The organism is Streptomyces sp. NPDC086766 (assembly GCF_044746005.1).
GTDB lineage: Bacteria > Actinomycetota > Actinomycetes > Streptomycetales > Streptomycetaceae > Streptomyces.
Map to the genome: position 1 here is coordinate 114059 of NZ_JBIVBI010000011.1, position 54709 is coordinate 168767.

Here is a 54709-nt window from a genome sequence, read left to right on the forward strand (position 1 = left end):
CCGCACGGTCGCGGTGCCGAGCGAGAGGTCGACGGCGTACCTGCTCTTCCGCCTGTGGGCCGCGGACACGGTCCCCGGAGGGGTCGGGGAGATCGTGGTGATGCCGTTCCACGAGATCATGCCCGCCGTACGGGACGGCAAGGTGGACGCGGGACTCGTGATCCACGAGGCCCGCTTCACGTACCAGAACTACGGCCTGCACAAGCTCGCCGACATGGGCGAGCACTGGGAGAGCACCACCGGACTGCCGATCCCGCTCGGCGCGATCGTCGCCAAGCGGACCCTGGGCGCCGAGCGCCTGAACCGGCTCGCCGAGTCCATTCGCACGTCCGTACGCATGGCCTGGGACGACCCGGAGGCGTCCCGGCCCTACGTCATGGAGCACGCCCAGGAGATGGACCCGGCCGTCGCCGACCAGCACATCGGCCTGTACGTCAACGAGTTCACCGCCGGCCTCGGCGAGGACGGCTACGCGGCGGTCCGCGGGCTGCTCACCCGTGCGGCTGCCGAGGGACTCGTGCCGCCCCTCGGCCCGGACGCGCTGGACTTCCCGTAGCCGGTGCCCGTGTTCGTTCCCGTGGTCCCTCCGCGCCGCCTAGACGTCCAGCTGGTCGGCGACCGCGCGCAGCAGGCCCGCGATCTTCTTGCCGGAGGTCTTCTCCGGGTAGCGGCCCTTCTCGAGCATCGGGGTGATGTTCTCGAGGAGGGTCGTCAGGTCCTGCACGATGGAGGCCAGCTCGTCCGGCTTCTTGCGCTGCGCGGCCGCGACCGAGGGGGTCGGGTCCAGGAGCGTCACCGACAGCGCCTGGTCGCCCCGCTGACCGGCGACGACGCCGAACTCGACGCGCTGTCCCGGCTTGAGGCTGTCGACTCCGGCGGGAAGGACGGAGGAATGGACGAAGACGTCACCGCCGTCGTCGCGGGAGAGAAAGCCGAAGCCCTTCTCACTGTTGAACCACTTGACCTTGCCGGTGGGCACTTCCGTCCTCGTCCTCGTACTCGTCGGAAAACTGCTTCTGCAACGGGCTCTTGATAGCACTGGGGCGGGCCGCGTCAGGACCCGCCGGTATCCAGGCTAATGGTCTTGGGGCGGGTGACAAGACGTCGCCCGCTTGTTCCTTCGCGCCAGGAACTACCCTGGTCGGGTGCGTGACAAAACCCAAGCGAATTCCGCGGCGGCCGGTGACCGGCTGATCCGTGCCGGTGCCGTCGTGTTCTTCGTCGGCGCGCTGGCCACTCTGGTCACGGTGGCCCCGCTGTTCCTCGGCGCGAAGCCTTTTCCGACCTACATGTTCGGCCTGAGCATGCTCATGGGCGTCGGCTTCCTCATCGCGGGGGCGGGTGTCCTCCGGTCGATCGCGGCCGGCCGCCGGCAGGCCCGCGAGGGCGCCCGGTAGGCGGCGCCCCCGCGCGCGTTCGTCCTAAAAGGCCGCGCGGAAGGCCGAAAACCAATTCGGAAACTCGTTCAGATCGGCGAGTACGACGTCCGCGCCCGCCGCGCGCAGCTCCGCCGCGTCGCACGGCCCGGTGGCCACGGCCACCGACAGCGCGCCGGCCGTCCGGGCGCCGCGCACGTCCCCGACGTGGTCGCCCACGTACACCCGGGCGCCGTGCTCGCGCAGCGCCAGCGCCTTCTCCTCGGCCCACAGGTCGCCGACGACCGCGTCCGGGTCGAGGCCCAGGTGCTCCATGTGCAGCTTGGCGTGCGGCTCGTTCTTGGCCGTGACCACGATCGCGCGCCCGCCGGCCCGCCGTACGGCCGCGATCGCCTCGCGGGCGCCGGTCAGCGCGGGCGAGGCGGTGACGGCCGCCGCCGGGTACATCTCGCGGTACAGCCCGATCATGCGCTCGACCTGGTCGGCCGGGAACCAGTTGCCCAGCTCCTGCGCGAGCGGCGGCCCGAGCCGTGTGACGGCGAGGTCGGCGTCGATGTACGTCCCCGTCCGCTCGGACAGCGCCAGATAGCAGGCGCGGATGCCGGGCCGGGAGTCGATCAGGGTCATGTCGAGGTCGAAGCCGACGGTCAGCGGGCGCGAGGTCATGGCGGCCATTGTGCCCAAGGCCCGGAACGGGGAGACCGGCGGCCCGTGTGACCTGCATCTTTCCGCGCCGGGCGGCCGGCTCTGCGGACCCGCCCGCCCTCCGGGCCCGCACCGGTGCCCGCGACCGCCTGCCGCCCTGGGGTCCTACCGCTGCCGCTGCGAGCGCCACACCAGGAAGAGCGCCGACAGGACGGCCGCGCCGCGGACCACCCACGGCCAGGTCTCGCCGATCGCCGCGTTCATGTGCCCCTGGGCGACGGGGGTGCCCCAGCGGCCGTCGCCGCGGCCCCACAGCCAGACCGCGCCCGCCACGACCGCCAGGCCCGGCATCCCCATGACCGCCCACTTCGACTCCAGGGCCGTCAGGCGGCGGGAGGCGTACGCGATGACCCAGCCCAGCAGCAGGGCGAACCAGTTGCCGAGGACCGCGCCGGCCACGAGCAGTCCGGCCGCGAGCAGCAGCAGGGGGTTGTTCCAGCGGCCCGTGCGCAGGGCCGGGAGGCGTCGGCGCGGAGCGGGGACGTCCGGTACGACCGTGACCTCCTCGGCCCGTTCCACGGCCGGGGCGTCCTCGGTCCTCGCCTCCGGCCTCCTGGCCGGCGGGGCCTTGAGCAGTTCCGGGATCTCCACCCCGCCGACGAAGCCCGGCACGTCGTCGCCGATCCCGAAGGGGCTGCCGTCCGTCCGCCACCAGTCGGGCCGTGCGGTGGCGCCCCCGAGTTCCGCGGCCGTCGCCAGGTGCGGCGGGGCCGGGCCGTCGAAGGGCGCGGGGTCCTCCCGCGGCCGGGCGGGACGCGGCCGGGGCACCATCCGGCGCAGCCCCTTGGGCCGCTCCGGCTCCTCCTCGTCCCCGTCGCGCTGGACGGGGACGGCGGAGACCGGCTGCTCGTACGGGCTCGTTCGGGCGTCCGTGCTCCGGCCGCCGGCGGCGGCCACGACCTCGTCGGGGCTGCCGAGGCGGTCGAGGATGCGGCGGACGGCGGCCGGGCTGTCGACGGCGGCCCTGGACCGGCGCCGGTCGATCTCGTTGCGCAGCTCCGAGACCAGGCGCATCCGTGTGGCCGACGACAACTGCCGCTGGTGGGCCACGTCCCCGACGCGGCTCAAGTACTCGTAGACGACCTGGTCGCTCTCGATCCCCACGGAACCCCTCCGGGGCGACGGCGATGAAAACCCCGTGGGCACGAAGGTAGCGCAAGGCCCCCTTCCCTCAGATCTCCGGCACTCGAAGAACCCGCCCGGCCCCAACCAGCCCGTCCGGCGCTTGAGGACGAGGCCGTCAAGGCCGAAGGGGGTCCGGGGCACAGCCCCAGGGACGCGCACCCCCACCCGCCCGCACCCGCATCGGCACCCGCACCCCCCTCACCCCATCCGCCGGAGGCACCCGCACCCCCCTCACCCCATCCGCCGGAGGCACCCGCACCCCCGTCACCCCATCCGCCGGAGGCACCCACCCGCTAACGTGGACCGGATGAGCAGCGATGAGAAACCGCCGGCCCCGCGCTCGCTCGCCGAGGCGCTCCGCGCGCGCGACGACGCCTCCCTGGCCGCCCTCCTGCGCAGCCGGCCCGACCTCATCACCCCGGTCCCGACGGACCTCACGCAACTGGCCACCCGCGCGGGGACCCGCGCCTCGGTGGTCCGCGCCCTGGAGCGGCTGGACCGCTTCGCCCTCCAGACGGCGGAGGCCCTGGCGGTGGCCGGCGACCCGGCGACGTACGGCGAACTGCTCGGTCTGCTGGCCGGGGACGCCGGTGACCCGGCCGTCGCGGCGGCGCTGCCGCACGCCCTCGGCGCCCTGCGCGAGCAGGCCCTCGTCTGGGGCGGCGACGACCGGCTGCGGCTGGTGCGCACGGCCCGGGAACTGCTCGCCCCGTCGGCGCAGCACCCGTCCCCGACCGGGCTCGGCCCGACGGTGCGGGAGGCGACGGCGGGCATGTCCCCCGGCCGGATCCAGGAGATCGTGACCACGGCCGGGCTGCCCTCCACCCACGACTCCGTCTCCGCGGTGGCCGCGCTCACCGGCCTGTTCACGGACCGGAAGCGGATGGCCGCGCTGCTCGACGGGGCGCCGGCCGACTCCCTCGACGTACTGGACCGCCTGGTGTGGGGACCGCCGTACGGGCAGGTCACCGCCGACCCGGCGGCCCGGCTGCGCTGGCTGCTGGACCGCGGGCTGCTGCTGCCGACGGCGCCGGGCACGGTCGTGCTGCCCCGCGAGGCGGCCCTGCATCTGCGCGCGGGCCGCGCCCACCGCTCGCCCGAACCGGTGCCGCCGCCGGTCGAGGCGGCCGCGGCGCACCGTCCACAGGTGGTGGACGGCACGGCGGCCGGGCAGGCGTACACCGCCCTGGCGACCGTGGAGGAACTGCTCAAGGACTGGGACGAGGGCGGCCCGAACGTGCTGCGCGCGGGCGGCCTGAGCGTGCGCGACCTCAAGCGCACCGCCGTCGCCCTCGACGTGAGCGAACCGGTCGCCGCCTTCTGGGTGGAACTCGCCTACGCGGCGGGGCTGCTGGCCTCCGACGGGGAGGCCGACGAGCGGTACGCGGCGACCCCGGAGTACGACGACTGGCTGGAGCGGCCCGCCGCCGACCGCTGGGCGCAGCTCGCGCAGGCGTGGCTGGCGGCGACGCGCACGCCGGGGCTGGTCGGCGGCCGGGACGCCAAGGAACGCGCGCTGTCGGCGCTCGGCCCGGGGCTGGACCGGTCGGCGGCCCCGGAGGTGCGGCACCGGGTGCTGACGCTGCTGGCGGGGCTGCCGCAGGGCGCGGCGCCGGCCGCCGAGTCCCTGCTGGCCCGGCTGGGCTGGGAGCGCCCGCTGCGCGGGCCCCAGCGGGAGGACGACCTGCGCGGCCGGCTGGCGCGGTGGACGCTGTCGGAGGCGGAGCTGCTCGGGGTCACCGGGCGGGGCGCGCTGTCCGCGCACGGGCGGGCGCTGCTGGGACTGCCGGCCGCCCCGGCGCCGGCCGGGGAGCCCGAGCCGGCGGGCCCGGGCGACAAGCTTCCCGTCCACCGGCACCACCGGCCGGCCGGCGGCCCCGAGGCCGTACCGGAATCCCTCTCCCCGGCCGAACGGGCCGCGGCGGGCGCGGCGGCCGCCCGGGTGCTCGCCCCGCTGCTTCCCGAGCCGCTGGACCACGTGCTGCTCCAGGCGGACCTCACCGCGGTGGCTCCCGGACCGCTCCGGCGGCCGCTCGCCGGGCTGCTGGGCGTGCTGGCGGACGTGGAGTCGAAGGGCGGGGCGACGGTGTACCGGTTCACCCCGGCCTCGGTACGGCGGGCCCTGGACGCCGGCCGGACGGCGGCCGACCTGCACGCCTTCCTCGCCGAGCACTCCCGTACGCCGGTCCCGCAGCCGCTGGCGTACCTGATCGACGACGTGGCCCGCCGCCACGGCCGTCTGCGGGTCGGCGCGGCCTCGGCGTACGTCCGCTGCGACGACGACGCGCTGCTGAACGAGATCCTCGCCGACCGGCGCTCCGCCGGTCTGCGCCTGCGCCGTCTCGCGCCGACCGTGCTCGCGGCGCAGGCCGACCCGGCGACGCTGCTGGAGGGCCTGCGGGCGATGGGCTACGCCCCGGCCGCCGAGTCGGCGGAGGGCGACGTCCTGATCACCCGCGCCACCGCGCACCGCACCGGGCCGCGCGCGGCGCCCGAGCCGGTCCCGGAGGGCCCGCCGGCCCCGGACGCGACCCTGCTCACCGCCGCGATCCGCGCGATCCGGGCGGGCGACCTGGCCTCCACCGCCCCGCGCAAGCCGTCCGCGTCCGCGGCCACCCCGGCCGACGGCGAGCTGCCGCGCACCAGTTCCGCGGAGACCCTCGCCACCATGCAGGCCGCCGTGCTCACCGGGGAGGCCCTGTGGATCGGGTACGTCAACGCGGAGGGCGCCGCCAGCCAGCGGGTCATCGCGCCGATCCGGGTCGAGGGCGGCTTCGTGACGGCCTACGACCACACCGCCGACGAGGTCCGCACCTACCCCCTGCACCGGGTCACGGGGGTGGCCGAGCTGGCGGACGACCAGCCGTGATCGTCCGGGGACGACCAGCCGTGATCACCCGCCGGTAGGGCACACTGGACGATTGGCCGCGCCATGATGGCCGTAGCGAAAGGGTGCCGCGCGTGAATGGTCCGCTGATCGTCCAGTCCGACAAGACCCTGCTCCTGGAAGTCGACCACGAGCGGGCCGACGACTGCCGCCGGGCCATCGCCCCGTTCGCCGAGCTGGAGCGTGCGCCCGAGCACATCCACACCTACCGGGTGACCCCGCTCGGCCTGTGGAACGCCCGTGCGGCCGGGCACGACGCCGAGCAGGTCGTGGACGCGCTCGTGGAGTACAGCCGCTACCCGGTGCCGCACGCGCTGCTCGTGGACATCGCCGAGACGATGGACCGCTACGGGCGGCTGACGCTCAGCAAGCACCCGGCGCACGGGCTGGTGCTGACCACCACCGACCGGCCGGTGCTGGAGGAGGTGCTGAAGTCCAGGCGGATCGCCCCGCTGGTCGGCGCCCGCATCGATCCCGACACCGTGGCCGTGCACCCCTCCGAGCGCGGGCAGATCAAGCAGACGCTGCTGAAGCTGGGCTGGCCCGCCGAGGACCTCGCCGGGTACGTGGACGGCGAGGCGCACCCGATCGAGCTGCGCGAGGACGGCTGGGCGCTCAGGCCGTACCAGAAGCAGGCGGTGGAGAACTTCTGGCACGGCGGCAGCGGAGTGGTCGTCCTGCCCTGCGGCGCGGGCAAGACGCTGGTCGGCGCGGGCTCGATGGCGCAGGCGAAGTCGACCACCCTGATCCTCGTCACGAACACCGTCTCCGCCCGGCAGTGGAAGCACGAGCTGGTGCGGCGGACGTCGCTGACCGAGGACGAGATCGGCGAGTACAGCGGCACGCGGAAGGAGATCCGCCCGGTCACCATCGCCACCTACCAGGTGCTGACGACCCGGCGGAAGGGCGTCTACCCGCACCTGGAGCTGTTCGACTCCCGCGACTGGGGGCTGATCGTCTACGACGAGGTGCACCTGCTGCCCGCGCCGGTCTTCAAGTTCACCGCGGACCTCCAGGCGCGGCGGCGGCTGGGCCTGACCGCGACGCTGGTGCGGGAGGACGGCCGCGAGTCGGACGTGTTCTCGCTGATCGGGCCGAAGCGGTTCGACGCGCCGTGGAAGGAGATCGAGGCGCAGGGCCACATCGCGCCCGCGGACTGCGTCGAGGTCCGGGTGAACCTGACGGAGTCCGAGCGGCTGGCCTACGCCACCGCCGAGACCGAGGAGAAGTACCGCTTCTGCGCGACGACGGCCACCAAGCGGCGGGTCACGGAGGCGATCGTGCGCCGCTTCGCCGGGCAGCAGATCCTGGTCATCGGCCAGTACATCGACCAACTCGACGAGCTGGGCGAGCACTTGGACGCGCCCGTGATCAAGGGCGAGACGTCCAACGCGCAGCGCGAGAAGCTCTTCGACGCCTTCCGGGAGGGCGAGATCAGCGTGCTGGTGGTCTCCAAGGTGGCGAACTTCTCGATCGACCTGCCGGAGGCGACGGTCGCCGTCCAGGTGTCGGGCACGTTCGGCTCGCGCCAGGAGGAGGCCCAGCGCCTCGGCCGGGTCCTGCGGCCCAAGGCGGACGGCCACCAGGCGCACTTCTACTCGGTGGTGGCCCGCGACACGATCGACCAGGACTTCGCCGCCCACCGGCAGCGGTTCCTGGCCGAGCAGGGCTACGCCTACCGGATCGTCGACGCGGACGAGATCCTGTCAGAGGGCTGACCGCCGCTTCCCGTCCCGCCCGGCCGGAACGGGGGCAGGCGCAGCGCCGCCGCGGCGAGCAGGGCCAGCCCGAGCAGCGCGTAGGGCGAGGCGAACGGTTCCTGCCACCACGGGATGCGCAGGTCCAGGTCGCCCTGGCGGGGGATCAGCCACATCGTGCGGGCCGTGAAGAGGACCGTGGTGATCGCCGCCCAGCCGTGCCGGCCCTCCGCCAGCAGGACGGCGATCAGCGGGACGCACCACACCCAGTGGTGGGACCAGCTGATCGGTGAGACCAGCAGCGCGGTGAACGCCGTCAGCAGGACGCCCCACCGCTCCTCGGGCGTCCGGCGCGCCAGCCACAGACCGGCCGCGGCCACCGCGAGCGAGGGCAGCACCCAGGCCAGACCGGTCGCCTGCTCCCGCAGCGCGCGGGCGACCAGGCCCTGGAGGGACTGGTTGGCGATGATCCACGGCTTTCCCACGCGGCCGGTCTCGTACAGGTGGCGGGTGAAGAAGTCCCAGGTGGCGGTGGGCACGACGAGGCCGCCGACCGCGACGGTCGCGGCGAACGCGGCCGCGCCCCTGGCCGCCTCGCGTCCGCGCCCCCGCAGGAGCAGGTACACGAGGAAGATGCCCGGGGTGAGTTTGATCCCGGTGGCGATGCCGAGCGCGACGCCCCGGGCACGGGCGCCGGGCGGCCGGGTGAGGTCCCACAGGACGAGGCAGGCGACGGCGAGGTTGACCTGGCCGTAGATGAAGGTCTGGAAGACCGGTTCGAGCCAGAGGGCGAGGGCCGTGGCGGCGCACAGCAGGGGCAGGCCGGCCGGACGTCCCGCCAGCCGGGCGGAGAGGTGCACCAGCCAGACGAGCAGGAACGTGTTGCCCACCAGGAACGCGGCCTTCAGGACCGGCACCGGCAGCCAGGCGAGCGGCACGAACAGCAGCGCGGCGAACGGCGGGTAGGTGGCCGACAGTTGCCCTTCGGTGACTCTCAGTCCGTACAGATCGCCGCCGTGGACGACGGCACGGCCCTCGGCCCGGTAGACCACCGCGTCGGGCATCGGCACGCGCAGTACGGCGAACAGCACTGCCAGCGCGACGAGGGAGACGGCGAGGAGGACAAGGGACATTCCCGCACGTGACCGCAGGGCCACCGTCGTCCGTTCTTCCACGGACCCGACCCTAGTTGGTCACTTGCGGCGGACGCCCGCCTCCTCGCCGTATTCGCCCAGGACGACCACGTCGAACACGGCGCCCGCGAAGACCTTGACGGCCCGCAGGGCGTCGCCCAGACGGTGGTGGTGGTCGCCCCGGACGGCGGTGGCACCGGCCGGGCGTCCAGAGGAAGCGGGGTGGAAGGTCGCTGCGCTCATGACTCAATGGTGGAACTCGGGGCACCGGGCCGGCATCGGTCCGCGGCGCCGGCCCCTTCGCCCGCTGGGTACCCCTCGGGAGGGAGCGCACCCCTCCCGAGGGCGGACGCCCCCGGGCGGCACCCCGTAGGGGGTGCCTCGTCCCGGAGGGGCCTCCCCCCGCCCGGCTTCCGCCGGAGGATGGACGGCCGCACAATTCATTGGCCTCCGCCACCCGGGGCGTCCTAGAATCTCCGCTCTTGCCCGCCTCCCTCGCGGAGCGCCGCCGTCCGGACGGAAACCGGCCGGCCCTCACCGCAGCCGCCCGTCCCGCAGGTCCACCGGAGGCACCCCCTTGTCGTCCTCGTCCCCGTCCGCCGGCCCCGATGTCCCGCCCGGCCCCGCCGACGACCCGCTGGCCCGTGAAAGATCCCATCTGACCGCCTCCCGCGGCGCGTTGCGGGCGATGCGCGAGGACGTCGAGTCGCTCGACATCCGCGACGTCACCGCGAACTGGGTCAACGCCGCCGTCCTCGCCCGGCAGATCGACGACCGCATCAAGGCACTGGCCGACCTCAGCGACACCCCGCTGTTCTTCGGCCGCCTCGACTACCTGCACCCGCCGGGCGCGGACCGGGCCGAGGGCGCGGAGGGAGAGCGGTTCTACATCGGGCGCCGGCACGTGCACGACGCGGACGGCGACCCGATGGTGATCGACTGGCGCGCGCCGGTCTCGCAGCCGTTCTACCGGGCGTCCAGGAAGGACCCGATGGACGTCGGGCTGCGCCGCCGCTTCGGCTACACGGGCGGCGACCTCACGGCGTACGAGGACGAGCACCTGTCCGACCCGGCGGAGGCGGCCGGCACCAGCAAGCTGCTCCAGCAGGAGATCGAGCGCCCCCGCGTGGGCCCGATGCGCGACATCGTCGCCACCATCCAGCCCGAGCAGGACGAGATCGTGCGCGGCGGCCTGTCCGGCACCGTCTGCGTGCAGGGCGGCCCGGGCACCGGGAAGACCGCGGTCGGCCTGCACCGGGTCGCCTACCTCCTGTACGCCCACCGGGAGCGGCTCGCCCGCACCGGCACCCTGGTCATCGGCCCGAACCGGTCCTTCCTGCACTACATCGAGCAAGTGCTGCCCGCACTTGGCGAGTTGACGGTGCGGCAGGCCACGGTGGACGACCTGGTGGCCCATGTGGAGGTGCGCGGCGCGGACGAGGCGGCGGCGGCGCTCGTCAAGGGCGACGCCCGGATGGCCGAGGTGCTGCGCCGGGCGGTGTACGCGCAGGTGGCCCTGCCGGACGAGCCGGTCGTGGTGGTGCGCGGCTCACGCCGCTGGCGCGTCCCGGCGTACGAACTCCAGGACATCGTGCGCGAGTTGCTGGACCGCGGGATCCGCTACGGGGCGGCCCGCGAGGCCCTGCCGCAGCGCATCGCACACGCCGTGCTGGTGCAGATGGAACGCGCGGGCGAGGCCCCCGACGACCGGGTGCAGGACGCCGTGGCCCGCAACGCGGCGGTGAAGGCCGCCGTGAAGGCGATCTGGCCGCCGGTCGATCCGGCCAGGCTCGTCCTGCGGCTGCTGACCGACGGGGACTTCCTCGCCGAGCACGCGGCGGGGATCCTCACCGAGGAGGAGCGCAGGACGATCCTGTGGGCGAGGCCCGTGCGGTCGGTGAAGTCCGCCCGGTGGTCGGCCGCGGACGCGGTGCTCGTCGACGAGGCGGCCGACCTGGTGGAGCGCACGCACTCGCTGGGGCACGTGGTGCTGGACGAGGCGCAGGACCTCTCGCCCATGCAGTACCGGGCGGTCGGGCGCCGCTGCACGACCGGTTCCGCGACCGTCCTCGGCGACCTGGCGCAGGGCACCACGCCGTGGGCGACCCGGACCTGGGAGGAGGCCCTGGCCCACCTCGGCAAGTCCGACGGCCTGATCGAGGAGCTGACCGCGGGGTTCCGCGTGCCGACGGACGTCATCACGTACGCCTCCCGGCTGCTCCCGCACATCGCCCCGGGCCTGACGCCGGTCGCGTCGGTGCGGGAGAACCCGGGCTTCTTCGAGGTCCGCCCGGTCACCGAGGACACCGAAGTCGTCGCCGCGTGCGAGGAGTTGCTGCGCAACGAGGGTTCGACGGGCCTGATCGCCGCCGACGCCCGCGTCCCGGCCCTGGCCGAGGCGCTCACCGCGGCGGGCCTGACCCACCTCTCCCCCGGCGAGGAGACGACCCGGCGGACCCGGCTCACCCTGGTCCCGGCCTCCCTGGCCAAGGGCCTGGAGTACGACTACGTGGTGCTGGACGAACCGGGCGCCGTGGTCGACGGCGAACCCGACGAGCGCACCGGCCTGCGCCGCCTCTACGTCTCCCTGACCCGGGCGGTGTCGGGCCTGATCGTGACCCACGCGGCCCCGCTGCCCGAGCAGCTGGCCGAGGCCGGCGGTGCGGTCCTGACGGCGACGGTCTGAGGTCCCGGCCCGCGCCCGGCGGCCGTCCCGCGCCCGTCGCTCATCCCGCGTCGAGGACCGCGCGCCACCGCGCCACCGCGTCGGCGCCGACCGGGCCGGTCCAGCCGCCGGGGCGGGCCGCACCGCCGATGTGGAAGGCGTCGATGCCGGCGGCCCGCAGCGGCGGGACGTGGTCGAGGCGCAGTCCGCCGCCGACCATGATCCGCTGCTCGTACCCGGGCTGCCCGCTCCGGGCCGCCTCCGCGACCAGGACCGGGAGCCCGTCGTCCACCCCGCCCGCCGCCCCGGCGGTCAGATAGGTGTCCAGGCCGGGCTGGCCCTCCAGCCGTTTGCGCAGCGTCTCGCGGTCGGCGGCCCGGTCGATGGCGCGGTGGAAGGTCCACCGGCACCCCTCCAGTACGCCGACCAGCCGCTCCACGGCCGCCAGGTCCACCCCGCCGTCCGCGTCGAGGAACCCGAGCACGAACTCCTCGGCGCCCGCCGCCCGCAACTCCCCGGCGATCCCCGCCAGCCGCTCCACGTCGTCCGCGGCGAACCCGTCCGCGAGCCGCAGCATCACCCGCAGCGGGATGTCGACGGCGGCACGGATCCCGGCGAACGTCGCGGCCGACGGGGTGAGCCCGTCGGCCGCCATGTCGGTGACCAGTTCGAGGCGGTCCGCGCCCCCGGCCTGGGCGGCCACCGCGTCCTCGGCGTCGAGGGCGATCACCTCCAGGACTGCACGCGTGCTCATAGGACCCCTTTCCTCGGCTTCCCCTGGAGCGGACAGGTCTAGTCCAATCTCAGAGTACGCCCGCGGGGTTCCGGAGCCGAGGACCGGTCACCCGAAGATGTTCAGTTCCCCCTTCTCCGCGCCGGCGAGTTCGTACCCGGCGCCGCCGTCCGGCACCGGGCGGCCCGCGTAGAGCCGTACCAGCGTGGCGGAGTCGCCGATGTACCGCGCCGGGGGCCGCTCCCCGCTCAGGTCGCCGAAACGCAGCGGCTCGTCCCGGTCGTCGAGGTCGGCGTGCAGCGGCAGATGGCCCTTCTCGCGGGTGGCGCGGGCCAGGAGCACGAGCGCGTGCGGCTGTCCGGGACCGGCGTACGCCCCCGGCTCGCCGAGCGTCTCGCGCACGTCGCCCGAGTGCACCCACTCACCCAGCGCCAGCGTGTCCAGCACCCCGCCGGCCGCGGCGATCACCGGCCCGGCCTCGGTCATCCCCCGCTCCAGCTCGTCCACGACCATCGCGTTGGTCCACTCGGCCCGCTCGGCGATGTCCCGGTCGTTGCTCTCGGGCGAGAACACGCCCCGGCCCAGCCGGCCCTCCACCGCCCTGAGCAGCGCGGCGGAACAGTGCGCGAGCACGTCCCGCACCGTCCAACCCGGACACGCCGCGGTCGGCAGCGCGAAGTCCGCCTCCGGCCTGGCCCGCAGCAGCGGGATCAGCACATCCCGCTCGGTCGTGAGCAGCCGCCCGGGCAGCTCGGGGTCCCGTTCGTCTTGCGCGTCGACAGAAGTCATGCCGTCCACGCTAGGTCCTGTCGTCAACCGCGCGGGAAAAGGCCGCACGGAAGAGAACCGCTCGGGAGAGGGAGCCGCACGGGAGAGGGAGCCGCACCCGAGAGAGCCGCACGGAAACGGGCCGCACGGGAGAATGGGACCCATGGCCGATCACGCCGACCCCGACGCCCTGCGCGACCGTTTCGCCCGCGCCCTGGAGAACGCCCGCGGCCCCGGCGGCGGTCCCGACCCGGCGCCGTACGCCGACAACCTGCTCGCGCGCTGGCGGGAGCCGCAGCGGCACTACCACACGCTCACGCACCTCACCGCGGTCCTCGACCACATCGACGTACTGGAGGCGCACGCGGACGATCCGGACGTGGTCCGCCTCGCGGCCTGGTTCCACGACGCGGTGTACCTCCCGGACCGGTCCGAGAACGAGGAGCGCTCGGCCCGCCTCGCCGAACGCGCGCTGGCCGAGGCCGGCGTCCCGGCGGGGAAGACCGCCGAGGCCGCCCGGCTGGTGCGGCTGACCGTCACCCACGACCCGGCCGACGACGACCGGAACGGCCAGGTCCTGTGCGACGCCGACCTGGCGATCCTCGCCGCGCCGCCGTCCGCGTACGCCGCCTACACCGCCGCCGTGCGCGAGGAGTACCACTTCGTGCCCGGCGACGCCTTCCGCACCGGCCGCTCCGCGGTCCTGCGCGAACTCCTCGCGCTGCCCAGCCTGTTCAGGACCCCGCACGGGCGGCGGGCGTGGGAGCCGACGGCCCGGTACAACCTCGCCGGCGAGCTGGAAATGCTGTCGCTTCCGGAGCGGCCCGGTGCATAGGCTGCGGCCCATGCGTGCATGGGGCGGGGAACAGGTGGAGGCGGCCGTCGCGGGCGCCGTGGCGCTGCTGCGGACGGCGACGGACCGGGACTGGGACGGCGTACCGGCCGGGCGGCTGGAGTGGAGCTGCCGGCGGACCGCCGAGCACATCGCGAGCGATCTGATCGCCTACGCCGGGCAGTTGGCCGGGCGGGCTCAGTCCGCGTACGTCCCCTTCGACATCACGCTCGACGAGGGCACCGACAACGCGGGCGCCCTGGACGTGATCGAGGCCACCGGCACCCTGCTCGCCGCCGCCGTCCGCACCACTCCGCGTCAGGTGCGGGCCTTCCACCCGTACCCCTTCCGCAGCGCGAACCGCGAGGGCTTCGCCGCGATGGGCGTGGCAGAGGTGCTGCTGCACACGCACGACATCGCCCAGGGGCTGGGCCTGCCCTACGAGCCGCCCGCGGAGCTGTGCGAGGACGTGCTCACCCGCCTCTTCCCGCACGTGCAGCCGGGCGCGGAGCCCTGGGCGACCCTGCTGTGGGCCACCGGCCGCGCAGAACTGCCCGGCCGCGCCCCGGTCACCGGGTGGAAGTGGAGCAACCCGCTCGCGATCCCCGCCGAGGGGCTCACCCTGGAGGGCGTCACCCCGGCCGCCGCCCGCGACCTGAGCGCCGGCGGGGACGGCGGTTTCCCGTGGGTGGAGGACGGCCCGTTCCAGGGCACCAGGGGGGCCGCCGGGATGGTGGCGAAGGCGTACGAGGCGGGGCTGCACCGGCCGGAGTGGGGGATGTTCGTCCTGGTGCGGCGGGAGGACGGCCGCGCGGTCGGCGGGATGGGCTTCCACGGACCTCCGGACGAGGAGGGCCGGGTCGAGATCGGCTACGACCTCGCCGTGGCCGCCCGCGGCAACGGCCACGCCACCGAGGCGCTGCGGGCCCTGACGGCGTGGGCGCGGGCCCGGGACGAGGTCCGGGTGCTGTTCGCCACCGTCGAACGGGACAACCTCCCCTCGCAACGGGTCCTCGGACGCGCCGGGTTCACCCGGGTGGGCACGGACGGGGAACTTTTCGCCTACGAACTGCGCGACTGAGCACGGCCCTTGGGGCGGCGGAGCCCGGACGCGTACAGCAGCCGCACCACTTCGCGGCTGCTGACCTCGACCGCTCCGGCCGCGACCGCGTCCGCGTGGCGGTGGGACGGGAGGTCGTAGTGGTCGCGTTCGAAGGCACGGCGCGGGACGCCCAGGCGCTCGGCGAAGCGGTGGAGCTCGTCGTAGGAGACGTCGCTGACGAGGTGGGACCACATCCGGCCGTGGCCGGGCCAGATCGGCGGATCGATGTAGACGGTCACCGGGCCACCGCCGGGCGCCCGCTCGCTGCCCGCGGCACCACCGCCGGGCCGGCCGCCCTCATGACGACGGCCCGCCGAGCGCCCGCCCGAGGGCCCCGACCGGCGCGACCTTCACCCCCGCCTGGGAGCACACCCAGTGCGGGTCGGGACCCAGCTCCGGTTCGACGTCCAGCGCGTGCGGGTCGCCGCCGCCGCACACCGGGCACAGCGGCCAGCGGCCGTACCGCTCCAGCAGCGCGTCCTGGACGTCCTGCGCGACCAGCCCGGCCACGTACGCCGCGCCGTCCGGCCACTGCTCCACCCACCAGCGGCGCTGCACCACGGACTCCTCCACCAGTGAGACGACGTCCGCCTCGGCGACCTCCCCCGCGACCAGATCGGCGAGGACGAGGGCGCGGGCGGCGTGCAGGGCCTGCTCCAAGGGGCTGATGGGGTCCATGCCTCCATTGTGCGCACTCTTGACCGCGCCACTGGAACGAAAATATCTTTCATCATGTGACCCAGGACGTGAAGGAAATTTTCGCAAGCGGGAGCGCCCCGGGCGGCGGGCCCCCCGCGCCCGCCGCGCTCGCGGCCAAGGTCCGCACCCTCGCCCCCACGATGACCCGCTCCATGCAGCGCGTCGCCGAGGCCGTGGCGAGCGACCCGGCCGGCTGCGCGGCCCTCACGGTCACCGGTCTCGCCGAGCTCACCGGCACCAGCGAGGCCACCGTCGTGCGCACCGCCCGCCTGCTCGGCTACCCCGGCTACCGCGACCTGCGCCTGGCCCTCGCCGGGCTCGCCGCCCAGCAGCAGTCCGGCCGCGCGCCCGCGATCACCACGGACATCGCGGTGGACGACCCGATCGCCGACGTCGTCGCCAAGCTCGCCTACGACGAGCAGCAGACCCTCGCCGACACCGCCGCCGGGCTCGACACCGTGCAGCTCGGGGCGGCCGTCACCGCGCTGGCCGCCGCCCGCCGCACCGACGTGTACGGCATCGGCGCCTCCGGCCTGGTCGCCCAGGACCTCACCCAGAAACTGCTGCGCATAGGGCTCATAGCCCACGCGCACAGCGACCCGCACCTCGCCGTCACCAACGCCGTGCAACTGCGCGCGGGGGACGTGGCGATCGCGATCACCCACTCGGGCTCGACCGGCGACGTCATCGAACCGCTGCGCGTCGCCTTCGAGCACGGCGCCACCACCATCGCCGTCACCGGCCGGCCCGACGCGCCCGTCACCCAGTACGCCGACCACGTCCTGACCACCTCGACGGCCCGCGAGAGCGAGCTGCGCCCGGCGGCGATGTCGTCCCGGACCAGCCAACTGCTCGTTGTGGACTGCCTGTTCGTGGGCGTGGCACAGCGGACCTACGAGACGGCCGCACCGGCGCTCGCCGCCTCCTACGAGGCGCTGGCCCACCGGCACCGCAGCTCGTCGCGGTAGACCTGCCGCGACCGGCCGTCGTGGGACGGAGGGGCGACCGCCCGGGGACGGTCCGCGTCCGCCCTCCGGGAGACCGCCCGCGAGGCGCCGTCCTGCGCCCTGCCGTCCGCCCGTCCTGCCGCCCCGGCGGCGTCGCACCACCCGCACCGGAAAGCACTGGAGAGAGCCGCTCCCATGACCTCCACGCCCCACTACCGTGAGCTGCGCGCCGAGTTGGAGGCGCTGACGACCGAGGCGTTCCGTCCTGAGCTGTCCGAGATCGACCGGCTGCCCACGCGGGAGATCGCCCGGCTGATGAACGCCGAGGACGCGACCGTGCCCGCGGCCGTGGCCGAGCGGCTGCCGCAGATCGCCGCCGCCATCGACGCGGTGGCCGAGCGGATGGCGCGGGGCGGCCGGCTGATCTACGCCGGCGCCGGCACCGCGGGCCGCCTCGGCGTCCTGGACGCCTCCGAGTGCCCGCCCACCTTCAACACGGACCCCGCGCGGGTCACCGGCCTGATCGCGGGCGGCCCCGAGGCCATGGTGACCTCGGTCGAGGGCGCCGAGGACTCCCGGGACCTGGCGGTCGAGGCCCTCGACGCGCTCGGCCTCACCCCCGACGACACGGTGGTCGGCGTCTCGGCCTCCGGCCGCACCCCGTACGCCATCGGCGCGGTCGAGCACGCCCGGGCGCGGGGCGCGCTGACGATCGGCCTGGCCTGCAACGCGGACAGCGCGCTGGCGGCGGCCGCCGAGCACGGCATCGAGATCGTCGTCGGCCCGGAACTGCTCACCGGCTCCACCCGGCTGAAGGCGGGCACCGCCCAGAAACTCGTCCTGAACATGATCTCGACGATCACGATGATCCGCCTGGGCAAGACCTACGGAAACCTGATGGTCGACGTACGAGCCTCCAACGAGAAGCTGCGGGCCCGCTCGCGCCGCATCGTCGCCCTCGCCACGGGCGCCCCGGACGCCGAGATCGAACGCGCCCTGGCCGCCACCGACGGCGAGGTGAAGAACGCGATCCTGACCCTTCTGACCGGAGCCGACGCCCCCACGGCCGCCCGCCTCCTGCGCGACTCCGACGGCCACCTGCGCGCGGCCCTGGAGGCGGCACGGGGCTGAGGGGCCCCGGGTCAGGGTCCGACAAGCCGCCTCTGTGGCCCACCGGCACCCGGATTGCGCACACTGGCTCCATGAACCACGCCCAGCTCACCGCCCTCGGCCGTGCTCTCCGTCTGCTCGGGGAGCACGGGGAGGCGCTCGGTGCCGACACGGCCGACGCCAAGCTGCACGAGATCAGGGCGGACGTGCGGCGCGCGCTCGATCTGCTGGAGGAGAGCGTCGGCGCAGCCGCCCCCGCGACCCGGTGCCCCGAGCACCCGAACGGTCCGGTGGACGAGGGCGCCCCGGATCTGTGCCTGCTCTGCGAGACCCGGCGGCGGGCCGCCCGCCGGTCGCAGGTGAACGAGGCCTATCCGGCGTACGAGCGTCCCGCCGCCGGGCCCGTGGAGCGCACCCCCTCCCGCTACGGCGTCCGCGCCGACCGTCCGCAGCCCCAGCAGCGGTGGCTGCCGGAGCTGTGGAACGGGCGGGAGTGGCGGTTGTGCGGGACGCCGCGCCGGGACCGGCGGGAGGCCGAGGCGTTCGTCAACGCCCAGCGCCGCGCCCCGCGCGCCGCCATGGCCTACCGGCTCGTGCACGAGTTCACCGACTACGAGGTGGTGCGGATGTGGGGCACCCCGGTACGGGTGGACATCGAGCCGATGGGGAACGCCTAGGAGCCGTCCGGCGCCGCGTCAGCTCAGCGTCTTCAGCGCCGCGGCGTCGTAGGGCTGCAGCTCGTCGAGGCGGCCGGCGAGGACCTTCGCCGCCCACTCGGGGTCCTGGAGCAGCGCGCGGCCCACGGCCACCATGTCGAACTCGTCGTTCTCCATACGGTCCAGCAGGTTGTCCAGGCTGCCCACGGCCGCGCCCTCGCCCTGGAACGCCTTGATGAAGTCGCCGTCGAGGCCGACCGAGCCGACGGAGACGACCTGCTTGCCCGTCAGCTTCTTCGTCCAGCCCGCGAGGTTGAGGTCCGAGCCCTCGAACTCCGGGAGCCAGTAGCGGCGGGTGGAGGCGTGGAAGACGTCCACGCCGGCCGCGGCGAGCGGGGTGAGGATCGCCTCCAGCTCCTCCGGGGTCTCGGCCAGGCGCGCGTCGTACGCCTCCTGCTTCCACTGCGAGTAGCGGAAGAGGACGGGGAACTCGGGCGACACCCGCTCGCGCACCGCCGCGACGATCTCCGCGGCGAACCGCGTACGGGCCACCGGGTCGCCGCCGTAGGCGTCGGTGCGGCGGTTGGTGCCGGCCCACAGGAACTGGTCGAGCAGATAGCCGTGGGCGCCGTGCAGCTCCACGCCGTCGAAGCCGATGCGCTCGGCGTCGGCCGCGGCCTGGGCGAAGGCGCCGATGACGGCGTCGATGTCGGCCCGGGTCATGGGCGTGGCGTCCTCGGTGCCGTCCACGCGCAGCCCGGAGGGGCCGTGGGAGGGGGCGTCCGGGTTGGGGTTCTGGCCCTGCTTGCGGACCGTGCCGATGTGCCACAGCTGCGGCACGATGGTGCCGCCCGCCTGGTGCACCGCCTCGGCGACCTTCGCCCAGCCGGCCAGCTGCTCCTCGCCGTGGAACCGGGGCACGCGGCTGCTGCCGCCGGCCGAGTCGTGCCCCACGTACGTGCCCTCGGTGACGATCAGGCCGACGCCCGCGGCGGCGCGGCGGGCGTAGTACGACAGCACGTCCTCGCCGGGGACGCCGCCGGGCGAGAACATCCGGGTCATCGGCGCCATGACGATCCGGTTGGGGACGGTCAGGCCGTTCAGCGTGACGGGGCGGGAGAGGATCCTGGCCGCGCGGGAGGCGGACTCGGTGGCGGTGACGGTCATGCGGGGGGTCTCCTCTTGCAGAGCAGTCGGGTACCGGATGGTATGTGCACGCGCATGAACTGCACGCACCGACGTCAACCCCGCCGCCCCGGCCCGGAATTCCGGCCCGGCACACCTGTGACCCGGAACACGCCCGAGGGCGGCGCCCCCTGTCGGAACAGGGGACGCCGCCCTCGGTACGTGAAGGACGGTACCGATCCTCGGAAGGATCAGAAGTCCATGTCACCGCCCGGCATGCCGCCGCCGGCCGGCGCGGCGGCCTTCTCCGGCTTGTCGGCGATGACGGCCTCGGTGGTGAGGAACAGCGCGGCGATGGAGGCGGCGTTCTGCAGCGCGGAACGGGTCACCTTCGCCGGGTCGATGATGCCCTCGGCGATCATGTCGACGTACTCGCCGGTCGCGGCGTTCAGGCCGTGGCCGACGGTCAGGTTGCGGACCTTCTCCACGACGACGCCGCCCTCGAGACCACCGTTGACGGCGATCTGCTTGAGCGGGGCCTCCAGCGCGAGCTTCACGGCGTTGGCGCCGGTCGCCTCGTCGCCCTGGAGCTCCAGCTTCTCGAAGACCTGGGAGGCCTGCAGCAGGGCCACGCCACCACCGGCGACGATGCCCTCCTCGACGGCCGCCTTCGCGTTGCGGACGGCGTCCTCGATGCGGTGCTTGCGCTCCTTGAGCTCGACCTCGGTGGCGGCGCCGGCCTTGATGACCGCGACGCCGCCGGCGAGCTTCGCCAGGCGCTCCTGCAGCTTCTCGCGGTCGTAGTCGGAGTCGCTGTTCTCGATCTCGGCGCGGATCTGGTTCACGCGGCCCTGCACCTGCTCCGGGGAGCCGGCGCCGTCGACGATGGTGGTCTCGTCCTTGGTGATGACGACCTTGCGGGCGCGGCCCAGGAGGTCCAGGCTCGCGTTCTCCAGCTTGAGGCCGACCTCCTCGGAGATGACCTCGCCGCCCGTGAGGATGGCGATGTCGCCGAGCATGGCCTTGCGGCGGTCGCCGAAGCCCGGGGCCTTGACGGCGACGGACTTGAAGGTGCCGCGGATCTTGTTGACGACCAGGGTCGACAGGGCCTCGCCCTCGACGTCCTCGGCGATGATCAGCAGCGGCTTGCCCGACTGCATGACCTTCTCGAGGAGCGGGAGCAGGTCCTTGACCGAGGAGATCTTGGAGTTGGCGATGAGGATGTAGGGGTCCTCGAGCGCCGCCTCCATACGCTCCATGTCGGTGGCGAAGTAGGCGGAGATGTAGCCCTTGTCGAAGCGCATGCCCTCGGTGAGCTCGAGCTCCAGACCGAAGGTCTGCGACTCCTCGACGGTGATGACGCCTTCCTTGCCGACCTTGTCCATGGCCTCGGCGATGAGCTCGCCGATCTGGGTGTCGGCGGCGGAGATGGAGGCGGTGGAGGCGATCTGCTCCTTGGTCTCGACCTCCTTGGCCTGGTCGAGCAGGGCGGCGGAGACGGCCTCGACGGCCTTCTCGATACCGCGCTTCAGCGCCATCGGGTTGGCGCCGGCGGCGACGTTGCGCAGGCCTTCCTTGACCAGGGCCTGGGCGAGAACGGTCGCGGTGGTCGTACCGTCACCGGCGACGTCGTCCGTCTTCTTGGCGACTTCCTTGACCAGCTCGGCGCCGATCTTCTCGTACGGGTCCTCGAGCTCGATCTCCTTGGCGATGGAGACACCGTCGTTGGTGATCGTGGGGGCACCCCACTTCTTCTCGAGGACGACGTTGCGGCCCTTGGGGCCGAGGGTCACCTTGACGGCGTCCGCGAGCTGGTTCATGCCGCGCTCGAGGCCTCGCCGCGCCTCCTCGTCGAACGCGATGATCTTGGCCATGTGAAGTGGTCCCTCCAGGACTGGGGGTGATTACTTCGGACCGCGCCCGCGCCCGCGACGGACGGCCCCGACCGGAGGTTCCTTGCCCCACCCGGTCCGTGGCCTCACCGACCCGGTCCTTCGTTGTCACTCTCACCTTCAGAGTGCTAACGCCAATGATTAGCACTCGGCACCCGAGAGTGCAAGCGCCCGCGAAGCGGGCTCGTCGAGGGGTGGCGGTCGGGCGACGGCTGGGAGCAAGCGCCCGCGAAGCGGGCTCGTTGAGGGGCGATGGTCGGGCGACGGGTGGGCGCAAGCGCCTACGGGGGTGCGGGGGGGGCTCAGCCGCGCGCGAACACGGGCGCGCCGCCGCACCGGAGCGGAGGGCGGGCACGCCGAAGGGCCCGCACCCCTCGAGGTGTGCACCTCGGGGCGCGGGCCCTTCGATCAGAAGAACGTCGCTTGCGGTGGTCGCGCGATTCAGGCCGTGACGCGGACCATGTCGGCCTGCGGACCCTTCTGGCCCTGCGAGATCTCGAACTCGACCCGCTGGCCCTCTTCCAGCGTGCGGTAGCCGTCCATCTGGATCGCGCTGTAGTGGACGAAGACGTCCGCACCACCGTCGACCGCGATGAAGCCGTACCCCTTCTCCGCGTTGAACCATTTGACGGTGCCCTGAGCCATGCCTAACTCCCCTATTACTGGCCCTTGCACAGATCCACACTTCGCGGATCCGGGTCAGACCTCCGCCCCCATGGATTGGGGGCGTGCGCCGGAACGCGTCGACCGCGGCTGAATGTATCCGTTCAACTGCCGTCTGCAACAGGTCAGTCGGACGAGAAATCTGGGCACGACCGATCCGGAATCTCCCGAGAATTCGCCCGAATTCAGGTCAAGTCGGACCGGGCAAAGGGAGCGTATGACGCAAAAGCCCCGCACAGTTTGGCTACTTCTTGTCGCCGGTGCGGCAGGTTTCCAGGGCCAACGATCTTCGGATCAGCGACGCGTTCCCCAACTGTACCGCGCTCAATCACGCTGAATTGCCCCCTCCGCTTCTCTTACGGAGGGGGCAATTCGATGAACTCTCGGTGACGGCGGTTACCGAAGGTAATGATCAGCCGCCGGCGACCGCCGGAATGATGGACACGCCCGCGCCCTCCGGGGTGGCCGTCTCCAGGCCCTGCTCGAACCGGACGTCGTCGTCGTTGACGTAGACGTTGACGAAGCGGCGCAGCCTGCCCTGGTCGTCCAGGACGCGCGCGGCGATGCCGGTGTGGTTCTTCTCCAGGTCGGCGATGACCTCGCCGAGGGTCGCGCCGTCGGCGTTCACCTCGGCCCGGCCGCCGGTGTAGGTGCGCAGGATGGTGGGGATGCGAACGGTCACGCTCATGCGAGGCCAGCCTCTCGGAAGGAGTCCAGGTTCGGGCGGATGGTCGCGGTGAGGCCGGTGCCCGCCACCGCGTCCAGGGTCTTCAGGCCGTCCCCGGTGTTCAGGACGACGGTGGTCTTCGCCGGGTCCAGCACACCGTTCTCGATCAGCTTGCGCGTGACGCCCACCGTCACCCCGCCCGCCGTCTCCGCGAAGATGCCCTCGGTCCGGGCGAGCAGCCTGATGGCGTCCACCACCTGCTCGTCGGTCACGTCCTCCACGGCGCCGCCGGTGCGGCGCGCGATGTCCAGGACGTACGGGCCGTCGGCCGGGTTGCCGATGGCGAGGGACTTGGCGATGGTGTCCGGCTTCTGCGGGCGGACCACGTCGTGGCCCGCCTTGTAGGCGGTGGACACGGGGGAGCAGCCCTGGGCCTGGGCGCCGAAGATCTTGTACGGCCGGTCCTCGACCAGACCGAGCGCGATCAGCTCCTGGAGGCCCTTGTCGATCTTCGTGAGCTGCGAGCCGGAGGCGATCGGGACGACGATCTGGTCCGGCAGCCGCCAGCCGAGCTGCTCGCAGATCTCGTACGCCAGCGTCTTGGAGCCCTCGGCGTAGTACGGCCGCAGGTTGACGTTGACGAAGCCCCAGCCCTCGCCGGCCGGGTCGCCGATCAGCTCGGAGCAGAAACGGTTCACGTCGTCGTAGTTGCCCTCGATGCCGACGAGCTCGCCGCCGTAGACCGCGGCCATGACGACCTTGCCCTGCTCCAGGTCGTGCGGGATGAACACGCAGGAGCGGAGGCCGGCGCGGGCGGCCGCGGCGCCGACGGCGCCGGCCAGGTTGCCGGTGGAGGAGCAGGACAGGGTGGTGAAGCCGAAGGCGCGGGCGGCCTCCAGGGCCTGGGCGACGACCCGGTCCTTGAAGGAGTGCGTCGGGTTGCCGGAGTCGTCCTTGACGTACAGCCCGCCGGTCACGCCGAGCTCGCGGGCCAGGTTGTCGGCCTGCACCAGCTTGGTCCAGCCCGGGTTCAGGTTCGGCTTGGTCGCCACGTCGGCGGGGACGGGCAGCAGCGGCGCGTAGCGCCAGATGTTCGCGGGGCCCGCCTCGATCCGCTTGCGCAGCTCCTCGGTGTCGTACGCCGAGAAGTCGTAGGCGATCTCCAGCGGGCCGAAACACTCCTCGCAGGCGAAGACCGGGCCGAGCGGCACCCGGTGGCCGCACTCACGGCAGCTCAAGGCCGCGGCGGGACCGAGGTCGACGGTGGAGTCGGTGCTGCTTGCAACAGTCTGCACAGCCATGGAGGCGAGGCCCTTTCTCCTCATCTTCCTCACGACGCATCTCGCCGTGAGACGGATTTGGCACCTTCCCTAGCCGGGAGCCTCGCGGTGACGATCGCTGTGCGCGCACAGCGATGGATACGAGAACCGGCTGGAGGGTTGCCGGGGCTTCATCGGGCCGTGTCCCTCTGCCCCTCTGGATGAGCGGTATGCGGTTGTTGAGCGGCGGCGACCCCCGACATGCGATGGTCATCCGCGTTGTTCAAGACTGTAACCGAAGGCCAGGACAGTTGAGATAGTCGTCCGAACCGCGAGACGGAGCACAGGACCCGTGTGATCCGTCCCGTGATCCGAATCAGTGAGGAGCCGCCGACCGTGCTGGAAGAAGTCGAGGGCTGGCTGAGGACACGCTCCTGGTCCGTGACCGATCGCCCGCTGCACCGGATCCTGGCCGCCAAGCGCGCGAGCGGCTCGTCGGTCAGCGTCGTGCTGCCCGCGCTCAACGAGGAGGAGACGGTCGGCGAGATCGTCGCCGTGATCCGTCACGACCTGATGCGGCAGGCCCCGCTCGTCGACGAGATCGTCGTCGTCGACTCGGGCTCCACCGACCGCACGTCCGAGGTGGCCGCCGCCGCGGGCGCCCGGGTCGTCCACCGCGACGACGTCCTGCCGCGCATCCCGGCCGTCCCGGGCAAGGGCGAGGTGCTGTGGCGCTCGCTGCTCGCCACCGAGGGGGACATCGTCTGCTTCGTCGACGCCGACCTGAGGGAGTTCTCCTCCGACTTCGTCACGGGGATCGTCGGCCCGCTGCTCACCGACCCGGACGTCGACCTGGTGAAGGCGATGTACGACCGCCCGCTGGGCGGCGCCGCGGGGCAGGGCGGCCGGGTCACCGAGCTGATGGCTCGCCCGCTGCTCAACATGCACTGGCCGCAGCTGGCCGGCTTCGTGCAGCCGCTCGGCGGCGAGTACGCGGCCCGCCGCTCGCTGCTCGAACAGCTGCCCTTCCCGGTCGGGTACGGGGTCGAACTGGGGATGCTGGTCGACGCGCTGCACCTGGTCGGCCTGGACGCGCTCGCCCAGGTGGACGTCGGTGTGCGCAGGCACCGGCACCAGGACGGGCAGGCGCTCGGCCGAATGGCCGCCGCGATCTACCGCACCGCCCAGCTCCGGCTGGCCCGCGGCCATCTGATCCGGCCCGCCCTCACCCAGTTCGAGCGGGGCGAGGAGGGCTTCGAGCCGCGGACGTACCCGGTGGACACCGAGGAGCGGCCGCCGATGATCGAGATAGCGGAGTACGCCGCCCGGAAGGTGGCGTGAAACATCGTCCCGGCCGTATACGGCCACCCACCAAGCGGAACCGTACGTTTGAGCGTTTGAGGGCCGGGCTAGGTTGAGGCGTATGGCTTCTACGCACGGTGCCGAGGTGCTGGTCGCGTCCAATCGCGGCCCGGTTTCGTACGAGCTGCTCGAGGACGGTTCGCTGCGGGCCCGACGCGGAGGCGGAGGGCTGGTGTCCGGGTTGTCGGCGATCGGCCCCGAGGCGGGCGCGGTGTGGGTGTGCGCCGCGCTCGGCGACGCCGACCGCGAGGCGGCCCGCCGCTTCGAGGGAGGCCGCAGGCTGCCGTCCGACGCGACCGGCGGGCAGCAGGTCCGGATGCTCGACATCGACGCGGCGGTCTTCGCCGACGCCTACAACGGCATCGCCAACTCGGTGCTCTGGTTCGTCCACCACATGCTCTACCAGACGCCGCTCGAGCCGGTCTTCGACGCGGAGTTCCGCCGGCAGTGGGCGTCCTACGAGGCGTACAACCTGGCCTTCGCCGAGGCGCTGGCGGAGGAGGCCGCCGAGGGGGCGGCCGTGGTGGTGCAGGACTACCACCTGACGCTGGTCCCGGGGATGCTGCGCGACTTCCGGCCGGACGTGCGGATCGGCCATTTCTCGCACACGCCGTGGGCGCCGGTGGACTACTTCCGGATGCTGCCCGACGACATCGCCGAGCAGGTGCTGCGCGGGATGCTGGGCGCGGACCGCCTCGGCTTCCTCACCCGGCGGTGGGCTGACGCGTTCACCGGCTGCTGCGATGCGCTCGTCGACGGGCTCGGCGGTACCCGGGTCGGGGTGCACGGTCTCGGCGCGGACGCCGAGTTCCTTCGGGAGCGGGCGCACCGCGCCGACGTCGACGAGCGGATGGCGGCACTGCGCGAGGAGATCGGCACGGCCCCCGACGGGGCCCCGCGCCGCACCGTCGTGCGCGTGGACCGCACCGAGCTGTCGAAGAACATCGTGCGGGGGCTGCTGGCCTACGAGCAGCTGCTGGAGGACCGCCCCGAGTGGCGGGAGCGGGTGACGCACCTCGCCTTCGCCTACCCCTCCCGGCAGGACCTCGCCGTCTACCGGGACTACACCGCCGAGGTCCAGCGGGTGGCCCAGGAGATCAACGACCGGTTCGGCACGCCCGGGTGGACCCCGGTCGTGCTGCACGTCCGGGACGACTTCGCGCGCTCGCTCGCCGCGTACCGGCTCGCCGACGTGGCCCTGGTGAACCCCATCCGGGACGGCATGAACCTGGTCGCCAAGGAGGTGCCCGTCGTCTCCGACGCCGGGTGCGCGCTGGTGCTCTCCCGGGAGGCGGGGGCGTACGCGGAGCTCGGCGAGGACGCGGTCGTCGTCAACCCCTACGACGTGACCGGCACGGCCCGCGCCCTGCACGAGGCCCTGACCATGCCGGCGCACGAGCGCGCGGAGCGCTCCAAGCGGCTGGCCGCGGCGGCCACCGCGCTGCCGCCCGCCCAGTGGTTCCTGGACCAGCTGACCGAGCTGAACGGCCGACCGGACTGAACCGGGGCGGGGACGGCCGCCGGGGCCGGTCGGAGGATCGGGCCCAGCGCGCCGAGAGCCGGTCCGGCGACGGAGCTCAGTCCAGCTTCTCCGCCAGGTCCCGCAGCAGGGCCACGACCCCGGCCGGGCCGTCCACCACCACGTCGGCCCGCTCCGCCAGTTCCGTCACCTCGCTGCTGCCGCTGCACACCAGCAGGCCCGGCACGCCGTCGGAGCGGAGCTTGTCGACCGTGGCGAAGGCCGACAGGTCGCCCAGGTCGTCACCGGCGTAGAGGACCGAGGTGGCGGCGACGTCACGGACGCAGTCGAGGAGGGCGACGCCCTTGTCCATGCCCGGCGGGCGCAGCTCCAGGACCATGCGGCCGGGCTCGACGATCAGGCCGTGCCGGGCGGCGAGGTCGGTGAGCGGGTCGCGGAGCAGCTCGAAGGCGGCCTGCGGGTCGTCGGCGCGGCGGGTGTGCACGGCGACGGACCGGCCCTTCTCCTCGACCCAGGTGCCGTGTCCGGCGCCGACGCGGTCGAGGAGCCCCGGCAGTTCGGCGCGGACGGCGGCGACGCCGGGGTGCGGGGGCGGGGCGGTGACGGTGCCGGTGGCCGCCTCCCAGCGCTCGGCGCCGTAGTGGCCGAGGACGACGAGATGCTCCAGGCCGGGTACGCCCGCGAAGCCGCCGTGCCGCACGGCGACGTCGGCCGGACGGCCGGTGACCACCGCCACGGCGGCCACCTTCGGGGCGAGCGCGGCGATCGCGGGCACCGCCTCCGGGTGCGCCCGGGCCTGGTCCGGGTCCGGCACGATCGGCGCGAGCGTGCCGTCGAAGTCGAGTGCGATCACCGCGCTCCGGGGTCGCGCGAGGATCGCGGCGAGCCCGTCCCGCCCGGCCTGCGTGGCGGGCGTCGGCAGGGAGGGGGTGGGGGTGGTCGAGTCTGCTGCGTGACTGTCCTGGCTGCCCATACGGCGAACCTATCCACGCGGGGCCGGACGCACTCCTCGACGCCCCGGTCCCGGCCGGTCCCGCCCCCGCTCTCAGCGCTCGCCGCGGCGGGCCTCCCGCACCCGGCGCAGGCGGTTCACCGTGACCGGGTCGTGGGCGAGCGCGCGGGTGTCGTCGAGGAGGGCGTTGAGGAGCTGGTAGTAGCGGACGGGGGACAGGCCCAGCTCCTCGCGGATGGCCCGCTCCTTGGCGCCGGGTCCGGGGAACCCGCGCCGCTCCAGGGCGAGGATGTCCCGCTCCCGCCGGCCGAGCACGTCCTGGTCGTCGTCCATACCGGCACGGTAACCGCCACCACCGACAGCGAGACGGGTTCAGGCCGTCCGGCGTTTGAGGACGAGCCCGTTCAGGCCGACAGCGGGGTCCGGGGCACGGCCCCCGAAGCGACGCCCGCCCCCCCCACGCACCAACGCCCGGCAACCGCACCGGGCACCCGGCGCCCCACGACACCGCCCCCGGCAGGGTCTACCGCTCCGCGCTCTCCGCCGAGGACGCCCGCGCCTGGAGCCCGCCGAGAACCCCGGCGGGGCTCCCACCGGAGGTGACCGCCTCGCCGATGCGGCGCTTGACGTCCGCGCTGACCTCGGCCCAGGAGGTGTTCCCCACCGGGTAGAGCTGTGCGAGCGGAAGCTCCGCCAGGAACGGCCGGAGCTTGGCGTCCTCCTCGGACGCGGCCATCGCCTCCGAGGCGGAGGTGGTGACGGGCAGCAGGTCGTAGCGGCGGGAGAAGTCGAGGACGTTCCCGCGGCTGTAGACGAAGTCGAGGAAGTCGCCGATCTCGTCGCGGTGGCCGTTCTTCTTGAAGGCCATCATCCAGTCGGTGACGCCCATGGTGGCCTTGGCCGCGCCTTCCCGCCCCGGCATCGGCACCATGCCGAACTTCACGCCCTTCCTGGCGGCCTGCTGCATCAGCGTGGGGTGGCCGTCGAGCATCCCGACCCGGCCGTCGGCGAAGGCGGCGAACGCGTCCGCGCGGTTGAGCCTGCCCGGGGCGACCGGCCCGGTCAGGTCCTTGCCGACGAGTTCGTCCTTGAGCCAGTCGAAGGTCTGGACGTTCTGCGCCGAGTCGATGGTGTACGTGCCGATGTCGTCGGTGTAGCCGGTGCTGCCGCCGCTGAGCATCCACTGCATGGTCTCGGCCTGCGCCTCCTCCGGGCCGAGCGGCAGCGCGTACGGGTACTTCACGCCCTCGGCCTTCAGCGCCCGGGCGTCGGCCGCGAGCTCGTCCCACGTCCGCGGCGGGGTGAGCCCGGCCCTGGCGAAGAGGGTCTTGTTGTAGAAGAGGACGCGGGTGGAGGCCGCGAACGGGATGCCGTACTGCACGTGCCGCAGTTCCCCGGCGTCGGCGAGCCGGCCGAGGAGGTCGGCCTGGACGGGGATGGAGAGCACGTCGTCGGCCTTGTAGAGCAGGTTGTCGGCCGCGTAGTCGGCGTACGCGCCGATCTGCGCCAGGTCCGGGGCGTGGCCCGCGGCGACCATCTCCTTGACCTTGCGGTCCACGTCGTTCCAGGAGTAGACGCTGACCTCGACCTTCACGTCCGGGTGCCGCGCCTCGTAGTCCTTGACCAGCTGGTCCCAGTACTTCCGCGAGCTGTTGGCCGCGGAGTCGCCGTAGTCGGCGGCGACGAGTCTGAGGGTGACGTCGGAGGAGCCGGTGCTCCCGCAGCCGCCGAGGACCGCCGTCATGCCCAGTGCGGACACCACCGCGATCATTCCTGTCCTACGCCGCTGCACTGCCTGTTCCGCCCCAACCGCTGTCGCCCGCCGAACGCGGACGCACAGAAACCGAACCTGTGTCCCCGCAAGGCGAAACCTTTTCGAATGATCAGCCATAAGGTCTACACCACGCGAGTGGACTAGACCTCTTCCGGGTCAAAGGGTCACACTGTCCCCCGTGAGACACGTCATCGCCCTCGATGTGGGCGGCACCGGCATGAAGGCCGCCCTGGTCGCGGCCGACGGCGGCCTGCTGCACCAGGCGCGCCGGGCGACCGGCCGGGAGCACGGGCCCGACGCGGTGGTCGAGGAGATCCTGGGCTTCGTCGCCGAGCTGCGCGCGCTGGGCGCGGAGCGCTTCGGCGAACCCGCCCGCGCCGCCGGCGTCGCCGTCCCCGGCATCGTCGACGCGGAGCACGGCGTCGCCGTCTACGCGGCCAACCTGGGCTGGCGCGACGTCCCGCTGCGCGCGCTGCTCGGCGAGCGGCTGTCGGGCGTTCCCGTCGCCCTCGGCCACGACGTGCGCACCGGCGGGCTCGCCGAGGGCCGGATCGGCGCGGGCCGGGGCACCGACCGGTTCCTCTTCGTCCCGCTGGGCACCGGGATCGCCGGGGCCATCGGCATCGAGGGCCGGGTGGAGGCGGGCGCGCACGGCTTCGCGGGCGAGATCGGGCACATCGTCGTACGGCCCGGGGGCACCCCCTGTCCGTGCGGGCAGCGCGGCTGTCTGGAGCGGTTCGCCTCCGCGGCCGCGGTCGGCCAGGCCTGGGCCGCGGCCTGCGGGGACCCCGGCGCGGACGCGGCGGACTGCGCCAAGGCCGTCGAGTCCGGGGACCCGCGGGCGCGGGCGGTCTGGCAGGAGGCCGTGGACGCGCTGGCCGACGGCCTGGTCACCGCGCTCACCCTGCTGGACCCGCGCACGCTCATCATCGGCGGCGGGCTCGCCGAGGCCGGGGAGACCCTGTTCGCGCCCCTGCGGGAGGCCGTCCGGCGGCGCGTCACCTTCCAGAAGCTGCCCGCCGTCGTTCCCGCGGCCCTCGGGGACACCGCCGGCTGCCTGGGTGCGGGCCTCCTCGCCTGGGATCTCCTGAACACCCCTACGACTCCTGCGGAGGTAACCGCCTGATGGCCCCTAGCAAGGTTCTCGCCGGCGCCCGGGTGGTCCTGCCCGGCGGAGTCGTGGACGACGGCCGCCTGGTCGTCGAGGGCACCCGGATCGCCGAGGACGCGCCCGCGGGCGCGCCGGTCCTCGACCTGCGGGGCCACTGGCTGGTCCCCGGCTTCGTCGACCTGCACAACCACGGGGGCGGCGGCGCGTCCTTCACCTCCGGGACCGTCGACGAGGTCCTCCACGGCATCCGCACCCACCGCCGGCACGGCACGACCACGCTGGTCGCCTCCACCGTCACCGGCGAGATGGACTTCCTCGTCCAGCGGGCCGGACTGCTGTCCGAACTGGCCGAGCAGGGCGACCTCGCCGGGATCCACTTCGAGGGCCCGTTCATCTCGCCGTGCCGCAAGGGCGCGCACTCCGAGGAGCTGCTGCGCGACCCGGACCCGGCCGAGGTGCGCAAGCTGGTCGACGCCGGGCGCGGCCAGGCCCGGATGATGACCCTGGCCGCCGAGCTGCCCGGCGGCCTCGACTCCGTACGGCTGCTCGCCGAGCACGGGGTGATCGCGGCGATCGGGCACACCGACGCGACCTACGAGCAGACGGTGCGGGCGATCGACGCGGGGGCGACCGTGGCCACCCACCTGTTCAACGCCATGCCCGCCCTGGGCCACCGCTCCCCCGGCCCGATCGCCGCCCTGCTGGAGGACGAGCGGGTCACGGTCGAGCTGATCAACGACGGCACCCATCTGCACCCGGCCGCCCTGGAACTGGCGTTCCATCACGCGGGCGCGGAGCGGGTCGCGTTCATCACCGACGCGATGGACGCGGCCGGCTTCGGCGACGGCCGCTATCTGCTCGGCCCGCTGGAGGTCGAGGTCGCCGACGGGGTGGCACGGCTGGTGGAGGGCGGCTCGATCGCGGGTTCGACACTCACCCTGGACCGGGCCTTCAAGCGGGCGGTGACCGTCGACCGGCTGCCGGTACCGGACGTGGTGGCCGCACTGTCGGCCAACCCGGCCCGGCTGCTCGGCCTGGCCGACCGGGTGGGCTCGCTGGAGCCCGGCAAGGACGCGGACCTGGTACTGCTGGACGAGGAGTTCGACCTCAAGGGGGTCATGCGGCACGGCGAATGGGTGGTCGATCCCCAACTGGGCTGATCCGTCCGGCCGTACGGCGGCGGTGACGGGGCGGGAGGGCTGGGCCCGCCGCCGTCTGTTTGGCATGATCGAACCTCCGGCACGTCGCGCCAGGCGCCTGCACCCGGGGGAGGTCCGCCCACGTGATCCTCACGGTCACGCTGAACACCGCTCTCGACATCACCTATCGGGTGCCGTCGCTGCGGCCGCACGCCGCGCACCGGGTGGCCGAGGTGGTGGAGCGGCCCGGCGGCAAGGGACTGAACGTGGCCCGGGTGCTGGCCGCCCTCGGCCACGAGGTGACGGTCACCGGCTTCGCGGGCGGGGCCACCGGACGCGTCGTGCGCGACCGGCTCGCCGGGGTGCCGGGCGTGGCGGACGCGCTGGTCCCGGTGGCCGGGGCGACCCGGCGGACCGTGGCGGTCGTGGACCAGCGGACCGGCGACACCACCCAGCTCAACGAACCCGGGCCGCTCGTCGCGCCCGCCGAGTGGGCCGCCTTCCAGAACGTGTACGAAGAGCTGCTCGGCTCGGTCACGGCGGTGGCGCTGTGCGGCAGCCTGCCGCCGGGGGTGCCGGTGGGCGCCTACGCCGGGCTGGTGCGCACCGCGCGCACCGCGGGCGTGCCCGTGCTGCTGGACACCAGCGGGGAGCCGCTGCGCCGGGCGGTGGCCGCGCGTCCCGACATCATCAAGCCGAACGCGGACGAGCTGGCCGAACTCACCGGCGCGCACGAGCCGTTGCGCGCCGCCCAGGACGCCCGCCGGCGCGGTGCCCGCGCGGTCGTGGCCTCCCTGGGCGCCGACGGCCTCCTCGCCCACACACCCGAGGGCCTCTGGCGGGCCACTCCCCCGGCCCACGTCCGCGGCAACCCCACGGGCGCCGGCGACTCGGCGGTCGCGGGGCTGCTGTCCGGCCTGGCCGAGCACCTCCCCTGGCCGAGCCGCCTGGCCCGCGCCGCCGCCCTGGCCACGGCCACGGTCCTCGCCCCGGCGGCGGGCGAGTTCGACCGCGCGACGTACGAGAAGCTCGTGGACCGGGTGTCGGTGACGGGCGGGGTCAGCGCGGCGTGAGGGTTACTTGACCCAGCCCTTGACCAGCCAGAGCTGGTCCAGGTTGGCGTCGCACTGGTTGCCCTGCTCGCACGAGACCTTGATCGTGTTGGTGCCCTTGTTGAGCTGGATCCAGTTGAACGTCTTGGTCCACCCCTTCTCGTAGTCGCCCGCCGGGGCGCCCGCCCAGTTCTTGAGCTTCACGGGCGTGCTCGACGGGGTGCCGTTGAGCGTGAGGGTGGCGGTGCCGTCCGTGCCGGGGACGCCGTAGCCGACGAAGAGGGTGTACTTGCCGTCGGCGGGGATGCCGTTGACGGTCCAGGTGACCGAGGCGCCGACCTGGTTGAAGCCGCCCACGTAGACCCCGCCGTCCGCCTTGGCGCCCTTGACGTCCGACGCGGTGGTGGCGCCGCCGCCCAGCAGCAGCGCCTTGGCGTCGATCTTCGGGAGTTCGCCGTCCTGGGCCACGCTGCTGGTGGCCGAGGGGGTCGTGGTGGGGTGCTGGGAGGCCGTGGGGGCGGCGCTCGCCCCGGCGTCGTTCTTCTTGTCGTCCGGGGAGTCGCCGAGCATCGCGATGCTGATGCCGATCACCACCGCGGCGACCACCGCGACGGCGCCGATCAGCAGGCCCTTGGTGTTCGGGCCCCGGCCGCGGCCGCCGCCGCCCTGGCCGTGCTGGCGGGTCGTGGGGGTGCCGCCCGGAAGGGTCTCCGGCGCCGCGTAGTGGTTGTTCGGCTGGCCGTGGGTGCCCTGCTGCGGCACCTGACCGTAGGACGCCGTGGGGGCCTGCTGGCCGTACTGCCGCTGGCCGACCGCGCGGACCCGGCTGACCGAGTTCGGGTAGCCGTAGCCGCCGGACGGCGGCTGGGCCCCGTTGGCCTGGCCATCGGCGTACAGGTAGCCGAACGGGTCGTCGTTGTCCTCGGGCGTGCTCGCGCCGTTGGTGCCGGGCGTCATCCCTTGGTACTCCTCAACAGGTGCGGGTCGGATGCGGGACGTGGTGAGAGTGGCGAGCCTACCCGTTCCACGGGCACCAAACGGGTGACTCCCACCGCATCAGCACGCTGACCTGCGATCATCCAGCCCGACGATGTTGTTTGGGACGAGATCGTTTCTCGACGTACATCCGTTCGTCAGCGGATTTCAACACTTCGTCCGCCGTCATTCCACAGTGTGCCCATCCGATGCCGAAGCTGGCTCCGACCCGCACCGCGCGGCCCTCGGCCCGGATCGGCTGGATGATCTCGTTGCGCAGGCGTACGGCGAGGTCCTGGGCGTCGGCGCGGCCGAGGCCGTTGGCGAGGATGACGAACTCGTCACCGCCGAGCCGCGCGACCGTGTCGCCGTCGCGCACGCCGTTGCTGAGCCGCCGGGCCACCTCGATGAGGACGGCGTCGCCCGCGTTGTGCCCGAACCGGTCGTTGATCGACTTGAAGCCGTCGAGGTCGCAGAAGAGGACCGCGAGCCCCTTGGCGCCGTCGTCCCGGTCGTCCTCGGGGGCGATGGTGTGCACATGGTGGTCGTAGGTGTCGTACGGCGGCACGTCCGGCTGGAAGTCGAAGCCGTGGCCGCCGACGTCGTACGCCGGGTGCCCGTAGGCCGCGTCCAGGGAGTCGAGTTCCGCGTGCGCCGACTGGGGGCGCCGGCACAGCCGGGCGGAGAGGCGGGCGCGCAGCTCCGCGGAGTTCGGCAGGCCGGTGAGGGAGTCGTGGGAGGCGCGGTGGGCGAGGTGGAGCTCGCGGCGCTTGCGGTCCTCGATGTCCTCGACGTGGGTGAGCAGGAAGCGCGGGCCGTCGGCGGCGTCGGCGACCACGGAGTTGCGCAGCGACACCCAGACGTAGGTGCCGTCGCGGCGGCCCAGGCGCAGCTCGGCGCGGCCGCCCTCGGCGGACGTGCGCAGCAGGGTGCCTATGTCCTCGGGGTGGACGAGGTCGGAGAAGGAGTAGCGGCGCATCGCGGAGGCCGGGCGGCCCAGCAGGCGGCACAGGGCGTCGTTGGTGCGCAGGATGCGGCCGTGCTGCTCGCCGCCCATCTCGGCGATGGCCATGCCGGAGGGGGCGTACTCGAAGGCCTGGCGGAAGCTCTCCTCGCTGGCGCGCAGGGCCTGCTGCTCGCGCTCCAGGCGGACCAGGGCGCGCTGCATGTTGGCGCGCAGCCGGGCGTTGCTGATCGCGATGGCGGCCTGGAAGGCGTACATCTGGAGCGCCTCGCGCCCCCAGGCGCCGGGCCGCCGGCCGTTGCGCGGCCGGTCCACCGAGAGGACGCCGAGCAGCTCGCCGCGCCGGCCGTCCGGCGCGCCGGGGGTCCACATGGGCGCGAAGAGCCGGTCGGAGGGGTGCCACTCGTCCTCGAAGCGGGGGGCGGGCCCGTCGGTGTACCACTGCGGGACGTCGTCGTCGTCGAGGACCCAGCCCTCGGTGTGCGGGATGAAGACGAGGTCGTCCCAGTGCTCGCCCATGCCCAGCCGGCGCTCCCAGGAGTCGCGGGAGCCGACGCGGCCGGTGATGAGCGCCTCGGCGGCGGAGTTCCCGGCGAAGGCGGCGACGACGAGATCGCCGTCGGGGCGTACGAGGTTCACGCACGCCAGCTCGTAGCCGAGGCCGTTCACCACGCCGTCGGCGACGGTCTGCAGCGTGTCCGCCAGGCTGCGCGCGGTGTTCATGTCCGCCATGACCTGATGCAGTTGCCGCAGGGTCGCAAGGCGGACGTACGGCTCCGACTCGGTCTCCATGCTCGCCCTCCCCCCGAGACCTCGCAGCGAATCCAGGGTTCTCATCGGCGTATCGTCTGTGCAGCGTCCCCGCCACTGAATCACAGCGCGAAGCCCACTCGGTACACAGGGTCAACAATTCACGGCCCTTGTGACTCAAGTCACAGGCAAACCTGAACAATTGAGTGGAGATTCCGCGCTTTCCCCGCGCTTTTACCGATCGCACATGGTGTGGATGTGTGGACATGATGCACGAGAAGGACCGGTGACACGCCCGGAACGGGGGGAGAGCGGTCCGCCGCTGGTCCTAGGACCGGGCTCGGGCGGAGGCCCGATGCGGCCGGCGTGGGCCGGTGGTTAGCGTTTCGTGTGTGCTGAACTCTTCTTCCCCGCCCGCCTCCCCCGTCCGGCTCTCCCCCGCCGTCCCGGCTCCCGCCGTCCCGGCCGCCGCCGGGCATCCTGAGGGGGTGACCAACGACGAGTTCCGCGCCGCGATGTCCCGGCTGGCCGCGGGCGTGGTCCTGGTGACCGCGCAGGAGCCGCCGCTCGACCCGGACGACCCGGGGGCGCCCGCCGGGGAGGACGTGGGCATGACGGCGACGGCGTTCCTGTCGGTGTCCCTGGACCCGCCGCTGGCCATGGTCAGCCTGCGCGCGGGCTCCCGCATGGACGACCTGCTCGCCGAGCAGCCGCTGTGGGCGGTGTCCGTGCTGGCGGAGAGCCAGCGCCACATCGCCGGCCGCTTCGCCATGAGAGGGCGCATCAGCGACCGCCTGCTCTTCGAGGACATCCCCTACGTCCGCGGCGAGGTGTCCGGCGCGCCGCTGGTGGGCGGCGCCCTGGCCACCCTGGAACTGCGCACCGAGCAGCGGGTGGCGGCCGGGGACCACACCCTGGTGGTGGGCCGCGTCCTGACCGCCCGGGTCCCGAGCGCGGACGGCGGCCCGCTGCTGTACTTCCGGGGCCGCTACCGGCACCTGGGCTGAACGGGTCGGCGCCCGCCGCCGGCCGGGGAGCCGCCCGGCCGGACAGGTCCTACGTCCAGTCGCGGCCGGAGCGGCTCTGCTTGCGCTGCGAGCGCTGCTTCTTCTCCCGCAGCCGGCGCTCGTTGATCCCGCGCGGGATCCGGGTCGGCCGGCGCGGTCTGGGCGGGGGCGCGGTCGCCTCGGCGAGGAGCGCGGCGAGCCGTACGGCGGCGGCCTCGCGGTTGCGCCACTGGGAGCGGTGCTCGGAGGCGCGGACGCTGACCACGCCGTCGACGAGCCGTCCGGCCAGCCGCTCCAGCGCCCGCTCCTTCCACACCTGGGGGAGCGCCTCGGTCCGCGCCAGGTCGAAGCGCAGCTCCACCTGGGAGTCGCTGGTGTTCACATGCTGTCCGCCGGGACCCGACGAGCGCGAGAAACGCCACATCAGCTCGGCCTCGGGAAGCGAGACGGAGCCGCGGACGACATGAGGACCGGACATGTCCTCCATGTTCCCGGGTCCGGCCGGTCCACGTCACCCGGATTTCGCGGCCCGCGTCCGCCGAGATGCGTAAAAAAGGTAAAGAGATCCGGAACCCCGGGGACCCCCCTCGGCGTTCCTATGGGTGGCGGTAGCTTCGTCCGCACACGTAACGAGGGAAGGGACTCCCAACAATGGCTGTAAGCCTGTCCAAGGGCGGCAATGTCTCGCTCACCAAGGAAGCTCCGGGCCTGACCGCCGTCACCGTGGGCCTCGGCTGGGACGTCCGCACCACCACCGGCACGGACTTCGACCTCGACGCCTCCGCGATCGCCGTGAACCCGCAGGGCAAGGTGTACTCGGACGGTCACTTCGTCTTCTTCAACAACAAGCAGACCCCGGACAACTCCATCGTCCACACCGGCGACAACCGCACCGGCGAGGGCGCCGGCGACGACGAGGCGATCAACGTCAACCTCGCCGCGCTCCCGGCCGACATCGAGAAGGTCGTCTTCCCGGTCTCCATCTACGACGCCGAGAACCGCGGCCAGAACTTCGGCCAGGTCCGCAACGCCTACATCCGCATCGTGAACCAGGCCGGCGGCGCCGAGATCGCGCGCTACGACCTGTCGGAGGACGCGGCCACCGAGACCGCCATGGTCTTCGGCGAGCTCTACCGCAACGGCGCCGAGTGGAAGTTCCGCGCGGTCGGCCAGGGTTACGCCTCGGGCCTGGTCGGCATCGCCCAGGACTTCGGCGTCAACGTCTGACGGACACCGCCCCGCGCCCGGACCCCGGCTGCCCCGTGCGGCCGGGGTCCGCGCATGTCCCGCGCCCTCTCACCTCGGTGCCGACACCGGTCCGCGATACGTTGCCCGGGTGATCCTCGAGCCCCTTCGCGTCGCCCCCGACCACGACCTGCCGGGCGAGCTGCTGACCGAACTCACCGCGCTCTACGCGTCCAACCGCGCCTTCCACGCCCTCAGCGGGGACTTCCCCGACCCGGACGACATCCGGCCGGAGCAGGTGGCGGCCGAGCTGGCCGACGAGCTGGCCCATCCGGACGTGGAGGTGCTGCTCGCCCGCAGCGAGGGCCGGCTGGTCGGCGTCGCCATCACGCTCGCCCACCACCCCGACCCGGCCGACCCGGACCCGTGGATCGGCCTGCTCATGGTGGACGCGGCCGCGCAGCGGCAGGGCCACGGGCGCCGGCTGGCCGGCCTGGTGGAGGAGCGCCTGCGCGCCGCGGGCCGCACCGCCGTACGCCTGGCCGTCCTCGAGAACAACCCCGGGGCGCTGGCCTTCTGGACCGCCCTCGGCTACACGGTCGTCGACCACCGTCCGGACCGCCGGCTCAACCGCCCGTGCGCGGTGCTGCGCAAGGAACTGCGGTGAGGCGGGAGCGAGAGGTACGGGCCGGAGCGGCGCGGCTCAGGGGCGCGCGGCCCGGGGCGGCCCGTCTCAGGGGTGCGCCGGCTTTCCCTCGCCGTACAGCCAGTCCTTCCAGATGCCGCTGAAGTCCTTGTCCGGTGCCTTCTTCTCCACGTACGCCGTGAACTGAGCAGTGTCCGCGGTGCCGTGGCGGTGGGCGGCGGCCCAGCCCTGGACGATGTCGTAGAAGGTCTCGTCACCGACCTTCTGCCGGATCTTCTGCAGCACCATCGCGCCGCGGACGTAGACGGGGCTGTCGGAGATGTGCGCGGCGTCGCTCGGCTTCGCGGGCGGGAACGCCCAGACCGCCTTGTTGTCGGCGTCGTCGTAGTGGTCGCCGCGGTAGACGGAGTCGAAGGTCCGCTGGGCGCTGTCGCCGCCGTGGTCCTCCGCGTAGAGCCACTGCGCGTAGGTGGCGAAGCCCTCGTTGAGCCACATGTCCTGCCACGTCCTCGGGGTGACGGAGTCGCCGTACCACTGGTGGACGAGCTCGTGGACGAGCGTGGTCGTGTCGGGGGGGCCGGCGAAGACGGGGCGGTTCTGGGTCTCCAGGGCGTACCCGGCGTCACCGGGGCGGTCGACGATCACGCCGGCGGAGGAGAAGGGGTACGGGCCGAAGTTGGTCTCCGCCCAGTCCATGATCTCGGGGATCTTCGCGAGCACCGCGCGGCTCGCCTTGGCCTGGGTGGGGTCGACGGCCACGTAGACCGGCAGGCCGTTCTTCAGGGTGGAGCGGGTGACGGTCCAGCGGCCGATCGCGACGGTGGCGAGATAGGTCGCCATCGGCTCGTCGGTGTGCCAGTGGAACGTGGTCCGGCCGCCGCTCGTCGTCTCGCTCTTCAACTCCCCGTTGGAGACGGCCCGCAGGCCCTTGGGCACGGTGACGGTGATGTCGTAGGCCGCCTTGTCGGACGGATGGTCGTTGCCGGGGAACCACGCCATCGACCCCGTGGGCTCGCCGAGCGCGAGCGCGCCGTCGGCGGTGCGCAGCCAGCCCTCCTTGGAGCCGTCGGGGTCGGTGAGGGTGCGCGGGGTGCCCGCGTAGCGGACCGTGGCGGTGAACGTCTCGCCCCGGTCCAGCTCGCCGTGCGGGCGGACGGTGAGCTCCTGGCCGGCACGGCTGAACAGGGCGGCCCGGCCCTCGACGGTGACCGAGCCGACCTCCATCCCCGCCAGGTCGAGGTCGAAGGCGGAGAGGTCCTTGGTGGCGCGGGCGGTGATCACCGCGGTGCCGGAGAGGCGGTGGCCCTCCGGGTCGTAGGCGAGGGTCAGGCCGTAGTGGGTGACGTCGTATCCGCCGTTGCCCGCCTTCGGGAAGTACGGGTCGCGCACGCCCGCGCCGCCGGGGGTGCCGTGCACACCGCCGCCGCACGCGGTCAGCGCGAGGGCGAGCAGGACGGAGGTGCCGGCGGCGGCCGCGCGGACGACGGGTGCGGATCGGGACACGTGCGTGATCCTATGCGGGGGCGTGACACCATCGCCTGTGTGCTCGACATCGGCTACGCCCTCTCCCCCCGCTTTCCCGACCCGCCGCAGACGGACTACCGGCGCGCGGACGTCCACGCCCTGCGCCACGACCTGTTCAGCGGGGACGTGTACCTCGCCGACACCAAGGCGGACCGGGAGCTGGCCACGGCGTGGGGGTGGGTGCCGGTGCTGGACTTCGCGTGGGCGCTGTGCGACATCGTGGAGCTGCTGGACCGGGACCCGGCCGGGTCGCGGGCGTCGCGGCCGCAGCGGGCGGAACTGGACTTCACGGAGTCGACCGACCGGATGCTGTTCGAGCGCCGCTTCGGCTGGGTGGACATCGAGGCCGACTGGATGCCGGCCGAGGAGCCCCCGCTGACCTTCTCCCACACCGAACTGCGCCGGGAGGCAAGGGACTTCCTGCACGATCTGATCGCCGACCTGTGCGACATGCACGAGGACCTGGCGGAGAACCCGGCCGTCTGGACCCTCCAGGCCCGCTTCCCCCGCCTGCCCTGAACGTGCGGTTCCCCGCGCTGCCCGATCCGGCCGCCCCGCCCCGGGCGCACCCCGGTACGATCATCGCTCGTGCCTGAGACCATCTCCCGCCATCAGCGTTCCGCCCAGGGCCACTTGAGCCCCGGTGAGCAGCTCCGCACCTACGCCGTCGTCATCCCCGCGAAGAGCGCCAAGGGCATGAAGATGCGCGTCCACGGGTTCGGGCGGCTCGGCGGGGAGCTCGGGGACTACCTGATGCAGAACGTCGGCGCCCAGTCCGGCGGGCACGGAAGCGTCGCGGCCGGAGTGCCGGGCACCTCCGGCGCCCTGCTCCTGCGCGTCACCGACCAGCGCGTCGGACTGGTGCACCCGCTGGACGGGACTCCGGTGTGGGAGGTGCCCCGCGCGTGGGTGGCCCGGGTCGAGCGCCGCCCCCGGCTCCAGTTGATGGCCCGCTTCCGGCTGCACTTCGCCGACGGCTCCTGGCTCGCCCTCCTCACCATGCGCCGCCGGACGATCGAGCGGTTCCGGTCGGTGATCGGCTGAGCCGGCTCCGGGAGGGCGCCCCGCTCAGCCCTCCACGGCGATCCCCAGCTCCGCCGCCAGCAGCGGTGCCAGGTCCAGGAGCTGGGCGGGGCTGATCACCGCCCCGGCCAGCCGGTCCCACCCGCGCGTGAGGTCCAGCGGAGCGGCGCCCCGCAGGTCCACGTCGGTGAGGACGGCCGCGGTGAGGTCCGCGCCGCTGAGCGCGCAGTCCACGAACTCGACCCGCTCCAGCCGGGCTCCGCCGAAGTCCGGCTCGACGAGGACGCACCCCTCGAAGACGACGTCCCTGAGCCGCGCCGTGCGCAGGTTCAGGTAGTCGATCTTGCCGCCGCGGATCCACACCCGCTCCAGGACCGCCCCGTGCAGCTGCACGCCGCCGAGGCGGGCGTCGACCAGCTCCACGTCGCGCAGGGTCGACTCCGCGAGGTCGGTCCCGACGCCCCGGACACCGGTGAGGACCGAGTCGAGGAAGCGCGCGTGGCGCAGCGACGTCCCGTCCAGGGCGCAGCCGGTCAGCGCGCAGTCCAGGAAGCGGGCGCCCGCGCCGTCCTGGCCGCCGAGATCGGCCTCCCGGAAGTCCAGTCCGTCGTAGTCCCCGTCCGGGGCCAGCGCGCCGCCGTCGTAGGCCGCCAAGGGGGGCAGCCGCACCTCCGGCCGCCGCGCCGGCTTCACCGCGTCCCCGCGGCCGCCGCCCGCACCGGTCGTGTGCGCACCCGCGCCGCCGGTCCTGCCCGTCGCTCGCCTCACCATGCGCCCATCCTGCACCCGGCCACCGACAAGGCCGCCGACCTGCGCGGACGCCCGGCGATGTCCCGTCCCGGCCCTGCGGAGGCGGCGCCGCCCAAGTCGTAGCCTGAGAGGACGGGGGCAGCCCGCGAGGGTGGGGAGGGGTCCCTGCCGGGGCCCCTCCCCGTGGGGATCAGCGCAGGCGCCGCGGGTCGACGGCCCAGATGCCGCGCCCGTGGGTGGCCGCGTACAGCAGGCCGTCAGGACCGGTCCGCAGCTGCATCACGGCGGTGGTCGGCAGGTTCTCCCCCGCCACCTTCCAGCCGGCCGACCTCGGGGCGCGCACCAGCACGCCGAGGTCGGTGCCGAGGACGACCGTCCCGTCCTTCAGCATGGCCACCGCGTTCGCCGGGACGTCGGGCAGGTTGCCGGAGACGTCCTTCCAGGTCACGCCGCCGTCCCGGGTCTCGAACAGATGGCCGTAGCCCGCGCCGGGGCCCTCCGTCCACTTGCGCGAGAAGCCGTTGACCGCGAGCAGGACGTGGTCGGCGTTCGCCGGGTCGATCGCCAGGCCGGACAGGTAGCGGTTGGGCACCGTGCCGTCGGTCGGCAGGGTCAGCTGGTGCCAGCCGGTGCCGTCGGCGTTGCCGACCGCGATGCCCCGGGTGAAGCCCTGGTTGTTGCAGGGGCCGCACCAGGCCGCGTACACCCGGCCGCCGGAGGAGGCGACCGCCGTGGCGGTGTGGCCCGCGCCGAGGTCGAAGGCGCCGGTCCACTCGCTGCCGCTGCGGATCGCCCAGCCCTTGGTGTTGATCCACACGTGCCGCCCGCCGGCGACCCAGGTGTCGCTGTCCTTGATGTCGGCGTTCAGCGGCGCGATGAAGCGGGCCTCACCGGTGGCGCTGTCGGGCGGGGCGACGGAGTACGAGGTCGCCTTGGACGGGTCGCTGACCCAGCTCCCGTCGTTGACCGCGCAGTTCTGCGTCACCGACACCGCCAGGTAGACGTACTCCTCGGCGATGTTGCAGCCGTTGCGCGGGTCGGCGATCGTGTCGCCGCCGTCGCCGCCGAAGTTCGAGCCCATCACGCGGTCGCCCGGGCGCAGGATCGACTGGCCGTTGTCCTGCAGGCCGCCGGTGACGGCGACCCCGCGGCCGTCGGTGCCGACGCCGACCGAGTAGTACTGCAGGACGTCCATGGTGCCGTCGTTCAGCGAGGTCCAGTCGGTGGCGTGGCCCTCGGCGTTCGCGCTGCCGTTCAGCGGGCGGCGGAAGGCGCCGCCGTCGTCGCCGACGATCACGTACGGCTTGCCGTGGAAGCTGCCGGTCGTCACCGCGTGCTGGTCGGCGTGCACGGTGGCCGGGCAGTCGCCGGACTGCTTGGCCGGGTCGATGGACCAGCACTTGAAGCCGAAGTTCCAGTACGGTCCGGGCACCGTCCAGGACCTGCCGCCGTCCTTGGTCTCGAAGACCTCCTCCAGACCCGCGTACACGTGGTCGGGGTTCTTCGGGTCGACGGTGAGGAACTGGTTGTACCAGGCCTGGACGCCGGGCTGGTAGCCGTCGTAGGTGAGCGCCGAGCCGGAGTCGCGCAGCTGCTGGTAGCCGGCGATCTTCGTCCACGGGCCGGTCGGTGAACCGGACTTGGAGACGAAGATGCCCTCCAGGCCGCTGTCGGGGTTGGTGTTCATCTGCTCGGGCGACTGGTCGATGGCGTAGTACCGGGAGCCGTCCGCGCTGCGGGCGAAGGTGACGTTGCCGACGTTGTCGCTGTCGCTCGGCAGGTCGCCGAGCCCGGTCACCCGCTCCCAGCCGTGACTGCCCTTGGAGTAGAAGCCGTTGTAGGTGTCACCGCTGCGCCAGCCGACGGCGAGGACGACCTTCGAGGGGTCCTTCGGGTCGATCGCGATGTCGTTGGCGATGTTCTTGTACGGCGCGTTCGGGTCGGAGGCCTTCGAACCGCCCGGAAGATAGTCCGGGTTGGGCGCGAACTCCTGCTTCCAGGGGCCCTTCAGCGTCCTGGTGGAGTGGCTCCACACCCCGCTCGTGGTGGCCGCCCACACCTTGTCGCCGCCGAAGCGCAGCGCGTGGATCGAGGTCGACTCCAGCTCGTCGCCGCCGACCCGGTCACGTCGGCCGAACTCCCCGTGCCGGGGGTCGGCGAGGACGTAGACGCCCGTACCGAGGAAGGAGGTGGCGCTCGTGTTGGCCTCGCCCGTCGCGTACCAGAGCCGTCCGCGGCCGTCGAGTTGCAGGTCGCCGGTGGACAGCGCGGGCAGCCGGTCGGAGATCGGGCTCCAGTGGCCGCCGCCGGTCCGCGACCGGAAGACACCTCCGTTGGCCGAACCGGCGTACACATAGCCCCGGTTGTCGGCCGCCAGCCCGGTGACCCGGCCGGACACCCGGCCCGCGCCGCCGCTGGAGTTGGAGTTGATGTCCCGGTAGCGGGGGTCGTCGCTGTCGTAGGGCAGCCGGGTGACGTCCCGCCACTTGCCCTTCGTGTGCGGCAGGTTCTTCAGCGCCGCGTAGGCCGCGCCGTAGGCGCCGGGCGCGACGATGCCGGGCGAGGTGCGGGCCTCGGCGTACTGGTCGGCCTGCTCGGCGATCTCCTCGCCCTCGTTGCCCCCCTCGTCGTCGCCCTCCGTGGCGAGGGAGACCCGGCCCGGCTGCTGCTCGTTCAGCCGGGCCTGGTGGTGCTGCGCGCGGACGCCGAAGGGATCGACCCCGCGTCCCGCGGCCTGGGCCTGGGTGATGGTCAGTCCCAGTGCGGCGGTGGTGACGAGAACCGCCGCCGTTCTTTTTCTGCTTCGCCGGCTTGTGGCCGCCATGAAGTGCCCTCCCCTGGGAGCGGTTGCGTGCATGACACACTCGGCACACAGCTTCGACGGGATGGGCGTGACGGGAGACGTCCGTGCGGGCAATCAGAGCGTAAAGTTTCGGCCGTGGCGTGAGGCGCCGTCAGTGACGGCCCGCCACCCGGTCCGCGAGGCGGGCCAGTTTCGACGACCGCGCGCTGTGGGTGAGCAGTTCACGCCGGTCGGCGGTGCGGTAGGTGGCGTACATGCCCCGCACACCCAGCCAGCGCAACGGCTCCGGCTCCCACTTGCGGACCTTGTGGCCGACCCAGGGCAGGCGGGTCAGCTCGGTCGGGCCCGACTGGCCGGAATCGAGCTGGACCAGGTCCCGCAGGGTGCGGGCGGCGAGGTTGGCGGTGGCGACGCCGGAGCCTACGTAGCCGCCGGCCCAGCCCAGGCCGGTCGCGCGGTCCAGGGTGACGGTCGCGCACCAGTCGCGCGGCACGCCGAGGACGCCCGACCAGGCGTGCTCGATCCGCACCCCGGCCAGCGCGGGGAAGAAGCCGACCAGGATCTCCCGGAGCGCCTCGACCGTCGCCTCCTGAGTGCGGCCGTCGTGGTCGGTGCGCGAGCCGAAGCGGTACGGCACCCCGCGCCCGCCGAGCGCGATCCGGCCGTCGGCGGTGCGCTGGGCGTACATGTAGGCGTGCGCCATGTCGCCGAGGGTCTCGCGGCCCGCCCAGCCGACCGCCGCCCACTGCTCGTCGGTCAGCGGCTCGGTCGCGACCATCGAGGAGTTCATGGGCAGCCAGGTGCGCCTCTGCCCCTTGAGAGAGGCGGTGAAGCCCTCGGTGCAGCGCAGGACGTAGGGCGCGCGGACGGTGCCGTAGGGGGTGACCGCGTGCTTGGGGCGGATCTCCGTCACCGGCGTCGACTCGTGCAGGGTGACGCCGAGCGCCTCCACCGCCGCGGCGAGGCCCTTGACCAGCTTCCCCGGATGCAGGCGGGCCCCGTGCGGGGTCCAGGTGGCGCCGACGGCGCCGGCGACGCGGACGCGCTCGGCGGTCTCACGGGCGCCGTACAGTTCGCGGTCCTTCTCCCCGTACGACAGCTCGTGCTCGTGGAAGGCCTTCAGGCGGGCCAACTGGGCGGGTGTCCGGGCCACTTCCAGGACACCGCCGCGGTGCACGCCGGCGTCGACACCCTCTTCGGCGGCGGCTCGGATCACCTCGTCCACGGTGTCGTTCATCGCCCGCTGGAGCCGTACGGCGGCCTCGTGGCCGTGCAGCCTCGCGTACCGGTCGCGGCCCGCGACGCCGTTGTAGAGCCAGCCGCCGTTGCGGCCGGAGGCGCCGTAGCCGCAGAACCGCTGCTCCAGGACGGTGATCCGCAGGAAGGGCGCCGCCTTCTTGAGGTAGTACGCGGTCCACAGTCCCGTGAACCCGCCGCCGACGATCACCACGTCGGCGCTCGCGTCCCCGGTGAGCGGCTCCCGCACCGCCGGGAGGCCGTCGTCCGCGAACCAGAAGGAGATGCCGCCGTTGACGGGGCCGTGTGCCGCGCTGCTCATGGCCGGACGTTAACGCCTGTGGGCGACCGGTGTCTCCTTCGGATTCCATGCTTTTCCACGGCCCTTGACCAGCGGATAGCAGCCCAGTCCGATCAGCACGGCGGTGACGTGCCCCAGATCGGTGAAGGTGCGCCCGGTCAGCAGCGGCACCCCGTAGCCGGCCAGCACCACGGCCGCGTACAGGTACCGCCAGGGCGCGGCGATCCGGTACGTCAGCACGCCCATCACCCCCGCCAGCGCGTAACTCACGCCCACGTCGAGGGTGTTCACGGCGCCCACCGGCGCCACGCCGCCGCGTACCGCCCACAGCAGCGCGCCCTCGCTGATCAGCGTGGCCAGGGCGTGCGCCGCCACGCACACCAGCAGCCAGCGCAGAGTGCCCAGCCAGCGCTCGGCCTGCGCGTGGAAGACCGTGTAGAGCGCCGCGTAGGGCAGCCAGCTGCCGCTGTCGATCCACATGGCGCTGGCGACCAGCACCCGCACCGGATTGTTCGACAACTCGCGGATGTTGGTCGAGCGCTGCCGCAGGAACTGGTCCTCGAACTCGGGCGACATGTGGTGCAGCGCCACGGTGGTGACGAACAGGATCAGCAGCCACACGTACGTCCCCGGGGCGCTGCGGACGTACCGCGCCACGGCCCCGGCTCCCCGCCGTATCCGGATGAACCCGTTCATAGTGCAAGTATCGCCGGGGCCGGCCGGCCGCGACCGCGGCGCCCTGGGGGGCTACGGCGGCCGGGTGACGGCGGGCCCGCAGGGCCCCGCGAGCATGACACGCCGCCGTACGGCCCATCCAGGGTCCCATCGGGTTGTCGGGTCATAGCGTACAGAATATGACGAAACGCCATATTGCTTACCTAGCATGCGCCGCGGCGCTGCTCGGGGCCGGAGTCGGGGCCGCCCCGCCGATCAGCGTCCCCCGGGTCCACGTGGTGCACCCGGGACAGTCGATCCAGAAGGCGGTGAACGCCGCGAAGCCGGGCGACACCGTGCTGGTGTACCCCGGCACCTACCACGAGAGCGTGAAGGTGACCACGCGGGGACTGACCCTGCGCGGCACGGGCCGCCTCACCGTCATCGAGCCGGCCGCCCGGAAGGCCGCGCCGAGCGGCCACAAGGCCGTATCGAAGGGCCACAAGGCCGCGCCGAGCGGCCACAAGGCCGTATCGAAGGGCCACGAGGTCGTGTCGAAGGGCCGCAAGGCCGTGCCCGGCGGCCGCAAGGGCGCCAAGGGCACGCGGGCGGCGGCCAAGAGCTGCGCCGAGCTGGGCAACGGCATCTGCGTGGTCGGGGCGAAGGGCCACCCCCTCAAGAACGTCACCATCGCCTCCCTGACCGTGCGGGGCTTCGCCCGGACCGGCGTGATGGCCGTCGGCACCGACCGGCTGACCGTGCGGAAGGTGACCGCCGAGAAGAACGGGCAGTGGGGCATCGCCGAGGAGCGCGCCACCCGCAGCGTGTACCGGGAGAACACCGCCAGCGCCAACGGCGACGCGGGGCTGTTCCTCGCCAACACGATCACCGCCGAGCAGGGCGCCAAGGACGCGCGGGGCACGGTGGTCGACCACAACCTGCTGATCGGCAACCGGATCGGCGTCACCGTCCGGCGCCTGCGCAACGTCACCGTCACGGACAACGGCGTCACCGGCAACTGCGCCGGGGTGTTCGTCGTCGGCGACGAGAACAAGCCCAAGGCCGGCCTGACGACCGTGTCCGGCAACAGCGTCGTCCAGAACAACAAGTACTGCCCCAAGACCAAGCGGCTGGCCTTCCTGCAGGGCTCGGGCATCGTCCTGACCGGCGTCGAGCGCGTCACGGTGACGCGCAACCTGGTCACCGGCAACACGGGCAAGTCCCCGCTGTCGGGCGGCGTGGTGCTGTTCAAGAGCTTCGTCGGCGTCACCAGCGAGCGGAACCGGATCAACCAGAACATGCTGCTGGACAACGCCCCGGCGGACCTCGTCAACCAGGAGGTCGCCCGCAGCGCCAACACCTTCCAGGGCAACTTCTGCCGGTCCTCCAAGCCCGCGGGACTGTGCTGACGGACCCCCTCGCCCGTTCCCGGCATCAGCGTTTCAGAAGGAAGGAAGGCGGCACATGACGACCACACCCCCTGCCCCTCCGCCGTCCATGCGGCTCAGGGAGCTCGCGTTCGGGGCGGCGTGTGCCGCCGCCCTCCGCGCGGCGGCCCGGCTCGGGGTCGCCGACGCACTCGGCGACCGCCCCATGGCCGTCACGGACCTCGCGGCCGCGGTGAAGACCGAGCCCAAGCCGCTGCGGCGGCTGCTGCGCGCCCTGGCCTGCTACGGCGTCTTCGCCGAACGGCAGGACGGCGCCTTCGAGCACACCGACATGTCCCGGCTGCTGCGCGAGGACGACCCGCACAGCCTGCGCTACATCACGCTCTGGTGCACCGAGGCGTGGACCTGGGACGCCTGGCCCAAGCTGGACGAGGCGGTGCGCACCGGCCGCAACGTCGTGGAGGACCTCTACGGCAAGGAGTTCTTCGTCTACCTCAACGAGGACGCCCCCGAGTCGGCCGACGTCTTCAACCGGGCGATGACGACCTCCAGCAGGCAGTCCGCGCAGGAGGTCGCCGACCTGCTGGACCTGTCCGGGGCCTCCTCGGTGGCCGACATCGGCGGCGGCCAGGGGCACGTGGTGGCGAGCCTGCTGGAGAAGTACCCGGCCATGCACGGTACCCTGCTCGACCTGCCGCGCGTGGTGGAGAACGCCGACCCCCGGCTGCGCCCGGGCGGCTCCCTCGCCGACCGGGTGCGCATCGTGGCCGGCGACTGCCGCGAGGCCATCCCGGTCACGGCCGACGTCTACATCATCAAGAACATCCTGGAGTGGGACGACGAGAGCACCGCCCGGTGCCTGCGCAACGTCATCGAGGCGGGCGGCCCCAAGGCGCGTGTCGTGGTCATCGAGAACCTCGTCGACGACACCCCCTCCATGCGGTTCAGCACCGCCATGGACCTGCTGCTGCTGATGAACGTCGGCGGGGCCAAGCACACGACCGAGAGCATGGTCGGCCGGCTCGAGGCCGCGGGCCTGGTCATCGACGACATCAGCCCCGTCAACCCCTACCTGCACGCGTTCGACTGCACCGTGCCCGGGTGACCGGCGGCACGGAGCACGCACACCGGTCGCCGGGCCCGCGACGCTGCGGGCCCGGCGACCGGTGTGTCCGTCTGTCCGGCAGACGGTCGGGGCGGACGGCTCAGTCGCGCTCCCAGACGTAGAAGCGGCGGGCCATCGCGTCCTTCGGCGACCGCCACGTCTGAGGGTCGTACGCGCTGACGTACGCCGACAGCCGCTCGCTGATGCCCCGGAACTCGGGGTGCCCGGCGACCTTGGCGATCGCGGGAGCGGGGTCCCGGTCGGCCTCGACGAGGTGCATGTACACATCGCCGAACTGGAAGAGGCTGCGCCGGGTGACGCCGACGAGGTGCGGCAGCTCCCCCCGGTCGGACTCCTCGAAGATCCGGGCGATGTCCGGGGCCGAGCCGGGGGCCATCCGGGCGACGATCAGTCCTTGGTGCATGGGCCTTGTCCTCCGTCCGGCTCAGTCGGTGCTCAGGGCCGGCTCGCCCCGCTGCCCCGCGGCGGCCTTCTCGATCCTGTCGCGGATCAGGGCCATCTGGATCTTGGAGTTCCGGTTGATGTTGTCGGTCATCCAGTCGTCGTCGACCGGAGCGTCCGGCTTCATCGCGAAGTCCTGCGTCCACACCATGCGGGTGCCGGCCGGGACCTCCTCGTACCGCCAGTGGATGTCCATGTGGTCGAAGGGGCCGGTCTCGACGCGGCGGGCGCGGACGGTGAGCGTCTCACGGTCGGGCTCGCGCTCGGACACCCAGCTCCAGACGGTGCCGTTCTCGTCGGGGTGCATGGTCAGCCGGAAGGTGCACTTGTTCCCCTCCCGGGACAGGATCTCGGCGGAGGCGTACTCGCTGAACAGCTGCGGCCACCTCTCCACGTCGTTGGTCATGTCCCAGACCAGGTCCACCGGCGCGGCGATGGTGATCTCGTTCTGCGTGTGTCCGGCCATGTCAGGCTCCTGCCAGGAAGGTGCTGTTGACGAGGGCGAGGAACTCCCGCGGGGTCCGGCAGCGCTCCGCGTCGGGGGGCATCGGCGTGCCGTGCGTGTTCTCCAGCTCGCCGACGATGCCGAGCAGGCCGAGCGAGTCGATGCCGAGCTCCTCGAAGCCGGCGTCGGCGCGGCCCTGGAGTTCCTGCGGGCCGACCGTGATGCCGGCGGCCTTCTTCATGAGTGCGGACAGTTCTTCCACGGTGATGCGGTCGCTCATGCGGATCCTCTCCTTGTCGCTCCCGGCCGCCTCGCCGGGAGGCGCCGGTTTCTCGGACTCGTTCGCCTGTCGGGCGCCACGGCCCCTCCGGCTCAGCCGGCGCCGTGCCGCAGCACCAGCGCCGAGTTCGACCCCATGAGGCCCCGGCTGAGGACCAGCGCGGTGCGCACCTCGGCGGGGCGGGCCCGGACGGTCACCAGATCGAGGTCGTGGCAGACGTCGTGGACATTGGGGGTGGGCGGGATCAGTCCGTGCTCCATCGCCAGCACGGCCGCCGCCGCGTCCAGCACGGGCGCGGCGCAGTAGCCCCGGCCGGTGCCGGTCTTCGGCGCCGTCACCGGCACGCGCCGGCCGTGGGCACCGAGGGCGTCGGCGATCGCGAGCGCCTCGGCACGGTCCGCCTCCGGGACCCCCAGGGCGTCCGCGAAGACGACGTCCACCTCCTCCGGAGCGCAGCCGGCCTCGGCCAGCGCACCCCGGACGGCCTCGGCGAGTCCCTGCCGGGACAGGTCCCAGCGGGAGGCGCCCGTGAAGGTCGCCGCGTGACCGGCGACGAAGGCGCGTACGGGCATGCCCCGCTCCCGGGCCACGCCCGCCTCCTCCACGACGAGCATCGCGCCGCCCTCGGCGGGCACGAACCCCGAGGCCGCTTCGGTGAACGGCCGGTAGGCGCGCTCCGGTTCCTCCACCCGGCTCAGCTCCGGGTAACCGAGCTGGCAGACCATCGAGTACGGCGCGAGCGGCGCCTCGGTGGAACCCGCCACGATCACGTCGGTGCCGCGCCGCACGGCCCGCGCCGCGTGGGCGAGGGCGTCCAGCCCACCGGCCTCGTCGGCGGCGACCACCGAGCACGGGCCCTTGAACCCGCGGCGGATGGAGATCTGGCCGGTGCTGGCCGCGTAGAACCAGGCGATGGACTGCCACGGCCCGACGAAGCGGCTGCCCCGGCCCCACAGCTTCTGCAGCTCCCGCTGCCCGAACTCGCCTCCTCCGGAGCCGGCCGCGGTGACCACGCCCGCGGAGAACGGGGACTCCCCGGTGTCGGCCCGGCTGAGCCGGGCGTCCTCCAGGGCCAGGTCGGCCGCGGCCATCGCGAAGTGCGTGAAGCGGTCGGTCTGGACGAGGTAGCGCTCCTCGACGGCCCCGGCCGGCTCGAAGGTGCGGACCTCGCCCGCCACTTTCAGCGGAAGGTGCGCGCAGCCCTCCCGGGTGACGCGGTCGAGGACGCTCAGGCCCTCCTGGGTGGACTTCCAGAAGGTCTCGGTGCTCGTTCCGTTGGGCGCGACGACACCGATTCCGGTGACGGCCGCGCGCCGTTGATGCGGTGCACTCATCGTGTCCTCTCCCTACGGCCGGGTCAGGATCACCGCGGACTGGAAGCCGCCGAAGCCGCTGCCCACGGAGAGCACGCTGGACAGCTTCCGTTCACGGGCCACCCGCGGGACGTAGTCCAGGTCGCACTCGGGGTCGGGGGTCTGGTAGTTCGCGGTCGGCGGGACCGCCTGGTGGGCCAGGGCCAGCACGCAGGCCACCACCTCGATCGCCCCGATCGCCCCGAGGGAGTGCCCCACCATCGACTTGATGGAGCTCATGGGGGTGTCGTAGGCGTGGTGGCCCAGCGCCCGCTTCACCGCGGCCGTCTCGTGACGGTCGTTCTGCCGGGTGCCGGAGCCGTGCGCGTTGACGTAGTCGATGGCGGAGCCGTCCAGCCGGGCGTGGTCGAGCGCGGTCTCGATGGCCCGCGCCATCTCCAGGCCCTCACTGGTCAGGCCGGTCATGTGGTAGGCGTTGCCGAAGGTGGCGTAGCCGCTGAGCTCGCAGTACACGTGCGCACCGCGGGCCCGGGCGTGCTCCAGCTCCTCGAGGACGAGCACCGCGCCGCCCTCGCCCATGACGAACCCGTCACGGTCGTTGTCGAAGGGGCGGGAGGCGTGGGCGGGATCGTCGTTGTTGGGGGAGGTGGCCTTGATCGCGTCGAAGCACGCCATGGTGATCGGGGAGATCGGCGAGTCGGAGGCCCCGGCCAGGCAGACGTCCGCCCGGCCCTCCTCAACGGTGTGCAGGGCGTACCCGACCGCGTCGAGCCCGGAGGTGCAGCCCGTCGAGACGGTCTGCACGGGACCGCGCGCCCCGAACCGCTCGGCCACCGTCGAGGCCAGGGTGCTGGGCGAGAACGCCCGGTGCAGATACGGCCGCGCCTCGCGGTGGTCCACGTCCCACCGCTCACCGCCGTGGCTGACCAGGACGTAGTCGTTCTCCAGCCGGGTGGTGCCGCCGACCGCCGTGCCCAGGGACACCGCGACCCGCCAGGGGTTCTCCGCGGCGAGGTCGAGCCCCGAGTCGCGCACCGCCTCCGCCCCGGCGGCCAGCGCGAACTGGATGTAGCGGTCGCAGCGCGCGACCTGCTCCTCGTCCAGTCCGCAGGCCACCGGGTCGAAGTCGCACTCCGCGGCGATCCGGGAACGCAGGCCCGCCGGGTCGAAGAAGGTGATGCCCCGCGTCGCGGTCCGACCGTCCGACAGCAGTCCCCAGAAAGCCGGGGCACCGATGCCGCCCGGTGCCACCACACCTATCCCGGTGACCGCGACACGCCTGGTCATGACCGGACCTCTGCCGCGCCGGCCTCCCCCTCCACGGCGGCCGCGGCCGGAACGGTCTCGGTGCCCTCCGTGTCGACGTGGCCGAGCTGCGGACGCGGGGCCAGCGGCCCGAGGTGGAAGACGATCCGGGCCTCCACGTCGCCGACGTTGCGGAAGCGGTGCCGCATGTAGGCGGGGATCATCAGCCCCTGCTCCGGCTTGAGCGGGTGCGGATCGCCGTCCAGGTCGACCTCCAGGTCGCCGCAGACGACGTACACGAACTCCTCGGAGTACGGGTGGTAGTGCTCGCCGATGCGGTCGCCGGGCTGGACGATGGCCACACCCATGAAACCGCTGGTGGAGCCGACCGTCGCCGGAGTGAGCATGGCGCGCAGATCGCCTCCGCGCTTGGTGTTGGGCTCGGCTTCGTCGAGGTTCACGATCCTGGGCCGTGGTTTGATCACGTCGTTCCTCCGATGGTGTGGTGCGGTCGGCAGGCTCGGGGGCCGCCCGTCAGGACTCCGGTGCGGACCTGCGGTCGGTGATGAGGTCCATCCGGGCGAGGCTGAGCAGGTCCGCGACGTCGCCGCCCCGCGCCGCGCCGTCGGCGAGGGTCGTCAGCTCGGCCGCCTGCGCGGGGTCCAGCCCCAGGGCGACGGCGGGGTCGGCGTCGAAGCCCTCCCGCACGTCGACCAGGCGCACCACCACGTCGTCGCGCTCGTAGACCGTGCTGCGCAGGACCGGCCCGTGCGGGTCCTCGGCGGCGCGGTCGTCGTGCTGGGAGAGCAGCTCGGCCAGCCGCATGCCGAGCCCCGGCCGCGCCTGGTAGTACAGGGCGTGCCGCTCGACCTCGGGCGCGTCGTCCGCGGTGACGTGGTGCACCGCCGGCAGCGCCGCCCGGGTGAAGAACACCCGCGCGGACTCCTGGTCGTTGAGGTCGCGGTGCTCCTCCAGGAAGGGGTTGATGGCCTCCTCCACGGCACGCACCTCGGGCTGCCGGGCGACGTGGCGCAGCGCGGCCAGCAGGTCGCCGCGCACCTCGATGGCCCGTACGACCCGGTTGCCGCGCATGAACAGCGAGGTGCGGCACAGCCGGGTGGTGTCGTCGACCCGCGCCTCGGGCGAGGCGTAGTCCGACAGGATCTTCGCGACCCGCTGCTCGCTGCCCGGCTTCACCGTGAAGGTGAGCGCGTGCCGGATCACGCCGTCACCGATGCGCGGGGAGGTCTGCAGCCGCCGCTCGGTCCCCGCCGCCTCGCCGCCGGTCTCCCGGACGACGTGGAAGCGCAGCGAGCGGGTGTCGCGGATGCAGCTGTGCATCGGCTGCACCATCTGCACGTGCTCCTCGCTGTTCACCCAGGCGAGGAACGGCGGGGCGCTCTCCCACTCGCTGGTGATCAGCCACTGGGAGGGGTTCTCGATCGACTGGCACAGCTGGTCGCTGACATGGCCCGGAACGGACGAGACCTGCTTGCCCATCTGCTCGTAGGCCTCCAGGAACTGCTGCTGAGCGCCGTCGTAGACGTCGACCAGCAGCACGACCCGGAGCCGGGATCCGTCGAAGACCGACTGGGAGACCCGCTTGGCGGCCTGTCGCAGCGGCGGTTCTGAGGCTCGTTCAGACGTAGTGGTCATCCTGCGCACGTCTCCTTCGGGGGCAGCGGGGTCAGAGGGACGTCGGCCGTGTGTGACGCGACGTCAGCGATATCCCGATCCTGTGC

General features: G+C 73.2%; 54 protein-coding genes and 1 riboswitch (1 of these 55 only partly in view). Of the genes, 22 read left to right on the forward strand and 32 right to left on the reverse strand.

What is annotated here, in order from left to right; all coding sequences use genetic code 11:
* Positions 1 to 556 carry the 3' portion of a 1,4-dihydroxy-6-naphthoate synthase gene (locus tag ACIPM1_RS21005; RefSeq protein ID WP_402436879.1) on the forward strand. 320 nt of this gene lie to the left of the window's left edge, so 556 of the gene's 876 nt are visible here — the last part of the coding sequence; its start codon lies off the left edge, out of view; the stop codon is at positions 554 to 556.
* Positions 557 to 595: 39 nt separating this feature from the next.
* On the opposite strand, the gene ACIPM1_RS21010 is transcribed toward ACIPM1_RS21005, so the two are convergent.
* Positions 596 to 979: a cold-shock protein gene (locus tag ACIPM1_RS21010; RefSeq protein ID WP_356186166.1), complete on the reverse strand. Its 384-nt coding sequence runs from the start codon at positions 977 to 979 to the stop codon at positions 596 to 598.
* A 166-nt stretch (positions 980 to 1145) separates the two neighbouring features.
* Here ACIPM1_RS21010 and ACIPM1_RS21015 point away from each other — a divergent pair, with 166 nt between their 5' ends.
* Positions 1146 to 1397: a hypothetical protein gene (locus tag ACIPM1_RS21015; protein ID WP_356186169.1), complete on the forward strand. Its 252-nt coding sequence runs from the start codon at positions 1146 to 1148 to the stop codon at positions 1395 to 1397.
* Between the two features lie 24 nt (positions 1398 to 1421).
* Here the strand turns inward: ACIPM1_RS21015 and ACIPM1_RS21020 are convergent, their stop codons facing one another.
* Positions 1422 to 2042, reverse strand: a complete 621-nt coding sequence (locus ACIPM1_RS21020; RefSeq protein ID WP_402436882.1) for an HAD family hydrolase — start codon at positions 2040 to 2042, stop codon at positions 1422 to 1424.
* 144 nt (positions 2043 to 2186) lie between these two features.
* On the reverse strand, positions 2187 to 3185 hold the full coding sequence (locus tag ACIPM1_RS21025) for a hypothetical protein (protein WP_402436884.1): 999 nt from the start codon (positions 3183 to 3185) through the stop codon (positions 2187 to 2189).
* Positions 3186 to 3513: 328 nt separating this feature from the next.
* On the opposite strand from ACIPM1_RS21025, the gene ACIPM1_RS21030 reads away from it, so the two are divergent.
* Together ACIPM1_RS21030 and ACIPM1_RS21035 are read left to right on the forward strand one after the other, a co-directional pair.
* A complete protein-coding gene (locus ACIPM1_RS21030; RefSeq protein ID WP_402436886.1) occupies positions 3514 to 6075 on the forward strand; it encodes a helicase-associated domain-containing protein in 2562 nt (853 codons plus the stop codon).
* 92 nt (positions 6076 to 6167) lie between these two features.
* On the forward strand, positions 6168 to 7811 hold the full coding sequence (locus ACIPM1_RS21035) for a DNA repair helicase XPB (RefSeq protein ID WP_402436888.1): 1644 nt from the start codon (positions 6168 to 6170) through the stop codon (positions 7809 to 7811).
* Here ACIPM1_RS21035 and ACIPM1_RS21040 read toward each other — a convergent pair.
* Positions 7769 to 8923: a glycosyltransferase 87 family protein gene (locus tag ACIPM1_RS21040; RefSeq protein ID WP_402436891.1), complete on the reverse strand. Its 1155-nt coding sequence runs from the start codon at positions 8921 to 8923 to the stop codon at positions 7769 to 7771. The genes ACIPM1_RS21035 and ACIPM1_RS21040 overlap by 43 nt on opposite strands.
* A 60-nt stretch (positions 8924 to 8983) precedes the next feature.
* On the reverse strand, positions 8984 to 9166 hold the full coding sequence (locus ACIPM1_RS21045; RefSeq protein WP_356186186.1) for a hypothetical protein: 183 nt from the start codon (positions 9164 to 9166) through the stop codon (positions 8984 to 8986).
* A gap of 445 nt (positions 9167 to 9611) precedes the next feature.
* On the opposite strand from ACIPM1_RS21045, the gene ACIPM1_RS21050 reads away from it, so the two are divergent.
* Entirely contained in the window at positions 9612 to 11609 is a 1998-nt protein-coding gene (locus tag ACIPM1_RS21050) for a HelD family protein (protein WP_402437122.1), read from the forward strand.
* A gap of 40 nt (positions 11610 to 11649) precedes the next feature.
* Here the strand turns inward: ACIPM1_RS21050 and ACIPM1_RS21055 are convergent, their stop codons facing one another.
* Together ACIPM1_RS21055 and ACIPM1_RS21060 are read right to left on the reverse strand one after the other, a co-directional pair.
* Positions 11650 to 12342, reverse strand: a complete 693-nt coding sequence (locus ACIPM1_RS21055; RefSeq protein WP_402436893.1) for a copper homeostasis protein CutC — start codon at positions 12340 to 12342, stop codon at positions 11650 to 11652.
* 87 nt (positions 12343 to 12429) lie between these two features.
* Positions 12430 to 13110 (reverse strand): maleylpyruvate isomerase family mycothiol-dependent enzyme, encoded by a 681-nt coding sequence (locus ACIPM1_RS21060; RefSeq protein WP_402436895.1) that lies wholly within the window; start codon positions 13108 to 13110, stop codon positions 12430 to 12432.
* Positions 13111 to 13252: 142 nt separating this feature from the next.
* Here ACIPM1_RS21060 and ACIPM1_RS21065 point away from each other — a divergent pair, with 142 nt between their 5' ends.
* Together ACIPM1_RS21065 and ACIPM1_RS21070 are read left to right on the forward strand one after the other, a co-directional pair.
* On the forward strand, positions 13253 to 13924 hold the full coding sequence (locus ACIPM1_RS21065) for a hypothetical protein (protein ID WP_356186195.1): 672 nt from the start codon (positions 13253 to 13255) through the stop codon (positions 13922 to 13924).
* Between the two features lie 10 nt (positions 13925 to 13934).
* Complete coding sequence (locus ACIPM1_RS21070; RefSeq protein WP_402436898.1) at positions 13935 to 15002, forward strand: GNAT family N-acetyltransferase; 1068 nt, start codon at positions 13935 to 13937, stop codon at positions 15000 to 15002.
* On the opposite strand, the gene ACIPM1_RS21075 is transcribed toward ACIPM1_RS21070, so the two are convergent.
* Positions 14984 to 15262 carry a DUF4031 domain-containing protein gene (locus ACIPM1_RS21075; RefSeq protein ID WP_402436900.1) on the reverse strand — a complete coding sequence of 93 codons (279 nt, stop codon included), beginning with the start codon at positions 15260 to 15262 and terminating at the stop codon, positions 14984 to 14986. The two genes, ACIPM1_RS21070 and ACIPM1_RS21075, sit on opposite strands and share 19 nt — an antisense overlap.
* Before the next feature lie 58 nt (positions 15263 to 15320).
* Positions 15321 to 15701: a hypothetical protein gene (locus ACIPM1_RS21080; protein WP_402436902.1), complete on the reverse strand. Its 381-nt coding sequence runs from the start codon at positions 15699 to 15701 to the stop codon at positions 15321 to 15323.
* Between the two features lie 56 nt (positions 15702 to 15757).
* On the opposite strand from ACIPM1_RS21080, the gene ACIPM1_RS21085 reads away from it, so the two are divergent.
* The 3 genes from ACIPM1_RS21085 to ACIPM1_RS21095 all read left to right on the forward strand — a co-directional run bounded on the left by ACIPM1_RS21085 (position 15758) and on the right by ACIPM1_RS21095 (position 18456).
* Positions 15758 to 16690 (forward strand): MurR/RpiR family transcriptional regulator, encoded by a 933-nt coding sequence (locus ACIPM1_RS21085; protein WP_402436904.1) that lies wholly within the window; start codon positions 15758 to 15760, stop codon positions 16688 to 16690.
* Positions 16691 to 16864: 174 nt separating this feature from the next.
* On the forward strand, positions 16865 to 17800 hold the full coding sequence (murQ, locus tag ACIPM1_RS21090) for an N-acetylmuramic acid 6-phosphate etherase (RefSeq protein ID WP_402436906.1): 936 nt from the start codon (positions 16865 to 16867) through the stop codon (positions 17798 to 17800).
* 71 nt (positions 17801 to 17871) lie between these two features.
* Complete coding sequence (locus tag ACIPM1_RS21095; protein WP_402436908.1) at positions 17872 to 18456, forward strand: hypothetical protein; 585 nt, start codon at positions 17872 to 17874, stop codon at positions 18454 to 18456.
* Positions 18457 to 18474: 18 nt separating this feature from the next.
* Here the strand turns inward: ACIPM1_RS21095 and ACIPM1_RS21100 are convergent, their stop codons facing one another.
* The 5 genes from ACIPM1_RS21100 to thrC form a co-directional block, all read right to left on the reverse strand.
* Positions 18475 to 19602, reverse strand: coding sequence for an NADH:flavin oxidoreductase (locus ACIPM1_RS21100; RefSeq protein ID WP_402436910.1), 1128 nt, complete (start codon positions 19600 to 19602; stop codon positions 18475 to 18477).
* Between the two features lie 209 nt (positions 19603 to 19811).
* The gene (gene groL, locus ACIPM1_RS21105; protein ID WP_356186216.1) at positions 19812 to 21434 is read right to left on the reverse strand and encodes a chaperonin GroEL; all 1623 of its coding nucleotides are present in this window, start codon (positions 21432 to 21434) and stop codon (positions 19812 to 19814) included.
* A 459-nt stretch (positions 21435 to 21893) separates the two neighbouring features.
* The gene (locus ACIPM1_RS21110; protein ID WP_004986573.1) at positions 21894 to 22097 is read right to left on the reverse strand and encodes a cold-shock protein; all 204 of its coding nucleotides are present in this window, start codon (positions 22095 to 22097) and stop codon (positions 21894 to 21896) included.
* 430 nt (positions 22098 to 22527) lie between these two features.
* The gene (locus ACIPM1_RS21115; RefSeq protein ID WP_402436912.1) at positions 22528 to 22803 is read right to left on the reverse strand and encodes a MoaD/ThiS family protein; all 276 of its coding nucleotides are present in this window, start codon (positions 22801 to 22803) and stop codon (positions 22528 to 22530) included.
* On the reverse strand, positions 22800 to 24083 hold the full coding sequence (gene thrC, locus ACIPM1_RS21120; protein WP_402436914.1) for a threonine synthase: 1284 nt from the start codon (positions 24081 to 24083) through the stop codon (positions 22800 to 22802). The genes ACIPM1_RS21115 and thrC overlap by 4 nt, the downstream gene beginning before the upstream one ends.
* A gap of 17 nt (positions 24084 to 24100) precedes the next feature.
* Positions 24101 to 24269: riboswitch (SAM riboswitch) on the reverse strand.
* Positions 24270 to 24437: 168 nt separating this feature from the next.
* On the opposite strand from thrC, the gene ACIPM1_RS21125 reads away from it, so the two are divergent.
* Together ACIPM1_RS21125 and ACIPM1_RS21130 are read left to right on the forward strand one after the other, a co-directional pair.
* Complete coding sequence (locus ACIPM1_RS21125; protein ID WP_402437124.1) at positions 24438 to 25382, forward strand: glucosyl-3-phosphoglycerate synthase; 945 nt, start codon at positions 24438 to 24440, stop codon at positions 25380 to 25382.
* A gap of 82 nt (positions 25383 to 25464) precedes the next feature.
* Positions 25465 to 26904, forward strand: a complete 1440-nt coding sequence (locus tag ACIPM1_RS21130; protein WP_402436916.1) for a trehalose-6-phosphate synthase — start codon at positions 25465 to 25467, stop codon at positions 26902 to 26904.
* A gap of 76 nt (positions 26905 to 26980) precedes the next feature.
* Here the strand turns inward: ACIPM1_RS21130 and otsB are convergent, their stop codons facing one another.
* From otsB to ACIPM1_RS21145, 3 genes are all read right to left on the reverse strand, one after another.
* On the reverse strand, positions 26981 to 27856 hold the full coding sequence (otsB, locus tag ACIPM1_RS21135; protein ID WP_402436918.1) for a trehalose-phosphatase: 876 nt from the start codon (positions 27854 to 27856) through the stop codon (positions 26981 to 26983).
* Between the two features lie 72 nt (positions 27857 to 27928).
* The gene (locus ACIPM1_RS21140; protein WP_356186231.1) at positions 27929 to 28168 is read right to left on the reverse strand and encodes a DUF3263 domain-containing protein; all 240 of its coding nucleotides are present in this window, start codon (positions 28166 to 28168) and stop codon (positions 27929 to 27931) included.
* A 190-nt stretch (positions 28169 to 28358) separates the two neighbouring features.
* Entirely contained in the window at positions 28359 to 29606 is a 1248-nt protein-coding gene (locus ACIPM1_RS21145; protein ID WP_402436920.1) for an extracellular solute-binding protein, read from the reverse strand.
* A gap of 181 nt (positions 29607 to 29787) precedes the next feature.
* Between ACIPM1_RS21145 and ACIPM1_RS21150 the strand changes: the two genes are divergently transcribed.
* From ACIPM1_RS21150 to ACIPM1_RS21160, 3 genes are all read left to right on the forward strand, one after another.
* A complete protein-coding gene (locus ACIPM1_RS21150) occupies positions 29788 to 30735 on the forward strand; it encodes an ROK family protein (protein WP_402436922.1) in 948 nt (315 codons plus the stop codon).
* A complete protein-coding gene (nagA, locus tag ACIPM1_RS21155; RefSeq protein WP_402436924.1) occupies positions 30735 to 31880 on the forward strand; it encodes an N-acetylglucosamine-6-phosphate deacetylase in 1146 nt (381 codons plus the stop codon). Before ACIPM1_RS21150 ends, nagA begins: the two co-directional genes overlap by 1 nt.
* 122 nt (positions 31881 to 32002) lie before the next feature.
* Positions 32003 to 32932 carry a 1-phosphofructokinase family hexose kinase gene (locus tag ACIPM1_RS21160; protein ID WP_402436926.1) on the forward strand — a complete coding sequence of 310 codons (930 nt, stop codon included), beginning with the start codon at positions 32003 to 32005 and terminating at the stop codon, positions 32930 to 32932.
* A gap of 3 nt (positions 32933 to 32935) precedes the next feature.
* On the opposite strand, the gene ACIPM1_RS21165 is transcribed toward ACIPM1_RS21160, so the two are convergent.
* Both ACIPM1_RS21165 and cdgB read right to left on the reverse strand, forming a co-directional pair.
* Entirely contained in the window at positions 32936 to 33868 is a 933-nt protein-coding gene (locus ACIPM1_RS21165; RefSeq protein WP_402436927.1) for a carbohydrate-binding protein, read from the reverse strand.
* Positions 33869 to 33986: 118 nt separating this feature from the next.
* On the reverse strand, positions 33987 to 35642 hold the full coding sequence (gene cdgB / locus ACIPM1_RS21170; RefSeq protein WP_402436929.1) for a diguanylate cyclase CdgB: 1656 nt from the start codon (positions 35640 to 35642) through the stop codon (positions 33987 to 33989).
* A 353-nt stretch (positions 35643 to 35995) separates the two neighbouring features.
* On the opposite strand from cdgB, the gene ACIPM1_RS21175 reads away from it, so the two are divergent.
* Positions 35996 to 36607, forward strand: coding sequence for a flavin reductase family protein (locus tag ACIPM1_RS21175; protein ID WP_402437126.1), 612 nt, complete (start codon positions 35996 to 35998; stop codon positions 36605 to 36607).
* 49 nt (positions 36608 to 36656) lie between these two features.
* On the opposite strand, the gene arfB is transcribed toward ACIPM1_RS21175, so the two are convergent.
* Positions 36657 to 37094 carry an alternative ribosome rescue aminoacyl-tRNA hydrolase ArfB gene (gene arfB / locus ACIPM1_RS21180; protein ID WP_402436931.1) on the reverse strand — a complete coding sequence of 146 codons (438 nt, stop codon included), beginning with the start codon at positions 37092 to 37094 and terminating at the stop codon, positions 36657 to 36659.
* A gap of 164 nt (positions 37095 to 37258) precedes the next feature.
* Here arfB and ACIPM1_RS21185 point away from each other — a divergent pair, with 164 nt between their 5' ends.
* Together ACIPM1_RS21185 and ACIPM1_RS21190 are read left to right on the forward strand one after the other, a co-directional pair.
* Complete coding sequence (locus ACIPM1_RS21185) at positions 37259 to 37834, forward strand: TerD family protein (protein ID WP_402436933.1); 576 nt, start codon at positions 37259 to 37261, stop codon at positions 37832 to 37834.
* Positions 37835 to 37943: 109 nt separating this feature from the next.
* Positions 37944 to 38459: a GNAT family N-acetyltransferase gene (locus ACIPM1_RS21190; protein ID WP_402436935.1), complete on the forward strand. Its 516-nt coding sequence runs from the start codon at positions 37944 to 37946 to the stop codon at positions 38457 to 38459.
* 66 nt (positions 38460 to 38525) lie between these two features.
* Here the strand turns inward: ACIPM1_RS21190 and ACIPM1_RS21195 are convergent, their stop codons facing one another.
* Positions 38526 to 39941 (reverse strand): M1 family metallopeptidase, encoded by a 1416-nt coding sequence (locus ACIPM1_RS21195; protein WP_402436937.1) that lies wholly within the window; start codon positions 39939 to 39941, stop codon positions 38526 to 38528.
* 39 nt (positions 39942 to 39980) lie between these two features.
* Here ACIPM1_RS21195 and ACIPM1_RS21200 point away from each other — a divergent pair, with 39 nt between their 5' ends.
* Together ACIPM1_RS21200 and ACIPM1_RS21205 are read left to right on the forward strand one after the other, a co-directional pair.
* Complete coding sequence (locus ACIPM1_RS21200) at positions 39981 to 40481, forward strand: hypothetical protein (RefSeq protein ID WP_356186262.1); 501 nt, start codon at positions 39981 to 39983, stop codon at positions 40479 to 40481.
* Positions 40482 to 40550: 69 nt separating this feature from the next.
* Positions 40551 to 41006: a hypothetical protein gene (locus ACIPM1_RS21205; protein WP_402436938.1), complete on the forward strand. Its 456-nt coding sequence runs from the start codon at positions 40551 to 40553 to the stop codon at positions 41004 to 41006.
* A 24-nt stretch (positions 41007 to 41030) separates the two neighbouring features.
* Here ACIPM1_RS21205 and ACIPM1_RS21210 read toward each other — a convergent pair whose 3' ends face one another.
* From ACIPM1_RS21210 to ACIPM1_RS21225, 4 genes are all read right to left on the reverse strand, one after another.
* Positions 41031 to 41756: a pentapeptide repeat-containing protein gene (locus ACIPM1_RS21210; protein ID WP_402436941.1), complete on the reverse strand. Its 726-nt coding sequence runs from the start codon at positions 41754 to 41756 to the stop codon at positions 41031 to 41033.
* 169 nt (positions 41757 to 41925) lie between these two features.
* Positions 41926 to 44559, reverse strand: coding sequence for a glycosyl hydrolase (locus ACIPM1_RS21215; RefSeq protein ID WP_402436943.1), 2634 nt, complete (start codon positions 44557 to 44559; stop codon positions 41926 to 41928).
* Positions 44560 to 44689: 130 nt separating this feature from the next.
* Positions 44690 to 46096, reverse strand: a complete 1407-nt coding sequence (locus ACIPM1_RS21220) for an NAD(P)/FAD-dependent oxidoreductase (protein ID WP_402436944.1) — start codon at positions 46094 to 46096, stop codon at positions 44690 to 44692.
* A 9-nt stretch (positions 46097 to 46105) separates the two neighbouring features.
* Positions 46106 to 46771 (reverse strand): rhomboid-like protein, encoded by a 666-nt coding sequence (locus ACIPM1_RS21225; protein ID WP_402436946.1) that lies wholly within the window; start codon positions 46769 to 46771, stop codon positions 46106 to 46108.
* Positions 46772 to 46929: 158 nt separating this feature from the next.
* Between ACIPM1_RS21225 and ACIPM1_RS21230 the strand changes: the two genes are divergently transcribed.
* Entirely contained in the window at positions 46930 to 48138 is a 1209-nt protein-coding gene (locus ACIPM1_RS21230; protein WP_402436948.1) for a nitrous oxide reductase family maturation protein NosD, read from the forward strand.
* Positions 48139 to 48193: 55 nt separating this feature from the next.
* Positions 48194 to 49222, forward strand: a complete 1029-nt coding sequence (locus ACIPM1_RS21235) for a methyltransferase (protein ID WP_356186282.1) — start codon at positions 48194 to 48196, stop codon at positions 49220 to 49222.
* A gap of 100 nt (positions 49223 to 49322) precedes the next feature.
* Here ACIPM1_RS21235 and ACIPM1_RS21240 read toward each other — a convergent pair whose 3' ends face one another.
* From ACIPM1_RS21240 to ACIPM1_RS21270, 7 genes are all read right to left on the reverse strand, one after another.
* Positions 49323 to 49646, reverse strand: a complete 324-nt coding sequence (locus ACIPM1_RS21240) for a TcmI family type II polyketide cyclase (RefSeq protein ID WP_402436950.1) — start codon at positions 49644 to 49646, stop codon at positions 49323 to 49325.
* Between the two features lie 21 nt (positions 49647 to 49667).
* Positions 49668 to 50150, reverse strand: coding sequence for an SRPBCC family protein (locus ACIPM1_RS21245; RefSeq protein ID WP_402436952.1), 483 nt, complete (start codon positions 50148 to 50150; stop codon positions 49668 to 49670).
* A 1-nt stretch (position 50151) separates the two neighbouring features.
* Entirely contained in the window at positions 50152 to 50409 is a 258-nt protein-coding gene (locus ACIPM1_RS21250) for an acyl carrier protein (RefSeq protein WP_356186291.1), read from the reverse strand.
* Positions 50410 to 50501: 92 nt separating this feature from the next.
* Positions 50502 to 51743, reverse strand: coding sequence for a beta-ketoacyl synthase N-terminal-like domain-containing protein (locus ACIPM1_RS21255; protein ID WP_402436954.1), 1242 nt, complete (start codon positions 51741 to 51743; stop codon positions 50502 to 50504).
* A gap of 12 nt (positions 51744 to 51755) precedes the next feature.
* Complete coding sequence (locus ACIPM1_RS21260) at positions 51756 to 53009, reverse strand: beta-ketoacyl-[acyl-carrier-protein] synthase family protein (RefSeq protein ID WP_356186297.1); 1254 nt, start codon at positions 53007 to 53009, stop codon at positions 51756 to 51758.
* Complete coding sequence (locus ACIPM1_RS21265; RefSeq protein ID WP_392194198.1) at positions 53006 to 53452, reverse strand: cupin domain-containing protein; 447 nt, start codon at positions 53450 to 53452, stop codon at positions 53006 to 53008. Before ACIPM1_RS21265 ends, ACIPM1_RS21260 begins: the two co-directional genes overlap by 4 nt.
* A 49-nt stretch (positions 53453 to 53501) precedes the next feature.
* Entirely contained in the window at positions 53502 to 54623 is a 1122-nt protein-coding gene (locus tag ACIPM1_RS21270) for a SchA/CurD-like domain-containing protein (protein ID WP_356186302.1), read from the reverse strand.
* Positions 54624 to 54709: the final 86 nt, after the last annotated feature.

Bases quoted from the DNA above. Each gene is read 5' to 3' on its own strand.
- nagA (WP_402436924.1), top strand. From the start codon at position 30,735: ATGGCCCCTAGCAAGGTTCTCGCCGGCGCCCGGGTGGTCCTGCCCGGC.
- ACIPM1_RS21210 (WP_402436941.1), bottom strand. From the start codon at position 41,756: ATGGTGAGGCGAGCGACGGGCAGGACCGGCGGCGCGGGTGCGCACACG.
- ACIPM1_RS21130 (WP_402436916.1), top strand. From the start codon at position 25,465: ATGGCTTCTACGCACGGTGCCGAGGTGCTGGTCGCGTCCAATCGCGGC.
- ACIPM1_RS21095 (WP_402436908.1), top strand. From the start codon at position 17,872: ATGAACCACGCCCAGCTCACCGCCCTCGGCCGTGCTCTCCGTCTGCTC.
- ACIPM1_RS21100 (WP_402436910.1), bottom strand. From the start codon at position 19,602: ATGACCGTCACCGCCACCGAGTCCGCCTCCCGCGCGGCCAGGATCCTC.
- ACIPM1_RS21045 (WP_356186186.1), bottom strand. From the start codon at position 9,166: ATGAGCGCAGCGACCTTCCACCCCGCTTCCTCTGGACGCCCGGCCGGT.
- ACIPM1_RS21070 (WP_402436898.1), top strand. From the start codon at position 13,935: ATGCGTGCATGGGGCGGGGAACAGGTGGAGGCGGCCGTCGCGGGCGCC.
- ACIPM1_RS21260 (WP_356186297.1), bottom strand. From the start codon at position 53,009: ATGACCAGGCGTGTCGCGGTCACCGGGATAGGTGTGGTGGCACCGGGC.
- cdgB (WP_402436929.1), bottom strand. From the start codon at position 35,642: ATGGAGACCGAGTCGGAGCCGTACGTCCGCCTTGCGACCCTGCGGCAA.
- ACIPM1_RS21250 (WP_356186291.1), bottom strand. From the start codon at position 50,409: ATGAGCGACCGCATCACCGTGGAAGAACTGTCCGCACTCATGAAGAAG.
- ACIPM1_RS21030 (WP_402436886.1), top strand. From the start codon at position 3,514: ATGAGCAGCGATGAGAAACCGCCGGCCCCGCGCTCGCTCGCCGAGGCG.
- ACIPM1_RS21065 (WP_356186195.1), top strand. From the start codon at position 13,253: ATGGCCGATCACGCCGACCCCGACGCCCTGCGCGACCGTTTCGCCCGC.
- ACIPM1_RS21185 (WP_402436933.1), top strand. From the start codon at position 37,259: ATGGCTGTAAGCCTGTCCAAGGGCGGCAATGTCTCGCTCACCAAGGAA.
- otsB (WP_402436918.1), bottom strand. From the start codon at position 27,856: ATGGGCAGCCAGGACAGTCACGCAGCAGACTCGACCACCCCCACCCCC.
- ACIPM1_RS21115 (WP_402436912.1), bottom strand. From the start codon at position 22,803: ATGAGCGTGACCGTTCGCATCCCCACCATCCTGCGCACCTACACCGGC.
- ACIPM1_RS21055 (WP_402436893.1), bottom strand. From the start codon at position 12,342: ATGAGCACGCGTGCAGTCCTGGAGGTGATCGCCCTCGACGCCGAGGAC.
- ACIPM1_RS21270 (WP_356186302.1), bottom strand. From the start codon at position 54,623: ATGACCACTACGTCTGAACGAGCCTCAGAACCGCCGCTGCGACAGGCC.
- arfB (WP_402436931.1), bottom strand. From the start codon at position 37,094: ATGGAGGACATGTCCGGTCCTCATGTCGTCCGCGGCTCCGTCTCGCTT.
- ACIPM1_RS21165 (WP_402436927.1), bottom strand. From the start codon at position 33,868: ATGACGCCCGGCACCAACGGCGCGAGCACGCCCGAGGACAACGACGAC.
- ACIPM1_RS21020 (WP_402436882.1), bottom strand. From the start codon at position 2,042: ATGACCTCGCGCCCGCTGACCGTCGGCTTCGACCTCGACATGACCCTG.
- groL (WP_356186216.1), bottom strand. From the start codon at position 21,434: ATGGCCAAGATCATCGCGTTCGACGAGGAGGCGCGGCGAGGCCTCGAG.
- ACIPM1_RS21215 (WP_402436943.1), bottom strand. From the start codon at position 44,559: ATGGCGGCCACAAGCCGGCGAAGCAGAAAAAGAACGGCGGCGGTTCTC.
- ACIPM1_RS21050 (WP_402437122.1), top strand. From the start codon at position 9,612: ATGCGCGAGGACGTCGAGTCGCTCGACATCCGCGACGTCACCGCGAAC.
- ACIPM1_RS21110 (WP_004986573.1), bottom strand. From the start codon at position 22,097: ATGGCTCAGGGCACCGTCAAATGGTTCAACGCGGAGAAGGGGTACGGC.
- ACIPM1_RS21235 (WP_356186282.1), top strand. From the start codon at position 48,194: ATGACGACCACACCCCCTGCCCCTCCGCCGTCCATGCGGCTCAGGGAG.
- ACIPM1_RS21080 (WP_402436902.1), bottom strand. From the start codon at position 15,701: ATGGACCCCATCAGCCCCTTGGAGCAGGCCCTGCACGCCGCCCGCGCC.
- ACIPM1_RS21040 (WP_402436891.1), bottom strand. From the start codon at position 8,923: ATGTCCCTTGTCCTCCTCGCCGTCTCCCTCGTCGCGCTGGCAGTGCTG.
- ACIPM1_RS21225 (WP_402436946.1), bottom strand. From the start codon at position 46,771: ATGAACGGGTTCATCCGGATACGGCGGGGAGCCGGGGCCGTGGCGCGG.
- ACIPM1_RS21140 (WP_356186231.1), bottom strand. From the start codon at position 28,168: ATGGACGACGACCAGGACGTGCTCGGCCGGCGGGAGCGGGACATCCTC.
- ACIPM1_RS21230 (WP_402436948.1), top strand. From the start codon at position 46,930: ATGACGAAACGCCATATTGCTTACCTAGCATGCGCCGCGGCGCTGCTC.
- ACIPM1_RS21255 (WP_402436954.1), bottom strand. From the start codon at position 51,743: ATGAGTGCACCGCATCAACGGCGCGCGGCCGTCACCGGAATCGGTGTC.
- ACIPM1_RS21245 (WP_402436952.1), bottom strand. From the start codon at position 50,150: ATGGCCGGACACACGCAGAACGAGATCACCATCGCCGCGCCGGTGGAC.
- ACIPM1_RS21220 (WP_402436944.1), bottom strand. From the start codon at position 46,096: ATGAGCAGCGCGGCACACGGCCCCGTCAACGGCGGCATCTCCTTCTGG.
- thrC (WP_402436914.1), bottom strand. From the start codon at position 24,083: ATGGCTGTGCAGACTGTTGCAAGCAGCACCGACTCCACCGTCGACCTC.
- murQ (WP_402436906.1), top strand. From the start codon at position 16,865: ATGACCTCCACGCCCCACTACCGTGAGCTGCGCGCCGAGTTGGAGGCG.
- ACIPM1_RS21145 (WP_402436920.1), bottom strand. From the start codon at position 29,606: ATGATCGCGGTGGTGTCCGCACTGGGCATGACGGCGGTCCTCGGCGGC.
- ACIPM1_RS21060 (WP_402436895.1), bottom strand. From the start codon at position 13,110: ATGACTTCTGTCGACGCGCAAGACGAACGGGACCCCGAGCTGCCCGGG.
- ACIPM1_RS21240 (WP_402436950.1), bottom strand. From the start codon at position 49,646: ATGCACCAAGGACTGATCGTCGCCCGGATGGCCCCCGGCTCGGCCCCG.